The organism is Rhizorhabdus sp. GW822-FHT03C02, from assembly GCF_058801765.1.
Genome location: NZ_JBXANN010000006.1, coordinates 172,107 through 228,033 on the forward strand (window position 1 = coordinate 172,107; position 55,927 = coordinate 228,033).

Consider the following 55,927-nt stretch of genomic DNA (forward strand, 5'->3'; position numbering starts at 1 on the left):
CGCGATCGCGACCTGACCGGTCTTGCTGTCGACGATGTCCTCGGCCGTGGTGCGGCCCAGGATACGCTCGCCGAGCGATGCGATGGTAGCACCGCCCTGAACGATCGCCTTCATGTCGAGCGCGCGCTCGGTACCGCAATCGAGCTCGACGACCACGCAATCCTGCGACACGTCGACCAGACGGCGGGTCAGGTAACCCGAGTTCGCCGTCTTGAGCGCCGTATCCGCGAGACCCTTACGGGCGCCGTGGGTCGAGTTGAAATATTCGAGGACGGTCAGACCTTCCTTGAAGTTCGAGATGATCGGGGTCTCGATGATCTCGCCCGACGGCTTGGCCATCAGGCCGCGCATGCCCGCGAGCTGCTTGATCTGAGCGGCCGAACCACGGGCACCCGAATGCGCCATCATGTAGATCGCGTTGATCGGGGCTTCGCGGCCGTTGGGCAGCTTCTTGACCGCCTGGATCTCCTTCATCATCTCGGCGGCCACACGGTCACCGCAACGCGACCAGGCGTCGATCACCTTGTTGTACTTCTCCTGCTGCGTGATCAGGCCGTCCTGATATTGCTGCTCGAAGTCCTTCACGAGGCCCTTGGTCTCGTCGACCAGCGGGATCTTCGCGTCGGGGATGATCATGTCGTCCTTGCCGAACGAGATGCCGGCCTGGAACGCGTGGCGGAAGCCCAGCGCCATGATCGCGTCGGCGAACAGCACGGTCTCCTTCTGGCCGGTGTGGCGATAGACGATGTCGATGACGTCGCCGATCTCCTTCTTGGTCAGCAGGCGGTTGATCGTCTCGAAGGGCACCTTGTGGCTCTTCGGGAGGGTCTCGCCGAGCAGCATGCGGCCGGGGGTGGTTTCCACCCGCTTCATATACTGCTTGCCGTCCTCGTCGGTCTGCGGGACGCGGGTGGTGACCTTGGTGTGGAGCGTCACGGCCTTCGCCTGCAGCGCCTGATGCACCTCCTGCATGTCCGACATCAGCATGCCTTCGCCGGGCTCGGCTTCCTTCATCATCGACAGATAATAAAGACCCAGCACCATGTCCTGCGAGGGCACGATGATCGGCTTGCCGTTGGCGGGCGACAGGATGTTGTTGGTCGACATCATCAGGACGCGCGCTTCGAGCTGGGCCTCGAGGCTCAGCGGGACGTGCACGGCCATCTGATCGCCGTCGAAGTCGGCGTTGAACGCCGAGCAGACCAGCGGGTGAAGCTGGATCGCCTTGCCTTCGATCAGCACCGGCTCGAACGCCTGGATGCCGAGGCGGTGGAGCGTCGGCGCGCGGTTGAGCATCACCGGATGTTCGCGGATCACCTCGTCGAGGATGTCCCAGACTTCCTTGCGCTCCTTCTCGACCCACTTCTTCGCCTGCTTGAGGGTCATCGACAGACCCTTGGCGTCGAGACGGGCGTAGATGAACGGCTTGAACAGCTCGAGCGCCATCTTCTTCGGCAGGCCGCACTGGTGCAGTTTCAGCTCCGGCCCGGTCACGATCACCGAACGGCCCGAATAGTCGACGCGCTTGCCGAGCAGATTCTGGCGGAAGCGGCCCTGCTTGCCCTTGAGCATGTCGGACAGCGACTTGAGCGGACGCTTGTTGGCACCGGTGATGGTGCGGCCGCGGCGGCCGTTATCGAACAGCGCGTCGACCGATTCCTGCAGCATGCGCTTTTCGTTGCGCACGATGATGTCGGGCGCGCGCAGCTCCATCAGGCGCTTCAGGCGGTTGTTGCGGTTGATCACGCGGCGATAGAGATCGTTGAGATCCGACGTCGCGAAGCGGCCGCCGTCGAGCGGCACCAGCGGGCGCAGTTCGGGCGGGATCACGGGGACGACCTCGAGGATCATCCATTCGGGGCGGTTGCCCGAATCGATGAAGCTCTCGACGACCTTGAGGCGCTTGATGATCTTCTTGGGCTTGAGCTCGGACTTGGTGACCGCGAGCTCTTCGAGCAGTTCCTTGCGCTCGCCTTCGAGATCGAGATCCTCGAGCATGCGACGAACCGCCTCGGCGCCGATTCCGGCCGAGAAGGCGTCCTCGCCATACTGGTCCTGCGCCTCGAGCAGCTCGTCCTCGTTGAGGAGCTGATACTTCTCGAGCGGGGTCAGCCCGGGTTCGATGACGATATAGGCTTCGAAGTAGAGCACGCGCTCGAGCTGCTTGAGCTGCATGTCGAGCAGCAGGCCGATGCGCGACGGCAGCGACTTCAGGAACCAGATATGCGCGACCGGGGCGGCGAGCTCGATATGGCCCATCCGCTCGCGGCGGACCTTCGAGACGGTGACCTCGACGCCGCACTTCTCGCAGACGATGCCCTTGTACTTCATCCGCTTGTACTTGCCGCACAGGCACTCATAGTCCTTGATCGGACCGAAGATGCGCGCGCAGAACAGGCCGTCACGCTCGGGCTTGAACGTGCGGTAGTTGATGGTCTCGGGCTTCTTGATCTCGCCGAAGGACCAGCTGCGGATACGTTCGGGCGACGCGATGCCGATCTGGATCTGGTCGAAGGTTTCGGGCTTCGCCATCGGGTTCGCGAAATTGGTCAGTTCGTTCATGTCTTCTTCCCTCTAGAGGGTGAAATTTCCGGTCGGCGGGGCGGGCGGCCCCTGCGAGACGATCGCAGGGGCCCGATCCTCACTCCGCGGCCTCGGCAACCTCGCCGTCGGTGTCCTCGATCGAGGACAGTTCGACGTTGAGGCCCAGCGAGCGCATTTCCTTGACGAGCACGTTGAAGCTCTCGGGGATGCCGGCCTCGAAGGTGTCGTCGCCCTTGACGATCGCCTCATAGACCTTGGTGCGGCCGACGACGTCGTCCGACTTCACCGTCAGCATCTCCTGGAGCGTGTAGGCGGCGCCATAAGCCTGGAGCGCCCACACTTCCATTTCGCCGAAGCGCTGGCCGCCGAACTGGGCCTTGCCGCCCAGCGGCTGCTGGGTGACGAGGCTGTACGGCCCGATCGAACGTGCGTGGATCTTGTCGTCGACCAAGTGGTGGAGCTTGAGCATGTAGATATAGCCCACGGTCACCTTGCGGTCGAACTGGTCGCCGGTGCGTCCGTCGAACAGCTCGACCTGGCCCGACGTGTCGAGCCCGGCCTTGGTCAGCATCGCCGACACGTCGGCTTCGCGCGCACCGTCGAACACCGGGGTCGCCATCGGCACGCCGTTCTTGAGCAGCTTCGCCATGTCGACGACCTGATCCGAGGTCAGCGCGTCGATCTCGCCATGATATTGCGCGCCATAGACATCCTTGAGCCGCTCGACGACCGCCGAGGGGGCGGCCGCTGCTTGCGGGTTCGGATTCTCCTCACGCCATGCCTCGAGCGCTTCGGTGATCTGGCGACCCAGGCCACGCGACGCCCAGCCGAGATGGGTCTCAAAGATCTGCCCGACGTTCATGCGCGACGGCACGCCCAGCGGGTTGAGCACGATGTCGACCGGGGTGCCGTCCGCCAGGAACGGCATGTCCTCGTTCGGCAGGATGCGGCTGATCACACCCTTGTTGCCGTGACGGCCGGCCATCTTGTCGCCCGGCTGCAGCTTGCGCTTCACCGCGACGAACACCTTGACCATCTTGAGCACGCCCGGGGGCAGCTCGTCGCCGCGCTGCAGCTTCTCGACGCGGTCCTCGAACTTCTTGACGATCAGGCCGACGGCTTCGTCATACTGCGCCTTGACCGCTTCCAGATCGCTCTGGCGCGCATCGTCGGCAACGGCGAACTTCCACCATTCGCGCTTCTCGACCTCGTTCAGCAGCTCGTCGTTGATCTCCGAGCCCTTCTTGATGCCCTTGGGCGCGGCGGCCGCGACCTGGCCGAGCAGCATCTCGCGAAGCCGCGCATAATTGGCGCGGTTCAGGATGCCGCGCTCGTCCTCGCGGTCCTTGGTCAGGCGGTCGATCTCCTCGCGCTCGATCGCCATCGCGCGCTCGTCCTTGTCGATGCCGTGGCGGTTGAACACGCGCACGTCGACGACGGTGCCCGAGACGCCCGGCGGCAGGCGCAGCGAGGTGTCGCGAACGTCCGACGCCTTCTCGCCGAAGATGGCGCGGAGGAGCTTTTCCTCCGGCGTCATCGGGCTTTCGCCCTTCGGCGTGATCTTGCCGCACAGGATGTCGCCCGGCTCGACCTCGGCACCGATATAGACGATGCCCGCCTCGTCGAGGTTGCGCAGCGCTTCCTCGCCGACGTTCGGGATGTCGCGGGTGATGTCTTCCGGCCCGAGCTTGGTGTCGCGGGCCATCACCTCGAACTCGTCGATGTGGATCGAGGTGAAGACGTCGTCCTTCACGATCCGCTCGGAGATCAGGATCGAGTCCTCATAGTTGTAGCCGTTCCACGGCATGAAAGCGACGAGCACGTTGCGACCGAGCGCCAGCTCGCCGAACTCGGTCGACGGGCCGTCGGCGATGATGTCGCCGGCCGAAACCACGTCACCGACCTTCACCAGCGGACGCTGGTTGATGCAGGTCGACTGGTTCGAGCGCTGGAACTTCATCAGCGTGTAGATGTCGACGCCCGACTTGCCGGCATCGACATCGCCCGAGGCGCGGATGACGATACGCGTCGCATCGACCTGGTCGACCACGCCGGCGCGGCGGGCGCCGATCGCGGCGCCCGAATCGCGCGCCACGGTCTCTTCCATGCCGGTGCCGACGAACGGCGCCTCGGCGCGAACCAGCGGCACCGCCTGGCGCTGCATGTTCGATCCCATCAGCGCGCGGTTGGCGTCATCGTTTTCCAGGAACGGGATCAGCGATGCCGCGACCGAGACGAGCTGCTTGGGGCTGACGTCCATCAGGGTGATCTGGTCGCGCGGGGCGATCAGGAACTCGCCGGCTTCGCGCGACGAAATCAGGTCCTCGACGAAGGCGCCCGACGCGTCGAGCTCGGCATTGGCCTGCGCGATCGTGTGCTTGGCCTCTTCCATCGCCGACAGATAGACGACGTCGTCGGTGACCTTGTGGTCGACGACCTTGCGGTACGGGGTCTCGATGAAGCCGTATTTGTTCACCCGGCTGAACGACGCCAGCGAGTTGATCAGGCCGATGTTCGGGCCTTCCGGCGTCTCGATCGGGCAGATACGGCCATAATGGGTCGGATGGACGTCGCGGACCTCGAAGCCCGCGCGCTCGCGGGTGAGACCGCCCGGCCCGAGCGCCGAAACGCGACGCTTGTGCGTCACTTCGGAGAGCGGGTTGGTCTGATCCATGAACTGCGACAGCTGCGACGAGCCGAAGAATTCGCGGACCGCGGCGACCGCGGGCTTGGCGTTGATCAGGTCGTTGGGCATCGCGGTCGACACGTCGACCGACGACATCCGCTCCTTGACCGCACGCTCCATGCGCAGCAGGCCGACCCGGTACTGGTTCTCGAGCAGTTCGCCCACCGAACGCACGCGGCGGTTGCCGAGATTGTCGATGTCGTCGATCTCGCCCTTGCCGTCCTTCAGGTCGACCAGGGTCTTGACCACCGCGAGGATATCCTCCGAACGCAGCGTCGTGATCGTGTCCTCGGCGTCGAGTTCGAGGCGCATGTTGAGCTTGACGCGGCCGACGGCCGACAGGTCGTAGCGCTCGGGGTCGAAGAACAGACCCGAGAACAGTGACTCGGCGGTCTCCTTCGTCGGCGGCTCGCCGGGGCGCATGACGCGGTAGATCTCGGACAGCGCATGGTCGCGCTCTTCGACCTTGTCGGCCTTCAGAGTGTTGCGGATCCACGGACCGGTCGAGATATGGTCGATGTCGAGCAGGTCGACATGGTCGAAGCCGGCCTTGTCGAGCGCTTCGAGATTCTCGGGCGAAACCTCGTCGCCAGCCTCGATGTAGATGCGGCCGGTGCTCTCGTCGATCAGGTCATAGGCCGAATAGCGGCCATAGATCTGGTCGGTCGGGATGAGCAGCATCGCCAGGCCGTCCTTGCCGGCCTTGTTGGCGCCGCGCGGGCTGATCTTCTGGCCGGCGGGGAACACGACCTCGCCGGTGTCGCCGTTGACGACGTCGAACGCCGGCTTCTGGCCACGCCAGTTCTCGGGCAGATAGGGGACCTTCCAGCCGCCGTCGCCGCGGACGTAGCGCTGGGTCTTGTAGAAATAGTTGAGGATGTCCTCGCCCGTCATGCCCAGCGCGTAGAGCAGGCTGGTGACCGGCAGCTTGCGCTTGCGGTCGATGCGGACGTTGACGATGTCCTTGGCGTCGAATTCGAAATCGAGCCACGAACCGCGATACGGGATCACCCGCGCCGCGAACAGATATTTGCCCGAGGCATGGGTCTTGCCGCGATCATGGTCGAACAGCACGCCCGGCGACCGGTGCATCTGGCTGACGATCACGCGCTCGGTGCCGTTGACGATGAACGTGCCGTTCCCCGTCATCAGCGGCATGTCGCCCATGTAGACGTCCTGCTCCTTGATATCGAGCACCGAACGGGTGTCGGTATCGGGATCGACCTCGAACACGATGAGGCGCAGCGTGACGCGCATCGGCGCCGCATAGGTCATGCCGCGCTGGCGGCATTCGTCGGTGTCGTATTTGGGCTCTTCGAGTTCGTACTGGACGAAGTCGAGCTCGGCGGTGCCGGCGAAATCGCGGATCGGGAAGACCGAGCGCAGGGTCTTTTCCAGACCCGAGACATAATTGTCGGCGGGACGCGAGCGCAGGAACTGCTCGTAGGATTCGCGCTGAACCTCGATCAGGTTCGGCATCTGCACGACTTCGTGAATGTTGCCGAAGACCTTGCGGATGCGTTTTTTCGCGGTCGACGGAACTGCCTGGGTGGCCATGAATCTTATCCCTCGTGTCCAAGCCTGGTCGCCTTGCGGCGGGCAAATTTTTCCGCCTCGCAGCGGGATCGGCAGCCGATTCGCGAGGACGACCTCACGACAAAAAGTGCGGGTCCGGACTGCTCGGAACCGCACTGCCAGCGTTTGGAAACCCTTGAAAACCTGCCCCAATTCGTCGCGGGCCGTTCGCAAGACGGTCCGTGTCCCGGGGCGGCAAGGGCGGCGCTCCCCTTGCGAGGCGAGCATCTGCCGATGTCTGTAGAACGCGATATATAGGCCGTCGGAGCGGTTTTGCAAAGGCCATCGCGGACGCACGTTATACCGGTACGATACGTAATTGTTTTCGTTACACATTAATGTCATGTGCGCTTGTGGACACAGTAAAGCGCGCAGGGTGATGGATAGCGGGGCCGAGGCGGCGGCGCATGCTGCCGAAAAGCCATGGCAGGAGCCGTTGTTCGTCCATTCGGGTTTCCGGACATCGAGCACCTGGCTCTGGGGCCATCTTCGCGCGAGCAGCCGCACGCATTGCTATTGCGAGATTTTCCACGAGGCGCTGGCATCGATCCAATTGCCGCTGCTCATGGGGCTGGCGCCCGATTCATGGGCTTCCGGTCATCCCGCCGGGGCGCCGTACATGCTCGAATTCCTGCCGCTGCTGCGTGATGCAGGGGGGATCGCCGACTATCCCGAGATTGCCGGCGTCGGCGCGAACTTTCTGCCGAAAGACACCGGCCTCCTCGATGAGGACGTCAGGATCTATATCGAGGGACTGATCGGCGCGGCGCACGTGAACGGCAAAATTCCCGTCCTGACCTGCACGCGCTCGCTTGGCCGTATTGCCGGCATGAAGCGCGTTTTCGGGGGGCATCATGTGCTGCTCGTGCGGGATATCTTCCAGCAATGGAATTCCTATTCGGGGCAGCATCGCAACGGCAATCCCTATTTCCTCGAACAGCTTCGGCTGGTGCTTCTCCATTGTCGCCACGATCCGTTTGTCGATTTCCTGACCCGGATCCTGCCGCCGGAGATCATCCAGGGCAGCGAGCCGTTCGGACTGCCCCGCGACTATGACGATATCTTCCTGTGTTTTGCGGCGCTGCATCTCTATCTGCTGGCAGGCGCGCGGCGGCATGCCGACCTGATCGTCGATATGGGCCTGATTGCCGAGGACCGCGCCGAGCGCGAACGGGTCGAACGCGGGCTTTCCGGCTATATCGACGACCCGATCGATCTTTCGGATGTGCGCCAGGGGATCGATGAGCCCCTCCACATGCTGGGCAATCAGGCCACGATCGAGGCGAAGCTGGCCGCGCTGGCGGCGCGGGCATGTGATGCGCTGGATGCCACCGCCGACGAACGCCGCTGGGTAGACGATCTCCAGCGCAGGCTCTGGGAGGAGCATCGCCGCTTCACGCTATATTCCCGCGCGACGCGCGCATGCCTGTCGACCGCACAGGCCGAGCATGGCACGGCATCCCGCGCCCTGATCGATATGGAGGGGCGGCTTGGTGCGGTGGAGGAGCAGCTTCGCGATGTCGCGGCGGAGCGCGACGTCGCCCATGCCGAACTGGAAACAGTCCGATGCGAGGGCGTCGCCGCCGAACGGCGCTGCGCCGAAACCGAGCGGCAGATGCGTGAGGTCGAACGCGATCGTGACGGCTTGCGCGAGGATCTCGAAGCGATGCGCCTGGCGATGGCGCAGGGCGAGCAGATATGGGCGGAAGCGGAGCAAGCCCGCCTTGGCGCCGAGCAGGCCCGGGATCGAATCGCGGCGGATCGTCTGGTGATGGAGCTGGAACGCGACCGCCTGGCCGTCGCCTGCGAGGCGATGTCCGAACGGATCGCGCATGGGCGCGCGGCGGAAGCGAATCTCTCGGCGGAACTCGTCATGGTTTCGGCACGCCGCGACTGGCTCGACAACGAAAGACGGATATTGCTGGCCGAAGCGAGCGAGAAACGGACGCTGTACAGGGACTTGCGGTCCGATCAGGCGCCCAGGTCGCTCCAGACGGTGTTGCCGATCGCGCGGCTGCTGAGGCCTTGGTTCAGGCGGATCGCACGCACTCGGCGTCGGCTGCAGCGCATCGCGGATCGATGACCTCTTGACTGGCGCGGACATCGGCGGTTCGAGGTAACGACGTTGCGTCGAGGGGGACATATGCGCATTTCAGCCGCGATCGCTCTGATCATCGGACTGCTCGCGGCGCCATCGCACGCCGCGCCGTCGCTGACCGACGGCAGCGTCGGCGCGATCGTCGAGAAGATGAAGCCCGGCGAGTTCCTCTGGGCGCCCGAGGTCGCGCCGCAGGGCCCGGTGGTGATCGTCGTCAGCATCACCCAGCAGCGCGCCTACGCCTATCGCAACGGTGTGCCGATCGGCATCTCGACGGTCTCGACCGGCAAGAAGGGGCACGAGACCCCGACCGGGGTCTTCACCCTGCTGCAGAAGAATGTCGACCATAAGTCGAGCCTCTATAACGACGCGCCGATGCCCTATATGCAGCGGCTGACCTGGGACGGGATCGCGATGCATGCCGGCAACCTGCCCGGCTATCCCGCGTCGCACGGCTGCGTGCGGTTGCCGCTGGCCTTCGCCAAGCTGCTCTACGGCGTGACCAAGCTCGGGCTGACAGTGATCGTCACCAACGATGCCCAGGTCCCCCGGGTCGCGCCGATCCCCGCCTTCGCCAAGCCGGGGACGACCTCGTCGGCCGCCGACGAATGGCTGGGCGGGGGCGTGCTGTGGCAGCCCGAGCGGCAGACCACCGGTCCGGTCTCGATCGTGATCAGCGCGGCCGACAAAAGGATGCTGGTGCTGCGCAACGGCGTGCCGATCGGATCGGCGCCGGTCCATATCCATGGCGATGTGCCGGGACCGATGGCCTATACGTTGGGGGCGATCGAGGGCGACAATTATCGCTGGATGCGGCTGCCGCTGCCGGGGCAGGGACTGAGCGGTCCGGTCGCGGTCGAGAAGGAGGAGCGCGACCGGCTGATCGTGCCCGAGGAGATCAGGCTGGCGATGGCGTCGGTCGTCGCGCCGGGGACGACCGTGGTGGTCACCCCCGACACGCTCCAGAGCGGCGGCGCCGGCAAGAAGATGACGGTGATGACCGCCGGCAACTGATCCGCGATCAGATGATCCGCGATCAGATTCGGTCGGGGCGCCCATAGCCTGGGTCGCTATAGCCCGGATAATCGTCGAATATGGCGCCGTCCCCGACGATCCGGGGATCGGCGGCGATGTCGGAGCGCACCGTCGGGGCGTCGGGCAGATAGGGTGGAACGGTGATCGATGCCGGCGGCGTCGACCGCGCGGGCCGCCTGCAGCACGGTGATCGCCGCAGTTCCGCCAGCAGCCCGCGGCGGGCGAGATCGGTCATAGGATCTCCCTGCCTCCAGTGAGCATGGTGGGGCCGGTCGGCGGAACGCAAAGAAAAAGGGCGACCTCTCGTGCGAGAGGCCGCCCCTTTTTTCGTGAAGTCCGATCCGCCGGTGCGGCGGATAGAAGCTTACTTGAGTTCGACGGTCGCGCCGGCTTCCTCGAGCTGCTTCTTGGTCTTCTCGGCTTCGTCCTTGCTGACGCCTTCCTTGATCGCCTTCGGAGCCGACTCGACGAGAGTCTTGGCTTCGGTCAGGCCCAGGCCGGTGATCGCGCGGACTTCCTTGATCACGTTGATCTTCTTGCCACCGTCGCCGGTGAGGATCACGTCGAACTCGGTCTTCTCTTCGACGACCGGAGCCGCAGCGCCGCCGCCGGCAGGAGCCGCCGCAACCGCCGCAGCGGCCGAAACGCCCCACTTCTCTTCGAGGAGCTTCGAGAGCTCCGCGGCTTCGAGAACGGTCAGGGCCGAAAGATCGTCAACAAGCTTCTGAAGGTCTGCCATTTTAAGTCTCCATCCGGGCCGTCAGGCCCATATCTGTGTCAGTCGATTGATATCGAAGAAGCTCAGGCTTCTTCTTTCGCCGCATAAGCGGCGAGAACGCGCGCAATCTGGCCACCGGGTGCCTGAACGATCTGAACGATCTTGGTCGCGGGTGCCTGGATGAGGCCCACGATCTTCGCGCGCAGTTCGTCGAGCGACGGCAGCTCGGCCAGTGCCTTGACACCAGCCACGTCGAGGATCGTATCGCCCATCGCACCGCCCACGATTTCCAACTTCTCGTTGGTCTTCGCGAACTCGACGATCACCTTGGCCGGGGCCACGGGATCGACGGAGGTGCTCAGCGCGGTCGGACCCACCAGCAGGTCATGCAGGCTGGTGTAGGTCGTGCCCTCGACGGCAATGCGGGCGAGCTTGTTCTTCGATACCTTGTAGCTGGCGCCAGCGTCGCGCATCTTCGAACGGAGCACAGAGGACTGTGCGACCGTGAGGCCGAGATTGCGGGTCACGATGACCACGCTCGTCTCGGTGAAGGTGCTCTTCAGCTCGGCGACCAGCTCGGCTTTTTGAGCTCGATCCATGCCTTACTCCTTAGAACCACCCCAGCAGCACATCCGCTGGGGCTGTGAGCCATGAGACCGATACGCCGTCCCATGACCCGTCCGAGGGGTCGGTCGCCTGGCCGAACGCCTAGATAAGGACATCGGCAGACCCGGGCCGAAGCCCGGTAAACTTTTCCCCGTCTAGGCAGGACATTAAGCGGGGCACATTCCCCGCACCTGCTGTCTCGGACGGTACTGATCCCCGAATCGCCGAAGCGAGTCGGGAAACATGAGGCGCGGCCCCTACAGGATCATGATCCCGTTGTCGAGCCGCGCCCCTATGTCGGTTATCGCTGCAGTCGCTTAGGCGGCGGCGACGTCGGCGACGTCGACCTTGATGCCCGGGCCCATCGTCGAGCTGACGGCGACCTTCTGCAGATATTTGCCCTTGGCGCCCGCGGGCTTCGCCTTGACGATCGCGTCCACGAACGCGTCGAAGTTGGCGCGCAGGTCGGCGGCCGGGAAGCTCGCCTTGCCGATGCCCGAATGGATGATGCCGGCCTTTTCGACACGGAACTCGACCTGGCCGCCCTTGGCGGCCTTGACGGCCTCGCCGACGTTCATGGTCACGGTGCCCAACTTCGGGTTCGGCATCAGGCCCTTCGGACCCAGGATCTTGCCGAGACGACCGACCAGGCCCATCATGTCCGGGGTCGCGATGCAGCGGTCGAAATCGACCGTGCCGCCCTGGATCGCCTCGAGCAGGTCCTCGGCACCGACGACTTCCGCACCGGCGGCGCGGGCTTCGTCGGCCTTGGCGCCGCGGGCGAACACGCCGACGCGGACGTCCTTGCCGGTGCCCTTGGGCAGGGTCACCACGCCGCGGACCATCTGGTCGGCGTGACGCGGATCGACGCCCAGGTTGAGCGCGACTTCGATCGTCTCGTCGAACTTCGAGGTCGCGTGGGTCTTCGCCAGTGCGATCGCCTCGTCGACGCCGTGCAGCTTCAGCGCATCGACGGCCGAAACCAGGGCCTTCTGCTTCTTGCTCAGCTTAGCCATGATATCAGCCCTCCACCACTTCGAGGCCCATCGCGCGGGCAGAGCCTTCGATGATCTTGGTCGCTGCCTCGATGTCGTTGGCGTTCAGATCCTTCATCTTCGCGGTCGCGATGTCGGCGAGCTGCGAGCGCTTGATCTTGCCTGCGGAAATCTTGCCCGGCTCCTTCGAACCCGACTTGAGGCCCAGCGCCTTCTTGATCAGGAAGGTGGCTGGCGGCGTCTTCGTCTCGAACGAGAAGCTGCGGTCGGCATAGACGGTGATCTTGGTCGGCAGCGGGGTGCCGACTTCCTCATTGGCCGTCTGCGCGTTGAACGCCTTGCAGAATTCCATGATGTTGACGCCGCGCTGGCCCAGGGCCGGGCCGATCGGCGGCGACGGGTTGGCCTTGCCGGCCGGAACCTGCAGGTTGATATAACCTGTGATCTTCTTTGCCATGTCTACTCACTCTGTTGCTGGACGGTCCGCCCGAAGGCGCATCGTCCGGTTCAAGTTTAGCGGTGCATGCGGAGGCCGAAGCCTCCTCCCGCAAACATCCCGGCCCGTGGCCGGAATATCGTGTCGCCGTTCGTGCGAACGGCGGAAAGCTTATTTGACGCGCTCGACCTGCTCGAATTCGAGCTCGACCGGGGTGGCGCGACCGAAGATCGAGACCGACACCTTGACGCGGCTGCGGTCGAAATCGAGCTCCTCGACGGTGCCGTTGAAGCTCGCGAACGGGCCGTCGAGCACCTTGACCTGATCGCCGATCTCGTAATCGACCTTGAGTTTCGCCTTGGGCGCGGCGGCGGCGGCTTCTTCCTTGGTGTTCAGGATGCGCGCGGCCTCGGCCTCGGTGATCGGCTGGGGCTTGCCCGACGACCCGAGGAAGCCGGTGACCTTGGGCGTGTTCTTGACGAGGTGGTAGACGTCGTCGTTCAGGCTCAGCTTCGCCAGCACATAGCCGGGGAAGAACTTACGATCCGAGGTGATCTTCTTGCCGCGGCGAACCTCGGTGATCTTCTCGGTCGGAACCTCGACGGCCTCGACGAGCTGCTCGAGTCCCAGACGCGTGGCATCGGCGAGGATGGCTTCCTTCACCTTGTTCTCGAAGCCCGAATAGGCGTGAATGATGTACCAACGCGCCATGAACGCCAACGTCTCCGTAATTTAGCCGACCAGCGACAGCAGGAACTGGACGATCCGGCTGAACAGCTGATCGATACCGAAGAAGAACAAGCCCAGCAGAGTCGTCATGATCCCCACCATGATCGTGGTGGTGATCGTTTCCTTCCGGCTCGGCCAGACCACTTTCGCGGCCTCGACCTTGACCTGATTGATGAACTCGCCGGGTGAAGTCTTCGCCACGTAAAAACCTTCAAAAACAGCGACACGAGGCCGTGGTCCGCATCATCAGCCTTGCGGCCTGCGGACCTGACCTCGTCTCTCTTCTCGACCCCGTTGGCCTTGACCTGCCACGGATGGCAGGAGTGGAGGGACTCGAACCCACGGCCCTCGGTTTTGGAGACCGATGCTCTACCAACTGAGCTACACTCCTCCGGGACCGAGAGGCGGGCACATAGCGGTGACGAATGCGGAGCGCAAGTGCCCGCCGCGAAGGATCTTCCGCTAAAGCCGTTCAAAGAACCAACGGAGGCACAGCCTCCGCAAGGCCGAACGGCCGCCCGAGCTTATGCGAGGAAGCCCAGGGAGGCGGATGCCGACCGCCCGGCGTCTGAGGGCGCCCCCGCAAAGCGTGGGCCCTGACAAGCTACGGCACGAACAGCATATTGTTGTCCTGGATCGTCCAATAGGCGCCGCCCTTGCCGTCGGCCTTGAACGACACCGGAATCGCGACCTGGTGGCCGCAGGCCGCATAGCTCCACACTTCGGTCCAGCTGCCCTTGAAGCGCACCCCATATTGTTCGGGGAGCAGATCGGCGCTGCGTTCGCTGACCTGGGCGCCGGTGGCGGTCATGTCGGCGGGCTTGGGGGTGCATTGCGGGTCGGAGGCCTGGACCTTGCGGGTGAAGCTCAGGCTGAGCCCCTGCAGCATGTCGCGGGCGAGCGAGGGCCAGGTGAGGCTTTCGCCCTGTCCCGAGAAGAAGGCGTTGACCGACTTGCCGTCGGCGGCGCGCACGACCAGCAGCCGAATCGGCTGGGCCGACGGGCAATTGGTGGGGGTGGCCGACACCAGCCAGCCATTTTCGATCTCGCCCTTCTGGATCAGCGCGCTGACGATATTGTCGAGCGTGACCGGCCGCAACGGGCCGAGCTGGATGTTGGTCGGGCGGCAGCGGTTGCGCAGGATCGCATCGGCCTGCACCGCGCGCATCACCGCGATCGCCAGCGGCTGGCCGTCGGGGAGCGGCTTCCTGTTCAGGGCGATGATCTGCTGCTGCAGTTCGGTGGGCGTGCCCATCGGGTTGAGGGTCTGCGCCCGGGCGGTGCCCAGGGTGGCCAGCAGGAGGAATGGGAGCAGGAGGAAAGGGCGCAGCTTCATGATGCGCCCTTGTGCCCGAAGGCCGGCCCTCCCGTCCATGACAAGCTGAGTGACGGGGGCACCGCAAGCCGCGAAACGGCTGATATGCGATCTCGAAGATGCTGACGCATCCTCGATCGATATGCTCAAGCGCCGCACGGGCCGACACCCCATTCCGGTGAGTCACACTCACCGGAATGGGGTGTTACGGTCTCGCCCGGTCAGTCGCGCCAGTCGTCGCGGTCGCGACGATCATCGTGCCAGCGACGCCCGTGCCGGTCTTCCCACCGGCGATGCTCTTCCCAGCGACGCCGATCCTCCCAGCGCTGGCGGGCGGCCCAACGCGATCGGTCGTAACGGTCGTAGCGGTCATAGCCGTAACCCGAATAGCCGTAGCCATAGGCCGGCTGATAGCCGCCATATCCATAGCCATAATCGGGCGCATAGCGGCCCGTCGAAATGCCCAGGCTCACGCTCTGTGCCGATGCGGCGGCGGGTGCCAGCATGGCCGTCAGTGCGCCGAGGCCGATCAGGGTTTTCTTGATACTCATCTCTACTCTCCTCGCGAAAACAACCGCGTTGGAAGAGAGATAGCCGAGTCGCGCTGAGGAGGGCCTGAACGCCGATGTAAGCTGGGGTTCAGGCGGTCGCCATCGCCCGAACCCGATAGGGCGGATTCGGGCGTGACGTCGGAGTCAGGCCGCTATGTCGTAGCCCTGAATTTCGCCGGCCAGATACAGGTTGCGGGCCTTGGCGCGGCTGAGCTTGCCCGAGCTGGTCTTGGGCAGGGTGCGCGGCGGCACCAGTTCGACCACGCAGTGCATGCCGGTGATCGCGCGGACCTTCTCGCGAATCTGGTCGCGCAGGCGGGCGCGCTCCTGCGGATCGGAGGTGCGGCACTGGACCAGCACCGCAGGGGTTTCTTCGCCGCCCGGGGTGGTGATCGCGAAGGCGGCGATGTCGCCGGCCTTGAACCCGGGCAACTGTTCGACCGCCCATTCGATATCCTGCGGCCAGTGATTCTTGCCGTTGATGATGATCATGTCCTTCGCCCGGCCGACGATGTAGATATAGCCGTTCGAAATATAGGCCATGTCGCCGGTATCCAGCCAGCCAACGGCCATGCAGGCATCGGTCGCCTCGGCGTCGCGGAAATAACCCTGCATGATCGACGGGCCCTTGGCCCACAGCTTGCCGATCATCTTCTCGGGCAGGGTCGCGCCGTCATCGTCGCGGATCTCGACCGCCATGTCGCGCACGGGCTTGCCGCAATTGACGATCGCGCGGAACCGGCGCGGCCGGTCCTGGTTCGAACTGCCGCCCGACAACTGGGTTTCCTCGACCAGTTCGACGACGATGCCTTCGCCTGGCGGCATGATCGACACGGCGAGCGTCGCCTCGGCCAGGCCGTAGCTCGGCAGGAAGGCGGTCGCCTTGAAGCCGGCCTCGGCAAAGGCGTCGACGAACGACTGCATGACATCGGGGCGAATCATGTCCGCGCCGTTGCCGGCCAGCCGCCAACGGGTCAGGTCGAACCGATCGGATGCCTTGGTCTGGCTCGACATGCGGCGTGCGCAGATGTCGTAGCCGAAGGTCGGCGAATAGCTGATCGAGGTGCCCTGGTTGCGGCTGATCAGGTCGAGCCAGGCCAGCGGCCGCCGCGCAAAATCTTCGGTCTTGAGATAGTCTGTCGACACCTGGTTCGCGACCACCGACAGGAAGCAGCCGACCAGGCCCATATCGTGATACCAGGGCAGCCACGAGATGCAGCGATCAGCCGGTGCCAGATGCATGCCGTGCGAATGTGCGGCCAGATTGTTGAGCAGCGCGTGGTGGGTCACCGCGACACCGTGGGGAAAGCGGGTCGATCCGCTCGAATATTGCAGATAGGCGATATCGTCGGTGGCTGCCTGCGGGAGCGGGCCCTCGGCATAGTCGCGCGCGACGAAGCCTTCATAGTCGAGGCCTTCGACTGCGCGCAGCGCAGCGGCAGCGCCGGCCATTTCGCCGAGTTCGCGCGGAAACAGGAAAAGCTTCGGGTCCGAGCTGCCGAGCTGGACCGCGAGCTGATCGATATAGCTGTCCTTGCCGCCGAACGAGGTCGGCAGCGGCAGCGGCACCGGCCAGGCGCCGGCATAGACCGCGCCGAAGAACAGCGCCGCGAAATCGGGACCGGTCTCGGCGACCAGCGCGATCCGGTCGCCCGGGGCGATGCCGTGCGCGACCAGCCGATGCGCGTTGGCGATCGCATCGCGGCGCAGTTCGGTGAAGCTGTACGCGAGGGCGATCTGGCCACGGGCGTCGTGGAAATTCAGTCCGCGCACACCCGTGGCGGCATAATCCAGCGCTTCGCCCAATGTGTCGAAATCCGCAAAGCGGCGCGGCAGCGCATCTTCTGTCGGCGTCGGCACCAATGCCATAGAGTCCGGTTCCTTCTCGGCGCCCGGCATCCGTGATGCGGAAACGGCGCGCATAATCTCTTGTCACAATGTCTGGGCATACACGCCCGTCATTATCGTCCTTAGCGTAACAGCCGCGTTCAAATTCCGGCCCGACTGTGGCACAATCAAGGCGCATGTCACGTCGCAACCTCCCGCCGGCCGACGGCCGGCCCGCCGAGAGGCGCCAGCCCCGGCCCTATGACGAACAATCGCTGGCCCAGGCCGCGCTCGATTACGCGGCGCGCTATGCCACGACCCGGGCGAAGCTGGCCAGCTATCTGCGCCGCAAGCTCCGCGAGAAGGGGTGGGCGGACGAGGGCCCGCCGCCTGTCGACGTGCTGGTCGGACGCTTCGCCGATCGCGGATTCGTCAACGACGAGCTCTTCGCCCGCGCCCGCGCCGATTCGCTGACGCGCCGTGGTTATGGGATGCGTCGTATCGAAACAGTTTTGCGCTCGGCCGGCGTCGAGGGCGATCTGATCGACATGTGTCGCGACCAGACGGAGCCGTCGGCGGAGGATTCCGCCCTTGCCTTTGCCCGGCGGCGGCGGCTGGGACCTTTTTCCCAGCATCCGCAAGATGTTGCGCAAAATCGCAAGGCGCTGGCGGCGATGCTGCGGGCGGGGCACGACTTCGATATCGCCCGAAAGATTCTTGCTGCAACCCTTTGCGACGATGATGATACTTGACGTAAACGGTCGTCAGGAACGATGAGGCTCCGTTGGGGCGAAACCTGCTTCGTTTCGCGAATATGTTGTGATATTATATGTTACGTAGCGGGTGTCCTGAATAATGAACGAGCAATTTGTCGCGTCACTATCGTTGCGTGACTCCGCCCTTGACGGTGCGGAGGACCGACAGGTTGCGACCGAAGCTTTCGAAACGGTGATGGGCGCGGTCAAGTGGTTCGACGCGACCCGCGGTTTCGGCTTCATCGCGACCGACGGCGATCATGGCGATGTGCTCGTCCACTTCTCGGTACTGCGCGACCATGGCCGGCGGACGCTGCCCGAAGGTGCGCGGGTCGCCTGCGAAGTCGTCAACCGCGACCGTGGCCTCCAGGCACGCCGGATTTTGGCGATCGATCTTTCGACCGCGACCGGCCCCGATCCCGACCTCATCGCCAAGCGCAATGCCGATCGCGTCGATCCGACCGCGCTGATCGATACGGCCGGCGAGCCCGAGGCGGTGACCGTCAAATGGTTCAATCGGTTGAAGGGCTATGGTTTCGTGGTTCGCGACGGCCAGACCCAGGATATCTTCGTGCATATGGAAACCGTCCGCCGCGCGGGCTTGGCCGATCTCCTGCCCGATACCCGCATGCGGGCCCGGATCGCCGAAGGCCGCAAGGGGCCGCTCGCCGTGGAATTGATCGTCATCTGACAATGGCTGCCACAAGCCGGTTCACGCTCGCGCTTGCGCTCGCGACGCTTACCGCCTGTGCACCGGCGGCTGCCGGGGAGAATGGCGCGGCGGCGGTCGAGGGCGCTTCGACCGTCCGGCGCGTCCCGCTTGAAATCCAGACCGCGAAGAAGACGCTCCATTACGAGGTGGAGGTCGCCGCGACCCCCGACGAACAGGCGCGCGGGTTGATGTTCCGGACGTCGCTGCCGTCGATGGGGGGCATGATCTTCCCGATGCGCACGCCCGACATGGCGACATTCTGGATGAAGAACACAGTGATCCCGCTCGACATGATCTTCATCCGCAAGGACGGTACGATCGCGCGGATCGCCGCGAACACGGTCCCTGAAAGTCTCGACGCCGTGTCGTCCGGCGAGCCGGTGAGCGCGGTACTGGAAATCATCGGCGGCGGTGCGGCCGCGGCCGGGATAGCGGAGGGCGATCGGGTGAGCTGGCGCCAGCCTTGAACGCCGGCGCGTCTGACCGATCTTCCTCGAAAAGGTTGCGTGCGCCCGTGCCGACGGGCTAAGCGGAGGAACTATGGCTTTGCTCAAGAAAATCTTCACCTGGTGGGACGGTGCCACACTCGGCACCGTGCTGTTCAGCAAGCGCAACGGTACCCGCATGGGCGAGGACGCCCTGGGCAATGTCTATTTCGAGGGTGGCGTCACCCCCGAGGGGCTCAAGAAGCGCTGGATTCTCTATAACGGATCGAACGATGCCAGCCGGGTCCCTGCCGAATGGCATGGCTGGCTGCACCACAGCACCGATCTGACCCCCGATCAGCTGCCGCCCGCGCGCCGCTGGCAGAAGCCGCCCGAGCCCAATCTGACCGGCACCGCCGCGGCCTATCTGCCGTCGGGCGCGCTCGATCGCGGCGGCGTGCGCGCGGCCGCGACCGGCGATTACGAGGCGTGGAGCCCGAACTGAATCATGAAGGCCCAGTACTGAATCATGAAGGCTTTGTTTCGCGAAAATCTGGGTGAGGCCATCGTCGGCCTGTTCGTCGTGCTGTTCGCGGCCTGGTTCGTCTTTTTCGCCTGGGCGCGGACCGGCGGCGGCACCAAGGCCGGCGCGATCCATGTCACCGCGCTTTTCCCCAACTCGACCGGCGTCAGCGTCGGCAGCGAGGTGCGGGTTGCGGGGATGAAGATCGGCACCGTCACCGATCAGGCGCTCGACCCGCAGAGCTTCCAGGTCAAGATGACGCTCGCACTCGATCCTGCGATCAAGCTGCCGGCCGATAGCAGCGCGGCGATCACGTCCGAGGGTTTTCTCGGCGCGACCTTCATATCGCTGATCCCGGGCGGCGACCCGCAGCCGCTCAAGGATGGCGGCACCATCGCCGATACCCAGGGCGCGATGGATTTGATGAGCATGGTCGGCCAGTTCATCAACAAATCGGGCAGCGACGCGAAACCGGCGGACGCGGCGACCGGCAAATGAGACGGCTGGCGCTGGGCGCGGTCGCGCTCGGCGGCCTGGGGCTTGCGGGCCTCGGTGGCTGGCAGGCGCTGGCGCTGCGGCAGGTTCCGGTCGAGTCGGTCACGCCCGACGAGTCGGTCACGGCGCCGCCACCGGCTGCGCCCGTCGAGGAGGAGTCGAGCGTCGGCAACGCCAGCGCTGCGGCTGCCGAAACGCCGAAGTCGACTGCGCCGACCGTTCCCGACAAGCCGCTGGCCACCGCGCTCACCCCGCTGACCGAACGGGTCGCGACGCTGGGCCTGCTCAACAAGCGCAACGGGGTGTCGCGTGACCTGACCTTGCGGCCCGGTCAGGCGATCAAGGTCGGCGACGTGATCGTTCGGCTCAAAAGCTGCGAAACCACCGCGCCCTGGGAAGACCAGAAGCTCACCGGTGCGTTCGTCCAACTCGATGTCAAGAACCGTGATGCGACCTATCGGCGTGCCTTCTCGGGCTGGCTGTTCAAGGAATCGCCGTCGCTGAACGCGGTCGAGGATCCGGTCTACGACGTCTGGCCCAAGAGCTGCACGATGGTGCATCCCGATATCGGCCCCGACACGCTGCGGGTATCGGGATCGGCGGCGTCGAGCGCGAAAAAGTCGGCCGAGACGCCGAAAGCGCCGAACGAGCCCGCGCCTTCGCCGCCCGTGCCGACCCCCAGCGCCGAGTCGAGCAACCCGACATAATGGTCGCGGCTCACCTCGATCGCGCCCAGCGATGCGAGGTGATCGGTGATGAACTGGCAGTCGAGCAGCTGAAAATGCCCGGCCTTGAGTCGCGCCACCAGATGGGCGAGCGCGACCTTCGATGCATCGCTTTCGCGGCTGAACATGCTCTCGCCGAAAAAGGCCCGGCCCAGCGTGACGCCATAGAGGCCGCCGACGAGTTCGCCGCCACGCCAGGTCTCGATCGAATGGGCATGGCCGCGACGGAACAGGTCGGCATAGGCGATCTCGATCGCCGGATTGATCCAGGTGTCCGGCCGGTCGCTGGTCTGTTCGGCGCATAGCCCGACGACCTGTCCGAACGCCTTGTCGGCGGTGATCGTGAAGCGTTCGGAGCGCAGCGTTTTCGCGAGCGAACGCGACAGGCGGAAGCCGTCGAGCGGCAATATGCCGCGCTTCTTGGGCTCGACCCAATAGACGTCGTCGGCGGCGCGGCTATCGGCCATCGGGAAGACGCCGATCGAATAAGCGCGCAACAGGAGTTCGGGATCGATGACCTTCATGCACTGCCCTCGCGAGGGCAGACTAGCCGAATTGTTGCGCTGCGCAAAGCTCAGGGAACTTGCGTGGCGGCCTTGTCGGCCTCGCGCTGTGCGCGGGCCTGCTCGAGAAACTGATGGAAGCAGCCGGTTTGCCCGTTCGATCCGTTCACCGAGCAGCTGTTGGGGATACCCTGCTTGCTGACCATGTCGAGCGTGCGGGTGCGCGCCGCCCAGCTCTCGACGGGCTCGTCCTTCTTCTTGTTCCGCAGCGCCTTGGGGATCCGGTAGCGCTCGCTCTCGGGCTGGCGGGCGCAGACGATGATCTCATCATCCGAACTGCGCGGACAATTATCCTCGCCATAGACGACCAGCGCCGTGATCCGTTCGGGCGGCGGCTCGGGGGTCGAGGCCGGCATCGGCGGAATCGCCAGCGCCGGCGCCGCCACGAGCAAGAGGGGAAGCAGCAGGAATTTCATAATGGGATATTACGCCCCACGGCTTTCACCGGGCTGAACGCTCAGAACTTGATCCCGCACGATTTGCCGTCGGCCTTGTCTTCATCGCAGGCCTTGCGCGCCAGCTCCTTGAAGCAGCCCGATGCGCCGCCCGCGCCGGAGGTCGAGCAGCTCTGCACGCCCGATCGGCCGACATATTCGAGGCTCGTCGCCCGCTCGCCCCAGGTTTCGCTGGCGCGCGATTCGCTGCGGCGAAGCTCCTCGGGAATGCGATAGCGCTCGCTCTCGGGCTTGCGCGAGCAGACGACGATTTCCTCGCCATTGCTGGTCGGGCATTTGTCGGTGCCGTAGAGGATCACCACGCGCTCGCTGCGCTGGGCGACCGCTGGCGCCGTCATCGACAGGCCGGACAGCGAGGCGGCCAGGATAAGGGCCGGTGCGAACATGCGGGGCGTCTTCATCGGCGTGGTCCTGTGCTGCTGATCTGATGTCTATATGTGGCGCGACAGGCGAATGGCAATGCGGCAGCCGAGCCTGATCGCACCCGACAGGAGCGGATAGCCCGGCGCCTGTTCCGCGCCGGCCGCGATCGCGGTGTCGCGATGCTCGACCTCTTCGGCGCGAAATTCGGCGATCGTCGCCGAAAGCTCGGGGTCGCCATCGCCGATCTCGTCGAGCTGCTCGCCATAATGGCGATCGATTTCGGTCTCGATCGCCGCGGTGCAGGCCATCGCCGCCTTGGGACCGATCAGCGCGGTGGCGGCGCCGAGCGCGAAGCCGGCGACGTTCCAGAGCGGCTGCAGCGCGGTCGGCCGGCCGCCGCGTGCGAGGATCATCGCATCGAAGCGCCGGGCATGAAGCTCCTCCTGCGCGGCCATGCGGGCGATCGCCCGCGCCTCGGCGGGGCGTCCGCCCATCACCGCGAGCTGACCGGCATAGATGCGGGTCGCGCCATATTCCCCGGCCTGGTCGACCCGCAGCATGGCCTGGCGCCGATCGGCGGCGGTTGTGTCGGTCATGGTTTGCGGGCCCAGAATGCGGCGAGGCCGAGGCCGCCGAGGATCGAGATGATCGCGTTGAAACCCGCCAGCGAGATGCCATGGAAGGTCCATTGCGGCTGGTCGCACTGGATCATCGGGGTGGCCATGATCTCCGCGAGGATATCGGCATGGGTTCCGGCGGTCGCGCCGCTCGCGCAACGGGTGAGGCCGCGCCACCAATGATATTCGACCCCGGCGTGGAATATGCCGATCGCGCCGCTGGTCAGGATCGCGACGATCGCCAGCGCGACGAGCAGCCGGCCCAGTTTCTCGGGAACGACGAAGGCGATCGCGGCCAGCGCGATCGCGGTGTAATGCGGCCAGCGCTGCCAATGGCACATCTCGCACGGGAACAGCCCGCCGATATATTGCGAACCGAGCGCGCCGGCCATCAGCGCCAGCGGCAGGAGGAGGGCGCCGAGGCGGACTTGGGCAAAGCGGGTCATGGAGCGGCTATAATCCCAACGCGTCAGCGACATAAGCCCCGACGTCTTCAGAGCATGGGCATTCGCCGCAATATGGGGAGATCATCGGTGGAAGGCCGTTCGCAACTCGAGTCAGGCCGCGCCATTTGCAGCACGGCATGACCGAATTGCGGCCGTCCTTCAGCGGGCGCCGCGTTTGACGCCGGCGAGCGCCGTCCGAAGCGCCGGCTGGCTCATCCGGGCGATTGTCTTGACCGCATAATCGAGCTGGAAGTCCTCGACGCCCTGCTTCTTGAGCTGCTCGGCGGTCAGGATGAAGCGCGGATCGGGCTTGCCGTCATCCTCGAGCACCTTGTCGTCGACCTTGGCCTCGTTGATCAGATGGCGCCGCAGGTCGGCCTCGCGCAGGCGCGGCCGCTCCTTGTAATCGGCGTCGCTGAGCTGCGGCACGATGATGTCGGGCTTGATCCCGCCCTCCTGGACCGAACGGCCCGACGGGGTGAAATAGCGCGCGGTGGTGAGCTTGAGCGCAGTGTCGTCGGACAGTTCGATCACCGTCTGGACCGATCCCTTGCCGAAGCTGCGTTCGCCGAGGACGAGCGCACGCTTCTGATCCTGCAGCGCGCCCGCGACGATCTCGGCCGCAGATGCCGATCCGGCATCGACCAGCACGATGATCGGCAGGCCGTGCGCCAGATCGCCCGGGGTCGCATAGCGACGCTCGATGTCGTTTTTCTCGCGGCCGCGCTGTGAGACGATCTCGCCGCGCTCGAGGAAGATGTCCGACACGTCGATCGCCTGGTCGAGCAGCCCGCCCGGGTTCGAACGCAGGTCGATGACATAGCCGAGCGGATCATGGCCGAGCGATTTCTGCACGCCGGCGATCGCTGAGCGCACTGCGTCACCGGTGTTCGAGTTGACGAAGGTGTTGATGTTGATGATGCCGACGTCCTGCTTGACCTCCCACTTGACCGGCTTGAGCTGGATCAGCTCGCGGGTCAGGCTGACGTCGAACGGCTTGTCGCGGCCGGGGCGCACGATCGTCAGCGAGATCTTGCTGCCGGGCTTGCCGCGCATCTGGTCGACCGCTTCGTCGAGGGTGCCGCCATAGAGGAGATTGCCGTCGAGATGGGTGATGTAATCGCCCGACTTGAGGCCCGCCTTCCATGCCGGCGTGTCTTCCTGCGGGGTCATGATCTTGACCGCGCCGTCCTCCATCGTCACCGACAGGCCGAGCCCGCCATAGGCGCCCTGTGTCTGGGTGCGCATATTCTGGCGGTCGCGCTGGTCGAGATAGGCGCTGTGCGGATCGAGGCTGGCGAGCATGCCGTCGATCGCGCCCTTGATCAGGGTGCGGTCGTCGACCTTGTCGACATAGTCGGCACGAACGCGTTCGAACACGCTCATGAACTGGTCGAGTTCCTTGTAGGTGTTCACATCGACCGCGCCGATCGCGGGAGTGAGGGTGGCGGCCAGGACGCCGGCGCCGAACAGTCCGACATTACGCAACAGGGTCTTGTTCATCAGGCTCGCTCTTCCTCGAGGATCGGTCATGCTACCGCGATTCTCGTCACAAGGAAATATCCCTGCAATCCTTGCTGCTTCCTTGCAGAAACCAAACAATCGACGCGCGGTCGGGTCGGGGCTTCACCGGGCGGCGATCGACAATATGTCGACCGGCTCGCCGCTGTGCCGCAGCTCGACGGTGACGCGCGGGTCGGCGCCGTCGGCGATCCCGACCGGGCTGCCCTGCACGACCTCGCGCCCCGGCCGCACCGTCAGGCCGCGCAATCCGGTGATCAGCGTTGCCCATCCGTCGCCATGGTCGATGATGACGATTCCGGCATAGCCGCGAAACGGACCGGCAAAGGCGACCCGGCCGATCGCCGGCGAAACCACCTGGGCGGCGCGGGCGGTGGCGAGGGTGATCCCCTTGGCACGGACCCCGGACTCGGACACCTCGCCCATGCCCGCCACCAGTCGGCCGAGCACGGGGATGCGATAGGGCGGAAGCGCATCGGCGACCATCGGACCCGCCGCCAGCGGCGGCGCGACCGCGAGATTGGGGGCGCTCGGACGCAATAGCGGGCCGGGCAGTGCGATCAGCCGGGCAGTGATATCGGACTGGTCGCCGAGTTCGGCGATCAGCTGGGTGATGTCCTTCGCCTTTTCCGCCATCGCGATCACGCGATCCTGTTCGACCATGGCATCGTCGACCAGATCCTGCGACCGGCGGCGCTGGTCGGCCTCGAGCCGCGCGAGCGCCGCGCGCTGGACGTCGAGCTGTTCGCGGCCATGGCGAAGTTCGGCGACCGCCTGGTCGGCCTGGCGCCGCAAGGCGTCGCCGCGGGCGACCTCGGCGCGCAATCCGGCGGTGCGTTGGCGGATCACCGGCAGGGTCGCGCCGAGCAGGGCGCGGACATGGATCATCTCGGTGACCGATCCCGGCTGGACGAGCGCGAGCGCCGTCGGTCGGCGCGCCATCGTCTGCAGGGCGGCGGTCAGGCGGATGATCGGGCCCTGGCGTTCGGCGAGCCGCGCCCGCTGCGCCGCGCGCAGCCGGTCGATCAGGCGTACCTGCGCCTCGGCGGCCGCGATTCGCGCCTCGGCGGCCTGGATCGCGGCGGCGGCGGCAGCCTGTTCGGCCTGCGAGCGCGCGGCGGCCTCGGTCATCGCCCTGGCTTGCGCCTCGAGCTGGGCCGCACGGCGTTCGGCGCGGCGCTGGACCTGCCGTGCCGATTGCAGGGCGCGTTGCTGGCCGGCGACGGAAGGAAGCGGCGATGCGACGGCGGGCGGACCTGGCGCGGCTGCCCTCGCCGGCAGGATCATGGCTGTGCCGATGGCGATCGCGAGCGGGAGCGCGCCTCGCCAGCGGCGCGCGGCGGGCGAACCGTCAGCCTTCACGATGATAGGGATGGCCGGCGAGGATGCTCGTCGCACGCCACAGTTGCTCGGCCAGCATCGCACGCGCCATCATATGCGGCCAGGTCGCCTTGCCGAAGGCGAACAGCATGTCGGCCTCGGCCCGCTGGCTCGCGTCGAAGCCGTCGGCGGCGCCGATCAGGAAACGGGCCTCGCGCCGGGCATCGTCACGCCAGCGTCCGAGCCGCTCGGCGAATGCCATCGAGCCGAGCTGTTCGCCTTTTTCGTCGAGCATGATCAGCACCATGGCCGGATCGCGCGGCGGCAATTTGCCGCCCTGATCGGGCAACTCGGTGACGCGGGTCGGCCAACTGATCCGTTTCAGATAGCGGTCGACGAGCTCGGCCTCGGGGCTGCGGCCGATCTTGCCCCGGGCGACGATGTGCAACAGCATTTCGCGACGCCGCGAAAGGGAGGCGTCAGACTTCCGCGACGGGCGCGGGCGCGTCGCCGAAATTCCACATCCGCTCGAGATTGTAGAAGCTGCGCACTTCGGGCCGGAACAGATGGACGATGACGTCGCCGGCATCGATCAGCACCCAGTCGGCGGTCGGCAGACCTTCGATCCGCGCGGCGCGGCCGGTTTCGGACTTGATCCGGTCGGCGAGCTTGGTCGCCATCGACGCGACCTGGCGGGTCGAGCGGCCCGACGCGATCACCATATGATCGGCGATCGACGACTTTCCGGCGAGCGGGATGGTGACGGTTTCGACGGCCTGATCGTCGTCGAGGGATTTCAGCACGAGCTCGTGGAGAGCGGCTGAAGGGTCGGCATCTGAAGCGCTCGGCTTGATGCTGCTTTGGGCGGTCAATTTACCTCCTAACGAACCAGCCGGCGCGTCACGGGGTCGCGCAGGGCCTTTTGGTTATATGTCTGATACCAGCGGGGGGCCTTGGCCCGGAGCCGCGTTGCGGAACCACTATCGGGATCGAAGCGCAACAGCACGAGCGCCGGGGGACTCCATCTCGTCCAGTCTTTCGCCTTGGCAACGGGTCGGACGAAGCGCCGTAACCAAGCCATCGCCTGCGACGTGCGGGCGGCGCTATCATAACCCGGACGGGCGACGACGGCAATGGTGACCAGTCGGCCGATTTCCCGCCAGTCCTGCCAGCGGTGAAACTGCACCAGATTGTCGGCGCCCATGATCCACACGAACCGCCGCTCGGGATGGCGGCGGACCAGCGCGCGCAGCGTGTCGGCGGTGTAGCGGGTGCCGAGCCGGCTCTCGATCGTGGTGGCGCGGATCGGCGCGCGGCGCGCCATTCGGCGCGCCGACGCGAGGCGCGCGTCCATCGGCGCCATACCCTCGGCGGGCTTCAACGGATTGCCCGGCGACACCAGCCACCAGACCTCGTCGAGGCCGAGCGCCTTCAGCGCGAACAGGCTGATGCGCCGATGACTGATATGCGCGGGATTGAAGCTGCCGCCGAGCAGGCCGGTCGAAATCATCGCCGCTCCGTACCGGGGCTCGGACGTCGTTTCAATGCGGGAGGGCACTTTCTCGGCGCGGCGATTGCTTCCTGGTTTGCGCCCGACCGCAATTCGAATCAGGTCGCGGCGAAAATGCTGCTGTCCGAGACCCGGCGCGCAGCGTCCTTCATGGACGCGAGCACCGGAAGCGAAGGGCGGCGCCATTTGCAGCCCGACATGATCGAATTACAGTTTCAGCCGGTCGATCGCCTGCGCCAGGGCGACATAGAGCTTGCCCATGTCCGACGACAGCATCGTCACGCCCAGCGGTCCGCCGTCGCGGCTGGCGAGAATGCGGCGGAGCATGGTCTCGAAATCGCGGATATATTTGTTCACGTCGTTCCGGAAGGCGGGCTCGCGATCATAATAGGCCGCGATATGCTGGGCTTCGCCGGCTTCGAGCAGGCGTACCGCCTGCCGGGTGAAGATGCCCTTGTCGCCACGCAGATAGGCGCCCCAGGCGCTGTCGGTGACGTCGGCCGACAGGATCTTGGTGACGTCGATCGCCGAGGAATTGAGCGCCTCGACCAGCAGCGACGCGGTACGGGCGAATTCGCCGTCGTCCTGGACCGGCTGCTCGGCCCGCTGTTCGATGCGGTCGGCCTCGACCTCGGCGACCCGTTTCTCCATCGTCGCGCTGGCTTCGGCGATGCTCAGCATCTGCTTGAGCAATTTTTCGCTGGCATGGTTGGCGGCGGCGACCGCGGCCTCGGCGGTGTCGGAAATCAGGTGGATACGCTCGGTGATCTGGTCGCCGAACGCGCGCTCGATCGCCTCGGCGCCGCTCCGGGCGAGCCTGTCGCTGGCATCGGGGATGATCGATTCGAGCGCCTCGCGTGCGCCGCGCGCCGCTTCGGCGGCGGTTTCGCGGACTCTGAGCAGCGCATCGACCAGCCGCTCGCCCGACAGTTCGGCCAGCGAGCGCATATTGGCTTCGCTCTGCGCGATCAGGCGGCCCAGTTCGGTGCTGTGGTCGCGCAGTGCCTCGAGCCGGGCGGCGGCTTCCTCGGCAAAACTGTCGGACAGTTCGCGCTGCCGGTCGAGCAGTGCGTCGCCTTCGGCGGCGATATTGGCCATACGCCGCGTCGCCTGGTCGCCGAGACCGGCGATCGCCTGGCGCTGCCGGTCGATCAGCAGGTCGGCCGAATCGAGCCGGTCGGTGGCGCGTTCGACGGTGGCCGCCAGCTGTTCGGCCTGGGCGGTGATGGCCCGCAGCGAGATGTCGCCGCGCTGCGCCTCGTTCTCCATCCGCTGCATCGTTGCCGGCAGGTCGCGTTCGACATTCTGCAACACGGTGTCGAAGGCGATGCGCAGGGCATGGGCGCGGTCGGTGAGCGTGCGCGCGCCGCCAAGGCTGTTGGCCAGGGCCTTGCCGACATTTTCGACATGTTCGCTGAGCGATACGATCATTTCGGCGAGATCGGCGGTCTGCTCGGCGCTGGTCGCGCCGAGGCTCTCGAAACGCTGCTCGATCAGGCCGAGCGCATGGTCGAGTCCCTCGATCAGCCGGTGGCTGGCCTGGTCCTGAGCGGCGATCTTCGCCGCGAAATCGTCGGCCTGGAGGCCCAGCGCCGTCATCCGGCCGGCGATCGCCTGCGCGGCGGCGGATCCGGCTTCGTCGATCGTGCTGCGAGCATGATCGATCATCGCGCCCATCGCCTCGCGCTGCGCGTCGACGCCGATGCGGGTCTGCTCGATCGCGCCGCCGATCTGCTCGAGCGCGCCGTCGACCGACCGCGCCAGCGCGCCGCCGGCTTCCTCGACCGCGCGGGCGGCGCGCTCGCTGCGGGTTTCGATCCGGCCGATCTGGGTCGCGAGCCGGCCGGCGGCGGCGTTGATCAGCTCGTCGGCCTCGTGGCTGCGCGCGATGATCGTCGACAGCGCGTCGGCCAGCGCGTCGGCATGGGTGCGGCTCGACCCGCCGATCTCGACCATGAAGCGGGCGGTCTCGCCGCTGATCTCCTGCGCGCGGGGCAGGTCGACCAGCAGCGCGCTGACATCGTTGCGCGCGGCGGCGGCGGCTTGGCTCAACTGGTCCGAATGGCGCGCGAGCAGATCGGTTTCGTCGCGCATGTCCATGCTGATCTGCTGGAGGCGCTCGGCGGCACGGGTGCCTTCGGCGAGCAGCGAATCGGTGTGCGCCGACAAGGCCTCGCGCCGTCCGTCGAGCGTCGCGGTGATCCGTGCCACAGCGGCCTCCAGCCTTTCGCTCTCGGCGCGCATCGACATGGCGGTCGTGGCGAACCGTTTCGCATCGCGGGTGCCGGTTCGCCGGGCGAGGATATAGACGATGCCGAGCAGCGCAAGCGGCCCGCTGGCGAGTGCGATCAGGTCGACGGCGGAGGTGGTCGCGGGCGTGCGCAGGACGATCAGCGCCACCCAGCCGGCGGCCAGCAGCCCGACCGCCGCGCCCGCCGCGAAGTCGCCCCATGGGCGGGGGGGAATACCGGCGACCACATCGTCGTCGAACGACGGCCGCGCCGCCTCCGCGATCGGCTGGTCGAGAACGAGTTCTTCGTCCTTATCGGTGATTTGATCATCATGTTGTGCCGCAGCAGCGGCGCGAACGGCTTCGGCTTCGGCGGCATCGGCCGCGCGCCATGCATCCAACGGGGACGGAGCCTTGCCCATTGACGGCGAATCTAACCCTTTTCGGCCGCGACGGATAGAGTCGCGATGGCGATTCGTGTGGTGAAATGAGGCGGGGATGCGCCGACGGGCTTTGCAGAATCCCGGGGCCTCGCTTATGCCCGGTCGCTTGCTGATCAGAGGAAAATATACTTGCCGCTCGCAGCGCTGATCGCCGCGCAGGAACAGGCCGAATCACGGGGAGGACTGCGGGCGACCATGCCGCTCGCGGGGCGGACGCTCGTCGAACTCCAGGCCCGGCTCGCGGCGGCCGCCGGCGCCTCGCATATCGTGCTGCTCGTCGAGCGGGTGCCGGCCGAACTGGCGCAGGCTGCCGAGCGGCTACGCCGCGAGGGGTTCGGCGTCGAGATCGTGCGGTCGATCGCCGAGGCGGTCGAGCGATTCCGGTCCGACGACACCGTGTTGATGATCGCCGATGGCTGCGTCGCCGGCGACGAGGCGGTGGTCAGGCTCGCAAAGGCCCGGGCCCCCGCGCTGCTCGTGCTGCCCGACAGCAAGGAACAGGCGATGTTCGAGCGGATCGATGCCGAGGCCCGCTGGGCGGGCTTCGCGCTGATCGACAATGCCGAACTGGCCGCCACCGCCGCGATGCTGGGCGACTGGGACTTCATTTCGACGCTGCTGCGGCGTGCGGTGCAGGCCGATGCGATCCGGATCGACGCGCTGGCGCCGGGATCGGACGGCAGCCCCGGGCGTCAGCCGGTGCTGGCGCTCGATCGCAGCGCGCTGGCGCCGATGGAGCAGGCGTTGCTGCGCCGCCCGCTGCCCGGAAAGACCTGGGTCTCGCACTATCTGCACCGCCTGATCACGGCCCCGCTGATCGGCCCGCTGGTGGCCCGCAAGGTCCAGCCTTTGCCGATCGCCGCGGCGTCGGTGGTGGTCGCCTGGCTTGCGGTGCTGCCGGCGTCGATCGGCTATTTCTGGGTGGTCGCGCTGATGCTGCCGCTGGCCACCGCCGCGTTCGCGCTGGCCCAGCGCGTCGTCGGCATCTGGGAACCCGATCTTCCTTATGCCCGATGGTTCATTGCCGCACGCCATGTCGCGGCGCTGTTCTGCCTGGGGCTGCTGGCGGCCTTCCTGGCGAAGCAGGGCGGCTGGGGCTGGTATCTGGTCGCGGCGATGCTGCCGGCGGGGCTTACCCTGCTCGAGCAGCTGCGGCCGATCGAGGCGCTGGCGAACCTCGACGAACGGCCGCTCTGGCTGGCGAGCGGCGACGCCGCGATCTGGCTGGTTCCGCCGGTCGCGATATTGTGCGGATGGGCATGGATGAGCGCGATACTGGCGCTATATTCGCTGGCCAGCTTCGGCTGGCGGTTCGCCGCGGCGTCGCGGCGGTCGTCCCCTGCCCATGTTGCTGAGCTTTAGAATAGTCCAGTTTAGGACGCTTTAACGACGAAGGTCTAATGAGGGGCGATGGCACGGCAGCGCGCGTCCGGTTTCGAGCAGAGCGAGTCCGAATTTTCGGGCTGGCTCGGCGATTCCGTCCGGGCCTTGTCGGGGGCCGAGCGACGCGTCGACAACGCATTGACCGATTTCTTCATGGCGCCCGAAGGCCGGCTTTCGGACCGGCACCGCGCGCAGATGGCGCAGTTGCTGCGCGCGCTGATCTCCGCGATCGAGGATGATGTCCGCGTCCGCCTCGTCCACCGGCTCGTCCGCGAACGGGTACGGCCCGAATTGTCGGCCAGCCTGGGAGCGGCGCATGTCGGCATCGCGCTCCCGCTGCTCGAACGCAGCGCGGCGCTGCGCGACCCCGATCTGATCGCGGCCCTGTTGCGCCGGGTCGACGAGCACCGGCTCGCGCTCGCGCTCGGCCGCGACGCCCCGCATCATCCGGCCGGCGTTGCCCAGCATCTGCTCGATCTCGACGACGTGCCGGTCGCCCGCGCCGCGATGGCGCTGCTGATCGCAGAAAGCCGCCGCTACGATCAGTTCGGCGATCCCCATCTTGCCCGGTGCGATCTGCCCGAACCGCTGCGCACCCGCTTCACCTGGCGGGTGGCCGCGGCTTTGCGCCATCATATGGTCGGTCGCCACGACATGCCGCCGGTCGAGGCCGATCTCCATCTGTCGGCGGTGGTCGGCGAGATCCTCGCCGAAGTCGAGCCGGTTCCATCGCTGGAGACCAGCGCCGGCCGGCTGGCGATGGTGATGCTCGAACGCGCGCTGCTCACCGACGCGATGCTGCTTGCGGCGATCGAGGAGGGTTGGCTGGCGCTGTTCGCCGCGATGCTCGCCGCCCGCGCCGGGCTTGAGGCCGCGACCGTCTGGACGATGATCACCGATCCATCGGCGCTGATGCTGGCGGCGTCGCTGCGTGCGATCGGCTGCGGGCGTGATCCCGCAATCACGATATTGTGGCGGCTCGGATCGGCAGAAGGCCTGTCCGAGGATGCGCTCGGCGATCGCGCCGACATTTTCGACCGGATCGGCGAAGACGAGGCGCAGGACGCGCTTCACATCTGGCGGCTCGATCCCGAATATCGGCAGATGATCACGAGGCTCAACGGCGCGGAATTCGCACGGTCATGACGGTCCATGGCGCGATAGGCGCGGTCCATGGCCGCATCGACCATGACGGCCGGCTGGTCGAGGCCGACGCGCAGCTCGTGCGGATGCAGGAGCGGGCCGGGGGCAAGGTCGGCGGCCCGCTCGCGATCCCGCGCCTCGCCTCGCTGGGGCGGCTCGCGCTGCGCCTACAGATCGTCGTCTCGCGCAACATCGTCGCCGCCAGCGGCGACCGCGATCTCGCGCTGTGGGTGCGGGTCACGCCGATACCGTCGGGTGCCGATATCGCGATCACCGGCTGGGTCGAACAGGATGCGGCCGGCGGTCCCGGCCCCGACCGCAATCGGGATTTCGCGCGAACCGCGGCTGACTGGATCTGCGAGACCGATGCGAGCCTGCAGATATTGCATGCGTCGGGGCTGGGGGCCGATGTCGTCGGGCAGAAGCTCCACGATCTCGTCGCGCTGTCGGGCTCCGATCGCACCAGCAGCATCGCCGCGCAGGCCGCGCGCACCGGATCGCGGTTCGAAGATACGGGAGCTATGCTGCGCGGGGTGCCGGTTCGGCTCGAGGGGGTGCCGCTGCGCGACGGGCTGGGCCATTTCGTCGGCTATCATGTGCTGATCGCGCGGCGGACCACGCCACCGTTGGCGAGCGGGCTCGTCGCCGGTGCGCCGGGCGATTCCGACAATGCCTTCGGCGAACGGCTGAGCCAGGCGCTGCGCAATCCGCTCGATCGGATCATCGCACAGGCCGACAGTCTCTGCCTGCGCGACGACGGGCCGCTGCGTCGCGACTATGCCGATTATGCCGAGGGCATCGCCGGGGCCGGGCGACATCTGCTCGCCCTGGTCGACGATCTGGTCGATCTCCAGGCGATCGAGAGCGCCGATTTTCATCCGCTGGTCGAGGCGATCGATCTGGCGGAGGCCGCGCGGCGCGCGGCGGGCCTGCTCACGGTGCGGGCTACCAACCGCGACCTCAGGATTCTCGCGCCCGAAGACCGCCAGTCGGTAATGGCGGCCGCGGATTATCGCCGCACCCTGCAGATCCTGATCAACCTGGTCGGCAATGCGGTCCGCCACGCGCCCGAAGGCGGCACCATCTGGGTCCGCTGCGAACAGGAGGGGGACCTCGCGGTCGTCATCGTCGCCGACACCGGCGAGGGGATCGCGGCGGTCGATCATGAGCGCATTTTCGACCGGTTCGAACGGCTCGGGCTGCGCGACGACAGCGGCACCGGGCTGGGGCTCTACATCGCCAGGCGGCTTGCCCGGGCGATGGGTGGCGATGTCGGGGTCGACAGTGCGCCGGGGCAGGGCGCGCGCTTCGTGCTCACGCTGCCCGCACAGGGATAAAAAAAGGGGGCGGAGCCTCGCGGCCCCGCCCCTCTTCGATGACGATGACGAGCGCCTTAGAGCATGTCCTGATCAGATTGATCAGGACATGCTCTAAATTGTCTTTGTTTTCCGCATTTTCCGAGCCGTCAGGTGATTCCACCTGACTTGAAAATGCTCTAGCGCTTGTCGACCGGCACATAATCGCGCTGGGTCGCGCCGGTGTAGAGCTGGCGCGGACGGCCGATCTTCTGCTGCGGATCGGAGATCATCTCGTTCCACTGCGCGACCCAGCCCACGGTGCGGGCGAGCGCGAACAGCGCGGTGAACATCGAGGTCGGGAAACCGATCGCCGACAGGATCACGCCCGAATAGAAATCGACGTTCGGGTAAAGCTTCTTGTCGATGAAATAGGGATCCTTGAGCGCGATCTGCTCGAGCTCACGGGCGGTGTCGAGCACCGGATCGCTGATGCCGAGCTTGTCGAGCACTTCGGTCGCCGCCTTCGACAGCACCTTCGCGCGCGGGTCGAAATTCTTGTAGACGCGGTGGCCGAAGCCCATCAGCCGGAACGGATCGTCCTTGTTCTTCGCGCGGGCGATATATTCGGGAATGCGCGACGGGGTGCCGATCTCGCGCAGCATGTTGAGCGCGGCCTCGTTGGCGCCGCCATGCGCCGGGCCCCACAGGCAGGCGATGCCGGCGGCGATGCAGGCGAACGGGTTCGCGCCCGACGATCCGGCGAGGCGGACGGTCGAGGTCGAGGCGTTCTGCTCATGATCGGCGTGGAGGATGAAGATCTTGTCCATCGCCGACTCGATCACCGGATCGACCTCATATTCCTCGGCGGGGACGCCGAAGGTCATCCGCAGGAAGTTGCCGGTGTAGCTCAGGTCGTTACGCGGATAGAGGAAGGGCTGGCCGACCGAATATTTATAGGCCATCGCCGCGATCGTCGGGATCTTGGCGATCAGGCGGTGGCTGGCGATCAGCCGCTGGTTCGGATCGTTGATGTCGGTCGAGTCGTGATAGAAGGCCGACAGCGCGCCGACGACGCCGCACATGATCGCCATCGGGTGCGCGTCGCGGCGGAAGCCGCGATAGAAGGTCGCGAGCTGTTCGTGCAGCATCGTGTGGCGGGTGATCGTGCCGGTGAACTTGCTCAGTTCGGTCGGGCTCGGCAGTTCGCCGTTGAGCAGCAGGTACGACACTTCCATGAAGTTCGACTGCTCGGCGAGCTGGTCGATCGGATAACCACGGTGGAGGAGGATGCCCTCATCGCCGTCGATATAGGTGATCGCGGATTCGCAGCTGGCCGTCGACGTGAAACCGGGGTCGAACGTGAACGCGCCGGTGTCGGCGTAGAGCTTGCGGATGTCGATGACGTCCGGGCCGATCGAGCCCGACTTGACGGGATAGTCGAACGCGTTTCCGCCGATCTCGACTTTGGCGTTATCCCCCATGCTTCATTCTCCTGGCAAGCCGGGCGGGGCAGGACACCCCGTCAGGACGATATCTGGTCACTCATCCGCCCCAGACTCTCCTCGCGGCCGAGGAGGGCCAGGACGTCGAATATTCCGGGAGAGGTCGTGCGGCCGGTCAGCGCAGCGCGTAACGGCTGCGCGACCTTGCCAAGGCCTATTCCCGCGTCTTCCGCCACCTGGCGAACCGCTGCCTCGAGCGCCGGGGCAGACCATTCGGAGGTGGCGGCAATGGCATCCCTAGCCTGGGCCAGAAGCGCCTTGCCGGGTCCGTCTAGCAGCCCTTCTGCCTTCTCGTCCATGGGGAGCGGGCGGGTGCGAAACAGAAAGCCCGCACTGTCCGTCAACTCCTTCAGATCCTTGGATCTTACCTTGATGAAGGGGATGCTGCGGAGCAGTCGGTCATGCTCGTCGGCGGTCAGCTCGCGGCCGGCTTCGGCCGCGACTCCGGGGGCGATCAGCGCGGCCAGCGCCGCGTCGTCGGACTCGCGGATATAATGGCCGTTGAGATTTTCGAGCTTCTTGAAATCGAAGCGCGACGCCGACCGGCCGACGCCGGCCAGATCGAACCATTCGACCGCCTGTTTGCGGCTGATGATCTCGGCATCGCCGTGCCCCCAGCCCAGCCGCAGCAGATAGTTGACCACCGCGTCGGGGAGCATGCCGAGCTCGTCGCGATAGGCATCGACGCCGAGCGCACCGTGACGCTTCGACAGCTTGGCGCCGTCGGCGCCGTGGATCAGCGGGATATGCGCATAGATCGGCTCGGGCCAGTTCATCGCCCGGACGATGCCGAGCTGACGGAAGGCGTTGTTGAGATGATCGTCGCCGCGGATGACATGGGTGACCCCCATGTCGTGATCGTCGACGACGACCGCGAGCATATAGGTGGGGGTCCCGTCCGACCGCAGCAGGATCATGTCGTCGAGTTCGGCATTCTGGACGGTGACCGGCCCCTGGACCTGGTCGTCGATCGTGGTGGCGCCGGTCTGTTCGGCGCGCAGGCGCACGACGAACGGCTTGCCTTCCTGCTCGGGGCCCGGCTGGCGATCGCGCCAGCGCCCGTCATAGCGCATCGGCAGCTTGGCGGCCTTCTGCTGCTCGCGCATCTCGGCGAGTTCCTCGGGGGTCGCGTAGCAGCGATAGGCATGGCCGCTGGCGAGCATCGCGTTGGCGACCTCGGCATGGCGTTCGGCGCGGGCGAACTGGTAGACTTCCTCGCCGTCCCAATCGAGCCCGAGCCAGCGCATACCGTCGAGGATCGCGTCGATCGCGGCGTCGGTCGAGCGCGCGCGGTCGGTGTCCTCGATCCGCAGCAGGAAGCGTCCGCCATGATGCCGGGCGAACAGCCAGTTGAACAGCGCGGTGCGCGCGCCGCCGATGTGCAGGAAGCCCGTCGGCGACGGTGCGAAACGGGTAACGACAGGACGGTCTTGCAGGCTTGCGTCCACGCGCGGATTCTCCAGTATCGGCGCGATGGCCAGCGAAATCGACGCCGCCCCTAGCATAGCCGTTCGGCGGCTTCAAACCGGTGCGCTCGCGCGTGCCGGCGCGACGCCGGCCCGGTTCGGGCGCGCGATCGAGACGTGGCTCGAGATCGAGCGCGATCAGATCGCCTTATGGCTGCCGGTCGGGCTGGGCGCGGGGATCGCGGCCTGGTTCGTGCTACCCGACCGGTTCGCCTGGAGCGGCGCGGCGGCGGTCTTCGCCGGTATCGCGCTGGGGGCGCTGTTGATCGGGCGCGGTACCCGCGCCCCGCGCGGAATCCTGGTGCTCGCGCTGGCGATGCTGGTCGGGCTCGCGATCATCTGGACCAAGGCGAACTGGGTGGCGGCGCCGCGGATCGACCGGCCGACGGTCGTCAGCTTCGCGGCGCGGATCGAGGCGGTCGATCCGCTGCCGGCGCGCGATCTCGTCCGCCTGCGGCTCGCGCCCGACCCCGGTTCGGGCCTGCCGCCGCGGGTGCGGGTCAATGTCGATGCCAAGGAACTGCCCGCCGAGGTGCCGGTCGGATCGCGGATCGACCTGCGCGCACGGTTGTTGCCGCCGGCGCCGCCGATGGTGCCCGGCGGCTATGACTTCGCGCGAGCAGCCTGGTTCCAGGGGCTCGGCGCGACCGGCAAGGCGATCGGGAAACCGGTGCTGCATCCGGCAGCGGAAGCGGGCTTCTGGTCGTGGCTGTGGAACCTGCGGGTGCGGATTTCGGCCCATATTCGCGATTCGATCGCCGGCGAGGGCGAAGCCGGCATCGCCACCTCGTTCGTGACCGGCGATCAGGGCGGAATTCCCGAAGCCGACAACGAGGCATTGCGCCGGGCCGGGCTGGCACATCTCCTGTCGGTGTCGGGACTGCACGTCTCGGCGGTGGTCGGCGGGATGATGTTCGTCGCCCTGCGGCTGCTCGCGCTGTCGCCGCGGCTGGCGCTCCACGCACCGCTGGTGCTGATCTCGGCGGCGATCGGCGCGCTCGCCGGCGTCGCTTATACTTTGCTGGCGGGCGCAGAGGTGCCGACGATCCGCTCGTGCGTGGCCGCGCTGCTGGTGCTCGGCGGGATCGCGCTCGGGCGCGAGGCGATGACGCTGCGCCTCGTTGCCGCCGGTGCGCTGATCGTGCTGCTGTGCTGGCCCGAGGCTCTGGCCGGGCCGAGCTTCCAGCTGAGCTTCGCGGCGATCGCTTCGCTGGTCGCCTTCCACGAACATCCCCGCGTCGTCGCCTTCGGCGCACGGCGCGAGGAGGCCTGGCTGTGGCGGATGGGGCGGGCGGTGCTGCTGCTGCTCGCGACCGGGCTCGTCACCGAACTCGCCCTGAGCCCGATCGCGCTGTTCCACTTCCACAAACAGGGGCTCTATGGGGCAGCGGCGAACATCGTCGCGATCCCGCTGACCACCTTCGTGGTGATGCCGCTCGAGGCGTTCGCGTTGCTGCTCGATGCGGTCGGGCTCGGGGCGCCGGTCTGGTGGCTGACCGGCAAGACACTGTCGTTCCTGCTGTGGATCGCCCATGCGGTCGCCAGCGCGCCGGGCTCGGTCGCATCGCTGCCGTCGATGCCGTGGGGTGCGTTCGCGCTGATGGTGGCGGGCGGGCTGTGGATCGTGCTGTGGCGGACCAGGGTGCGGCGCCTGGGCATGATCCCGCTCGCGGCCGGGGCGGTGTGGAGCTGGCTGACGCCGGCGCCCGACCTGCTCGTCACCGGCGACGGCCGTCATGTCGCGATCCGGACTGGCGACGGCGGGATCGTGTTGCTGCGCGAGCGCGCCGGCGACTATGTGCGCGACGCGCTCGGCGAGGCGTCGGGGGTCGAAGGCGAAGCCCCGCCGATCGACGCGCTGTCGGGCGCGCAGTGCAACCGCGACCTGTGCATGAGCGAGATCGGGATCGATGGCCGCCGCTGGCGCATCCTCGCGACCCGTAGCCCCTATATGATCGACATCGGAAAAATGAACCTCGCCTGCCGGCAGGCGGATATCGCGATCAGCGACCGCCGTTTGCCGCGCAGCTGCAACCCGCGCTGGCTGAAGGCCGATCTGCCGTTGTTGCGGACCACCGGCGGGCTGGCGATCCGGCTGCCGTCAGCCGCGATCGAAACCGTCGCCGAGCATGTCGGGGATCATCCCTGGACGACCTTCAGGCGCCCCGAGCGGGAGCGGCCACGACCGAAGGCGCGGCATCTGCCGCTCGCCAATGTTCCCCTGCGGCCGCAGCCGCACGGTAAGCCTCAGTAGCGGCGCAGCAGTCCGGCGAGCTTGCCCTGGACCTGGACCATTTCGGGGGCGTAGCGCTGCGGGTCATAGGCGCGGTTGGCCGGGTCGAGGCGGATCATCGATCCCTCGCGGCGGAAATATTTGAGGGTCGCTTCGCTGTCGGCGATCAGCGCGACGACGATGTCGCCGTCACGCGCGGTCTCGGTGCGGCGGATCAGCGCATAATCGCCGTCGAGGATGCCGGCTTCGACCATCGAATCGCCCGACACCTCGAGCGCATAATGTTCGCCCGAGCCGAGCAACGCGGCGGGGACCGACAATGTGCTGTGCCCCTCCATCGCTTCGATCGGCATGCCGGCGGCGATCCGGCCGTGCAGCGGGATTTCGAGAACATTCTCGTTCGCGGCCTGCAACACCGGCGGCGCCGATTTGCGGGTCGGCGCGGGCGGCGTAGCCTTGGTGGCGGGGGCGGCGATCTCGGGCATCCGCACCACTTCGAGCGCACGGGCGCGGTTGGGCAGCCGGCGGATGAAATTGCGTTCCTCGAGCGCGCTGATCAGGCGGTGGACGCCCGACTTCGATTTGAGGTCGAGAGCCTCCTTCATCTCCTCGAACGAGGGCGAAACCCCGGTCTCGACGAGCCGGTTATTGATGAAGCAGAGCAATTCATGCTGCTTGCGTGTGAGCATCGCAGGCACCCCGTGGAGGAACGAATATGGAACATCTAGGCAACTTCCACGAAGCTGTCAACCAAGCGTAACGATCTCGACTATGTCGCCGCTGCGCGCCGCGGCGGCGCGGGCGGGGCGGACGATCAGCGCGTCGGCCAAGGCGAGCGCGAACAGCGCCCCGCTGTCCTGGCTGTGGACCGGAGTGACGATGCCGCCATGATGGCGCGCGCGCAGATAATCGGCGCGTTCGCCGACCGGCGGCAGGTCGACCGCGAGCCGCGCAGGGGTGGTTACAGGCAATGGCGATGCCGCGCCGAGCATGTGCGCGACCAGCGGCCGGAGGAACAGGGTCGCGGTGACGAAACTCGATACCGGATTGCCGGGAAGCCCGAGCACGACCGCCTTGCCGAGGGTGCCGACCATCAGCGGCTTGCCCGGCCGCATCGCGATCCGCCAGAAGTCGATCGCGGCGCCGGCCCGTTCGAGCGCGGGCCGCACGAGGTCATGATCGCCGACCGAGGCGCCGCCGCTGGTGACGATGATGTCGGCGTCGGCCGCGAGCGCGGTGAAGGCGGCGGCGATCGCGTCGAGATCGTCGCGGACGATGCCATGGTCGCGGACCTCGACCGGAAGGCCCGACAGCATCGCCTGGAGCATCGGCCCGTTCGAGGCGGGCAGCATCGCACCGCTGGTCGGCGCGCCGGGCGGCACCAGTTCGCTGCCGGTCGAGAGGATCGCGACGCGCGGGCGTCGGCAGACGTCGAGCGTGCCATGGCCGCCGGCGACGGCGAGGCCGATCGTCGCCGGGCGTATCGCGGTCCCGGCGGAAACAAGCACATCGCCTGCGGCGAAATCGCTGCCCGCGGTCCGCACGAACGTCCCGGCGGCGGGCGGCGCATCGCCCGAGACGGCCAGCCGCTCGCCCTCGCGTGCGGCATCCTCCTGGATCAGGATCGTGTCGGCGCCGACGGGGAGCGGGGCGCCGGTGAAGATGCGGAAGGCCTCGCCGGTACCGATCGCCGCGCCGGGTGCGGACCCTGCGGCGCTTTCGCCGGCCATGGTCCAGGGGCCGGGCAGGTCGGCGAAGCGGATCGCATAGCCGTCCATCGCCGACAGGTCGGTGGCGGGCTGGGTGCGGCGGGCGCGGATATCGGCGGTGGCGTAGCGGCCGATCGCGTCGACGACGGCCACGGTCTCGACCGGCAGGGCCGATGCCAGCGCGAGCATCCGGGCCTGCGCGTCGGCGACCGGCAGCAGGCTCATCCGGCCTTCCAGTCGCCCGAGCGGCCGCCGGTCTTGGCAAGCAGACGGACGCCCTCGATCCGCATGCCGCGATCGAGCGCCTTGGCCATGTCGTAGATGGTGAGCAGCGCGACCGAGACCGCGGTCAGCGCCTCCATCTCGATCCCGGTCGTATAGGTGGTGGCGACGGTCGCGGTGGCGCGGATGCCGTCGGCCTCGATCGCCAGGTCCACGGTGACCCCGGCGATCGGCAGCGGGTGGCACAAGGGGATCAGGTCGGCGGTCTTCTTCGCCGCCATGATCCCGGCGATCCGCGCGACCGCGAGAACATCGCCCTTCTTGACCGATCCGGCGCGGATCGCGGCGAGCGCGGTCTCGGCGATCAGGATCCGGCCTTCGGCGACCGCCTCGCGCTTGGTCTCGGCCTTGGCCGAGACGTCGACCATGCGGGCGGCGCCCTCGTCGTCGATATGGGTGAGCTTACCGTCAGCCATGATGACTCAGACGCCGACGAGCAGCTTGCGGGTGGCGGCGGCGACATCGTCGGCGCGCATCAGCGTCTCGCCGACCAGGAAGCAGCGCACGCCATGCGCCGCCATCGCGTCGAGATCGGCCTTCGATCCGAGGCCGCTCTCGGCGACGAAGGTGCAGCCGGCGGGCGCCTTGCCGACGAGATCGTAGGTGCGCGCGAAGTCGACCGAGAAGTCGCGCAGATCGCGGTTGTTGACCCCGATCAGCCGCGACTTGAGCGCGAGCGCGCGGTCGAACTCGGCCTCGTCATGGACCTCGACCAGCGCGTCCATGCCATGTTCGATCGCCGCGGCCTCGATCTCGGCCATTTCGCCATCGTCGAGCGCCGCGACGATGATCAGGATCGCATCGGCACCGAGCGCGCGCGCCTCGGTCACCTGCCAGGGGTCGATCATGAAATCCTTGCGCAGGCACGGCAGCGTACAGGCGGCACGCGCGGCGACCAGATAATCGTCATGACCCTGGAAATAGGGCATGTCGGTCAACACCGACAGGCAGGCGGCGCCGGCCTCCTCATAGGCGCGGGCATGCGCGGGCGGATCGAAGTCGGCGCGGATCAGCCCTTTCGAAGGAGACGCCTTCTTGATCTCGGCGATCAGGCCGTAGCCCGAGGCCGCCTTGCGATCGAGCGCGGCGCGAAAGCCGCGCGGGGCCGACTGGGCGGCGGCCTGCGCGGTCAGATCGGCGAACGACACCGCGGTCTTGCGCTGCGCGACATGGATGCGCTTGGCATCGCAGATTTCTGTGAGCTTGTTGGCCATCGCGGCGGTCCATAGCCTGTCATATGGCGTCGTGGAAGATGATGCCCATCATGTGCCGCCGGCCCGACCGCAGCGTGCTGACGCCATGGCGCATCGCGACCCGATAGTCGCCGCGCCCGCCGCGACGTGGACGGATATTGACCGCGAAGATCACCGCGTCGCCGCGATCGAGCGGCACGACCTCGACCCGCGACTGCATCCGTGGCCGCTGTTCGGTGAGCACGAACTCGCCGCCGGTGAAATCCTCCCCCGGCCGCGACAGCAGGATCGCCGCCTGGAGCGGGAAGACATGCTCGCCATAGAGATCCTGATGGAGGCAATTATGGTCGCCGGGGCGGTAGCGCAGCAGCAGCGGGGTCGGGCGCCGCTGCCCCGCGGCGTGGCAGCGGTCGAGAAAGGCGGCGTGGTCGTCGGGAAAGCGAACCGGCAGCCCCATCCGGTCGTGCCAGCGATTGGCGATGGCCGCGAGCGGGGGATAAAGACGGTCGCGCAGTTCGGCGACCAGCGGCGGCAGCGGATAGGCGAAATAGCGATATTCGCCCTGGCCGAAGCCGTGCCGGGCCATGACCACCCGGCTGCGAAAGCCATATTCGTCGTCATACAGGCCGGCGATCGCGTCGGTTTCGGCCGGAGCCAGCAGGCCCGGCACGACCGTCCAGCCGCGATCGTCGAGCGCGTGGGCGGCATGCTGCCAGTCGATCGCGGCGAGGCGGGATGCGAGGATGTCGGTCATGGGGGGCGACTAGGCGGCGGGCCTGTCCTGCGCTTCCCGTCTCTTGCGCTGGAATCGACGAAGCGTGGCGCCGGTTCAGCCTCGCGACAGCAACCGCGCGTCAGTCAGGCCGGCATGCGCTTGCTCCTTGCCGCCCTGCTCCTGATCCTTCCCGCGACGGCGCAGGCCGAGGAGGATGCCGAGCACCGCGCCGATCGCCTGCGCACGATCGAACTCAACCGCCGCGCGGCGGCGGCCGTGGCGCGGCGCGATCGCGGCAATGCCGATGTCCGTTCGTCGAATGGCGAGGCGATGCGGCGCTACCAGCGCCAGCTCGAACAATGGCGCCGCCAGGTCGCGGCCTGCCGCGCCGGCGACTATTCGGCCTGCGATTGACCGCGCCGCTTGCCGATTCAGCTTGAGGTATAAGGGGTTTTCCTGAATCGTTTCGCCGGCACGATCCGTCCTGTTTGAACGATCCGCCGATCGGCACAAGATCGATCGGCGTGCGGGACAGGGGAGGAACAATGCGGATCGATCCCAGCTATCGGCTGCCGCAGGAGGTGACCGGGGTGCTGCGCAGCGCGCATGCGCAGAAGCGTGGTGCGTTGAGCGATCTGCTGCTCCATTTTCGGGGATTGAACGACACCCAGCGCAAGCGCAGCGTGATCATGCTCGACCGCAAGATTCCGGTGCCGGTCGAATTCGACCAGAGCCTGCCGCGCGAACGGATGAACCTGTTCGACGGCGAGGCCAATCTGCTGCTGCCCTATCTCGACGAGAAGCCCTGAATCGGGAAGGCTTCGATCAGAAGGCGATCCAGCGGGCGAGCAGCGCCTTGGCGGCGGCGCTGTCGATCGCCTCGCGGGCGATCGCCGCGGCTTCGCTCCAGTCGGTCGCCTTGCCCGCGACGATCAGCGCGGCGGCGGCGTTGAGCAGCACCGCGTCGCGATAGCCGCTGGCCTCGCCGTCGAGCAGCCTGGACAGCGCGGCCGCGTTATAGGCCGCATCGCCGCCGCGGATCGCGTCGAGCGGATGGCGCGAGAGGCCGGCCATGCCGGGTTCGAACCGTTCGGGGCCGAAGCCGCATTCGCCGAGCCGGAAGATGCTGCTCGCACCCGCGATCGACAGTTCGTCGAGCGGTTCGTCGCCGGCGACCATCATCGCCGAGGTAACACCGATCTTTTCGAGCGCGCCCGAATAGACGGGGATGAAATCGGGCCGGGCGACCCCGATGAGCTGGCGGGTGACGCCGGCCGGGTTGGCGATCGGGCCGAGCAGGTTGAAGATCGTCCGGCGGCCGATGCGCTTGCGGATGGCGCCGAGCGGCTTGAGCGCGGGATGATGCTTCTGCGCGAACAGGAAGCACAGCCCGATCGCGGCGAGCGACGCCTCGGCGCGATCGGAAGCGCGGTCGAGATCGAGCCCGAGCGCCTCGAGCGTATCGGCAGCGCCGGCCGACGACGAGGCTGCGCGGTTGCCATGCTTGGCGACCGGCACACCGGTGGCCGCGACCACGATCGCGACCGCGGTCGACACGTTGAGGCTGTGGGCGCCGTCGCCGCCGGTCCCGCACACGTCGATCGCGCCCTCGGGCGCGGCGATCGGGATCATCCGCGCGCGCATCGCCCGCGCCGCGCCGGCGATCTCGCTCGACGTTTCGTCGCGCTCGGCCATCGTGGTCAGGAAGCCGGCTACCGCCTCGTCGCCATGGCGGCCGTCGAGGATCTCGGCGAAGGTCTCTTCGGCCTGCTGCTGGCTCAGCGGGATGATCGGATCGGGAAGCGAAGCCAAGGTCAGGCGCGCTCCGTCACCCTGATCCCCGCGGCGCGCATGAAATTGGCGAGCATCGCATGGCCATGTTCGGTGGCGATGCTTTCGGGGTGGAACTGGACGCCGTGGATCGGCAGCGTACGGTGGCGGAAGCCCATCACCTGGCCGTCGGGGGTGCGCGCGTTGATCAGCAGATCGTCGGGCAACCCCTCCTCGGGCACGATCAGCGAATGATAGCGGGTCGCGGTGAACGGCGAGGGCAGTCCCTCGAACAGGCCGGTGCCGTCATGGTGGATCGGGCTGGTCTTGCCGTGCATCAGCTCGGGCGCACGGATAACCTGGCCGCCGAAATGCTGGCCGATCGACTGATGGCCGAGGCACACGCCGAGCAGCGGCCGCTTGTGCTCGGCGGCGGCGGCGACGAGTTCGAGCGAGATGCCGGCCTCGTTCGGGGTGCAGGGCCCGGGCGAGATCAGGAAGGCTTCGGCGCCGGACGACAGCGCCTGGCCGACCCCGATCGCATCGTTGCGCACGACTTCGACCTCGGCGCCCAGCTCCATCAGATAATGGACCAGGTTCCAGGTGAAGCTGTCATAATTGTCGATGACCAGGATCATGCGCGCCGCTGTAACCGCAGCCGGGGCGCAGGGAAAGGCGGCTTTTTAGGCCGGAAGCTCAGGCCGGCAAAGCGGCCGCCCGATCGGACCGCGCCGAATGGACGAGCAGGCACAGGCCGGCGACGAGCATCGGCACGCTCAACGTCTGGCCCATCGACAGGCCCCAGGGCAGGTGCTCGAGCCCGGCATCGGGCTGGCGGAACAGCTCGGACAGGCAGCGGGCCAGCGCATAGGTGACGAGGCCGGCGCCGAGCAGGCGGCCCGGCTTCCACCGCGCGTCGCTGCGCCAGAACAGCAGGCCGAGGACGATCATCATCACCACGCCCTCGAGCACCGCCTCGTAGAGCTGGCTCGGATGGCGGGGGATGCCGTCGCCGGCTTGTGGAAAGACCATCCCCCAGGGGACGGTGGTCGGCTTGCCCCACAATTCGCCATTGGCGAAATTGGCGAGCCGGACCAGCGCCAGCCCGAACGGGGTCGCGCAGCCGACATAGTCGCAGATCCGCACCATGCTGAGCCCGTTGCGTCGCGCGAAGACCAGCAAGGCGGTCAGCAGGCCGATCAGTCCGCCATGGAAGGACATGCCGCCCTGCCAGACCTTGAGGACGTCGACCGGATGGAGCCACATCGACGGCTGATAGAAGATCGAATAGCCGAGCCGCCCGCCGAGGATGATGCCGAACGCCGCATAGGAGACGAGATCGTCGACCTGATCGGCGGTCATCGGCGCACCCGGCTGGGCGACGAGCCGGCGAAGATAGGCCCAGCCGAGGCCGATCATCGCGATATAGCTGAGCGCGTACCAGCGGATCACCGCGAAGCCGAGATCGATCGCGATCGGGGACAGATGCAGATCCTGCCAGTTCAGCGGAGCGGAAGACATCGGCGGGACCTCGAAGGCAGATGTGGAGCAAGCCGGTTCATAAGCGATCCGGCGGTTTCAGTCCAAGCCCAGCGGGCGCATCGGCCCGCCGATCAGCCCGCTCACCATCGCCGCCTGGATCCAGGTCGCCGGCCATAGCTTCGAGAGCGGCCCGACGATCCGGTCGCGGACGAACGGCAATATCCGGCTGTCGGACTGGTAGACCGGGGTGAACAGCGCGGTCAGTCCTTGATAGACGCGAACATGGTGGCGCCGCAGCCGCACCGCATGGCCGATCGCGTCGGCGACCTCGCGGTGCGCGCGCAGCCCGAGGAGCAGCGCATAGGCGTCGAGCAAGGCCATGTTCGCGCCCTGGCCGAGCTGCGGGCTCGCCGAGTGCCAGGCATCGCCGAGATGGATCATGCCGGGTTCGGCGGGAGCGGCGAGGGTGCGATGCGCATAGCGCGCGAAGCTCATCTGCGCCGGGTCGACGATCTGGTCGAGCAGCGGCGCGGTCGCGGGCCATAAAGCAATGACCTCATCCTTCCACGCATCAAGCCCGTCCGTCTGCCAGGCACCGAGCCGATCGGCTCGCAGCGACCAGAAGAACGCCGCCTGTGGGCCGGCAGCGCCGGGCGGGGTGCCGATCGGGAGTACCCCGGCCATCCTGCTCGCTGCACGATAGCGCTGTTCGAGCGCGTGAGGATCGAAACCTGCCGGCCAGTCGAGGCTGCCCCAGAGCGCGCCATAAGCGAGGTCGCGACCGGTCGGGGGTGCCAGCACCGTCCGGGTGCCGAGCGTGTCGACGATCAGGTCGAACGGGCCGGCGTGCGAACCGTCGGCGAAGACGAGATGCCGGCGGTCGCCGGCGACCAGGTCGCTGCCGCCGACGGTGCGGCCGGTTTCGATGGCGATTCCGGCGGCGAGGACGGCGCCGTGGAGCAGCGCGAACAGGGTCGCGCGATGGACCGCAATCCCGAACGTGGCACGACGTCCGAGCGACGCGTAGCCGACGTCGAGCACGGTGTGGCCGCTGTCGCCGGTCTTGCCGATCAGCCGGTCGATCCGCGCGCCCTGCGTGATCAGTGCATCCTCGAGCCCGAGAATGCGCAATATCGCGCGTCCGGTCGGCTGGATCATCAGCCCCGATCCGATCGGCCGGGGGGTATCGAACCGCTCGAAGATGGTGACCCGGTGCCCGTCGCGTGCCAGCAGCAGCGCCGTGGCGAGCCCGCCCGGTCCGCAGCCCGCGACTGCGATGTCGAGCGGCGGCATCATCGGCCGGCTGCTACTCGGCGGCCTCGGGCATCGCCGAGGCGGTGGTCCAGCCGAGGCGTGGGATGTTGATCGAGCGCTTGCCCGACAGGTCGGTGCGCAGGACGAAGATGCCCTGCTCCTCCATATAGGACATCAGCCGCCGGACCCGGCCGAGCGAATGGGTGCCATAGACCCGTGCGAGCGCGGTGTCGGTCGGGGCTTCGCCGCCCTCGCGCGCGGCCTTGGCGACGAGCAGGAACGGCCCGAGCATGTCGTCGGGAAATTCGGCGCCGATCGCCAGCGCGTCGAGCCAACCCTCGTCGAGCTCGCCGAACAGGCCGGCGCGGGCCATCGCCAGGCGGCGGCGGAAGGCGGCAAGGTCGAGGCCGCTGTCGGTCAGCCGGTGCATACGGCAGCGGACCGCGAAATCCTGATAGACGACCGCGACCGCGCGATAGGTCGCGTCGGGATCGTCGACGATCTCGCGCAGCACGGTGTCGATCACCCCCTCGCGTTCGTCGTCGGGCATCGCCGGCGCCGACGGCGCCGAGGTGGGGGTCAGCGTCGGACCCGCGCGGCTGATCGTGCGCAGCAGATCGTCGGTGCTGGGCGGCGGCGACCTGGGCGGGGGTGGCGGGGGCGGGGTGTCGTCACCCGGGGCGAACAGCAGGCCCTGAAGCCCCTCGACCGGCGCCGTCGGCAGCGGCATCAGCTTGGGGCTGCCGCTGCGCGCCTGGGTCTCGACCGTACCGACCTTGACCGCGATCGGTCGGCGCGAGACCGCGGGGCCGAGCGCCAGGAACTGGCCGCGCGGCAGGTCGCGGATCGTTTCGGCCTGGCGGCGGTCCATGCCGAGCAGGTCGGCAGCGCGTGCCATGTCGATGTCGAGGAAGGTGCGCCCCATCATGAAGTTGGAGGCCTCGGCGGCAACGTTCTTGGCGAGCTTGGCGAGCCGCTGGGTCGCGATCACCCCCGCTAGACCGCGCTTGCGACCGCGGCACATCAGGTTGGTCATCGCCCCGAGCGAAGCACGGCGCGCCTCGTCGGAGACCTCGCCCGCCACCGCCGGCGCGAACAGTTGCGCCTCGTCGACGACGACCAGCACCGGATACCAATGATCGCGCGGCGCATCGAACAAGGCCGACAGGAAGGTCGCGGCACAGCGCATCTGCGCCTCGACCTCGAGTTCGTCGAGCGCGAGCACCACCGAGGCGCGATGCTCGCGGATGCGGGTGGCGATCCGGCCGATCTCGACCTCGCTATGCTCGCCGGCATTGACCACGACATGGCCGAAGCGATCGGCCAGGGTGACGAAATCGCCCTCGGGGTCGATCACCACCTGCTGGACCAAACCGGCCGATCCTTCGAGCAGCCGGCGCAGCAGATGCGACTTGCCCGACCCCGAATTGCCCTGGACGAGCAGGCGCGTCGCCAGCAGCTCCTCGATGTCGAAGGAGACCGTCTGGTGCGTATCGCTGGTGCCCATGTCGATTCGTGCCGTCACGCTGCACCTCTTGGCGGATCGACGCACGTCGGTACAAGCGCGCGCGCGCAGAAAACTGTGGATGGAACGGGTGCCGATCGGGATGACGCGGACATCATGCGGGGTTATATGACCCGCCATGACCGATCCTGCAGAGCTCACCGCCGTCCCCAGCCTGTCGCTGGCCGCTTCCGAAACCGATCCCGAGGGCTTCGCCCAGGCGATCGGCCAGTCTTTCGAGCGCTTCGGCTTCGCCGTGGTCGCCGATCATGGCATCCCCGCCGACCTGATCGCAGAGGCCGAGGCCAAGTCGAAGGCCTTCTTCGCGCTCCCCGAAGAGGTGAAGCGCAGCTATCGGATCGACGGTGGCGGCGGCGCGCGCGGCTATACCGCGTTCCGGGTCGAGACCGCGAAGGACCATAAGGAAGCCGATCTCAAGGAGTTCTGGCATGTCGGGCGCGAGCTGCCGGCGGGCCATCCCTATGAGAAGGACATGGCGCCGAACGTCTGGCCGAAGGAGGTCGAGGATTTCCGCGAGGTCTATCTGCGGCTGTTCGACGCCTTCGACGCGGCCGGCCTGCGTATCCTGTCGGCGATCGCGCGCTATCTGAAGCTCGACCCGCATTTCTTCGACGACACCGTCAAGGACGGCAACAGCGTGCTGCGGCTGCTCCATTATCCGCCGATCGGCCCCGATGCCCCCGGCATCCGCGCCGGCGCGCATGAGGATATCAACACCATCACCCTGCTGCTCGGCGCCGAGGAGGGCGGCCTCGAACTGCTCGACAAGAGCGGCGAATGGCTGGCGGTCGGCATCGCGCCGGGCGAGCTGGTGGTGAACATCGGCGACATGCTGCAGCGGCTGACCAACAAGCTGCTGCCGTCGACCAGCCACCGGGTGATGAACCCGCCGCCCGAGCGCCGCGGCTTCGCGCGCTTCTCGATGCCGTTCTTCCTGCATTTCCGCCCCGACTATCTGATCGAGACGCTGCCGGAGACGATCACCGCCGACCGGCCGAACCAGTTCCCCGAGCCGATCACCGCGCATGAATTTCTCCAGCAGCGGTTGCGCGAGATCAAATTGATCTGACTTTCCGGTTGGGGGTGGCGTCGACGTTCCGCCCCAAATCGCGCTAGCCTTTCCCCAATCAAAGGGGATCTCATGCGTTTCACCAACTGTCTGGCCGCCGCCGCGCTGGCCGTTTCCGCCATGTCCGCGCACGCCGCCGAGGACAAGAAGCCCGACGCGCCCGAGGCGCCGGTGCCGCCGCCGATCGTCTCGGTCACCCACCACAAGGGCGTGTTCGGCGGCCAGGCGGTCAGCTACACCGCGACTACCGGCGAGACCTATCTCAAGGACAAGGACGGCAAGCCGCTCGCGGCGATCTTCTCGACCGCCTATATCAAGGACGGTCTGGCGGATCCGACGAAGCGGCCGATCACCTTCCTGTTCAACGGCGGCCCGGGATCGGGATCGGTCTGGCTGCACATGGGCGCGTTCGGGCCGAAGCGGGTGGTGATCCCGTCGGATGCCAAGGATGACGGCGCGCCGCCCTATCCGCTGATCGACAATCCCGACAGCCTGCTCGACGCGACCGACATCGTCTTCATCGATCCGGTCGGCACCGGTTTCGCGCATGCGATCGGCAAGAAGGACCCGCAGGATTATTGGGGGGTGAGCGCCGACGCCAAGTCGGTCGCCGAGTTCATCCGGATGTGGCTCAACGACAATGGCCGCTGGAACAGCCCCAAATTCCTCGGCGGCGAAAGCTATGGCACCAGCCGCTCGGCGGCGGTCGCGAACGAGCTCGAGGGCGAATATAACGACGTGTCGCTGAACGGGATCATCCTGATCTCGACGATCCTCGATTTCTCGGCGGTGTCGGGGACCCAGGGCAACGAGATGCCCTATATCCTCAACCTGCCGTCGATGGCGACGACCGCCTGGTACCACCACAAGATCGCCAATCCGCCGGCCAGCGCGCCGGCGATCGCCGAGGAGGCGCGCGCCTTCGCGATCGGGCCCTATGCGGCGGCGCTGCTCAAGGGCAACAGGCTCGGCGCCGAGGAGCGGGCGAGCGTCCGCCAGCAGCTCGCGCGGCTGACCGGCCTGTCCGAGCAGTTCGTCGACAATGCCGACCTGCGGGTGTCGCCCAGCCGCTTCTACAAGGAATTGCTGCGGGACCGCGGGGTGACCGTCGGCCGGCTCGACACCCGCTATACCGGGGTCGACTATGACCGGGCGGGCGAGGATCCCGACAATGATCCGAGCTTCTATGCGATCGATGGCGCCTATACCGCGGCGATCAATTCCTATCTGCGCGACGACCTCAAGCTGAAGATGGATCGCTCCTATGTGACGATCGGCAGCGTCGGCCGCTGGAAATGGCAGCTCGAGGGCGGGCGCGGCCGCGACAGCGACGTCTATGTCAATGTCGCGCCCTATATCGGCAAGGCGCTGCGCGAGAATAGCGGGCTCAAGGTCTTCGTCGGCCAGGGCTGGTATGATTTCGCGACGCCGTTCTTCGGCGCCGAATATGCGCTGTCGCGGACCGGCTTCGACGCGAGCCGGATCGAGTTCCATTATTATGACGCGGGCCACATGATGTATGTGCGCGGGCCCGACCTGCAGAAATTGTCGGGGGATATAAGGACGTTCATCAACAGCCGGACGACGGGGCGGGCGAACTGATATTGTAAGGCCCCTCCCTGCAAGGGAGGGGCTTAGAAAAAATCACCCCCGCCCGCGATACCCGGCGACGCCCTGGTCGGGGACCCAAAGCCCCTCGGGCGGGGCGCCCGATTGCCAGAAGACGTCGATCGGGATGCCGCCGCGCGGGTACCAGTAGCCGCCGATGCGCAGCCAGCGCGGCTGCATCTCGTCGAACAGGCGCTGGCCGATGCCGACGGTGCAGTCCTCGTGGAAGGCCTGGTGGTTGCGGAACGCGCCGAGGAACAGTTTGAGCGACTTGGATTCGACGATCGTCTCGCCGGGGGCATAGTCGATCACCAGATGCGCGAAGTCGGGCTGGCTGGTCACCGGGCAGAGCGAGGTGAATTCGGGCGCGGCGAAGCGCACCAGATAGAGCGTGCCGGCACGCGGGTTGGGGACATAGTCGAGGACGGCGTCTTCGGGCGAGGCGGGGAGCGCGCTGCTCTGGCCGAGATGGAGCGGAGTCATGCGCGGCTCCTTAACCGAGCGCGGCCTGATCCGCTACCTCGGGGCTTGCGCGCGCGGCCGGCGGGCGCGAAAGCAGGCGCCATGGACATGCTGATCACCACCGAGTGGCTCGAGGCCGAGCTGGGCGCCCCCGATCTGGTGGTGCTCGACGCCACCTATCATGCGCTCGATCCGTCGCGCGATGCGCGCGTCGAATATGAGGCGGGCCATATCCCGACCGCACAGCATCTCGATCTGGCGAGCCTGAAGGATGCGACCTCGGACCTGCCCGGGATGATCCCGCCCGCCGATGTCTTCGAGGCGCGGATGCGCGCGCTCGGGATCGGCGACGACAGCCGGATCGTCCTCTACGACAACGCCGCGCACCGCACCTCGGCGCGAGCGTGGTGGATGTTGCGGATGTTCGGGGCACGGCAGGTCAGCATCCTCGACGGCGGGCTGTTCGCCTGGGTGAACGAGAAGCGGCCGATCGTCGGCGGCCCTGCCGATCCGGTCGAGCCCGGCGATTTCCACGCGGTGCGCGAGGCCGGGGCGGTGCGCGACCTCGACCAGATGAAGGCCAATGTCGCGAGCGCCGCCGAGCAGGTGCTCGACGCGCGCGGTACCAAGCGCTTCACCGGCGAAGAGGGCGACCCGCGCGGGCTGGCCGCCGGGCATATCCCGGGATCGCGCAGCCTGCCTTACGACCGGATGCTCGATGCCGACGGGCGCTTCAAGGACACCGCGGCGCTGAAGGCCGCATTCGACGCCGCGGAGATCGACTGGTCGCAGCCGCTGGTCACCACCTGCGGGTCGGGGGTGACCGCGTCGGTGCTGCTGTTCGGCGCGGCCCTGCTCGGCAAGACCGACCTCGCGCTCTACGACGGATCGTGGAGCGAATGGGGCGCGCGTCCCGAAACCGACAAGGCGACGGGCGCGGCATGAGCGAAGCCGATGAGGGCAAGGGTACCGGTACCCGGCTGGTCGCGGCCGGACGCCGCAAGGAATGGACCCGCGGGATCGTCAACGTGCCGGTGTGGCGCGCCTCGACGATCTTGTTCGACAGCGTCGCCGACCTGCGGGCGGCGGGCAAGCGCCCCAATGACGGGCTCTATTATGGCCGCCGCGGCACCCCGACCCAATGGGCGCTGGCCGAGGCGCTGACCGAACTCGAACCCGGCGCGGCGGGGACGATGCTCTATCCGTCGGGGGTCGCCGCGATCGCGACCGCCTTGCTGTCGGTGCTGTCGCCCGGCGACGAACTGCTGATGGTCGACAGCGCCTATGAGCCGAGCCGCGCCTTCTGCGAGAATATCCTGCGGCCGATGGGGATCACCACCCGCTATTATGATCCGCTGGTCGGGGCCGGCATTGCCGAGCTGATCGGCGATTCGACCCGCGCGGTGTTCCTGGAAAGCCCGGGGAGCCTCACCTTCGAGGTGCAGGACATCCCCGCGATCGTCGCGGCGTGCCGGGCGCGCGGCATCGTCACCCTGCTCGACAACACCTGGGCGACGCCCTTGCTGCTGCCGGCGATGGCGCTGGGCATCGACATCTCGATCCTCGCCTGCACCAAATATATCGTCGGCCATTCGGACGTGATGATGGGGTCGGCGACCGCCAACGCGGCGCGGTTCGAGCGGTTGCGGCGCACCACCCATTCGCTCGGCCACTGTGTCGGCGCCGACGATGCCTATCTGGCGCTGCGCGGTCTACGCACGCTCGACGTGCGGATGAAGCAGCACGAGGTGGGCGCAATCGAGATCGCGCGCTGGCTCGAAGGCCGTCCGGAAGTCGCGCAGATACTGCATCCGGCCTTTGAAAGCTGCCCGGGCCATGCGCTGTGGAAGCGCGATTTCGCCGGAGCGTCGGGTCTGTTCTCGATCGTGATGCAGGGCGGCGGCGATGCCGCGCGCAGCGCGTTCATCGACGGACTCGCGCATTTCGGGATCGGCTATAGTTGGGGGGGCTATGAAAGCCTCGCGCTGCCGATCGACCCGGCGCCGCTGCGCACCGCGACCGGCTGGACCGCGGCGGGGCCGGCGATCCGCTTCCATATCGGGCTCGAGGACCCGGCCGACCTGATCGCCGACCTCGAGGCCGGGCTCGCGCGCTACGCGGCGGCCTGATCCCGCCACAATCGACTCACTCGGGCAACAATAGCTCCATCCGCCGGACGGCGTCGGCGACCATGTCCGACAGCAGCTTCGCGGCGGCGATCGTGGCGGGGCCGGGATTCGCCTGCGCGGCGATCAGCGCGTGCATGCCCGCGGCGGCGGCACGCTCGGTCTCGACCGCGATCGCCTCGATCCGCCGCTGGGCGATCGAGCAGGTGCGGATGTAGCGGCGGGCGAAGCCATCCTCTTGTCGCGGCGCGGAATTTTCGACCGGCGCGGCAACCGCATGATCGACCGCGCGCAGCGCCGATATCGCAGTTGCAAAGGCCTGGAGCGGGTCGGCGGCGACCGGTTCGGGCGACGAAACGACCCTCAATTCCCGCGCTGCCATGCCCATAGTCGCTGCCGTCCCCCAGATGGAACGGCCATTTTGTTCAGTCGGTCTTAATATTGCGTCAATCGCGTTGACCGCTTTGTAAGCAAACAATTGCAGGTGCCCGGGAAAGGTTACAAAACTGTTGCTGCGTGGCAACACTGTTAACGAAGTTGCTACCATGTTTCCAATTTGCGTTGTGCGGCGCGGGAGGCTGCTGCACATAAGCGGGGCTTCGCTTGGCAGCCTAACCCGTCCCCAAAGGGGTTCACAGAGGTCCGGCCCAGGCGTGCAGGGGAACGGATTGCAGACCAATATAAGGGGTTATTCCTATGCGCGCTTCCTTCCTCGGCCTTTCGGCCCTCGCACTTGTGGCCGCCGCGTCGCCGGCACTGGCGCAGGATGCACCGGCCTCCGACTTCACCCTCACCGGCTCGGCCGCGCTGACCAGCGACTATCGCTTCCGCGGCATCTCGCAGAGCGGCAAGCGCCTCGCGCCGCAGGCGAGCGCCACGCTGACCCACAGCTCGGGCTTCTATGCCAGCTTCTGGTCGTCGGCGATCGACGATTATGTCGCAGCGGGCGCCGATGCCGAGCTCGACCTGATCGGTGGCTATTCGACCACTTATGAGGGCGTCACCCTCGACGGCGGCTTCCTCTATTATGTCTATCCGAGCGCGTCGAAGGGCACGAACACCGATTTCATCGAAATCTACGGTTCGGCCAAGACCGCGGTCGGCCCGGCGACGATCAAGGGCGGCTTCGCCTATGATCCCAAGCAGAAGGGCATCGCTTCGGGCACCAAGTCGAAGCAGGACAATCTCTACCTCTATGGCGAGGCGGCTTACACGATCCCCGAGACGCCGTTCGGCCTGTCGGCGCATGTCGGCTACAGCGCCGGCCGCAGCTTCCTGACCGCGAACCTGAAGAACTATGTCGATTGGAACATCGGCGCGACCTACACCTGGAAGGCAGCGACCTTCGGCATTTCCTATGTCGACACCGACGCCAAGAAGGGCGAGTTCCTGGGCAATGCGCCGGGCAACAAGAATGTCGCTTCGGCCGGTGCCGTCGCTTCGGTCACCTACGCTTTCTGATCCTTCGATCGGTTCGCCTGACAGAAGG

Annotated in this window: 55 protein-coding genes, 1 tRNA gene and 1 pseudogene (1 of these 57 running past the window's edge); 19 read left to right on the forward strand and 38 right to left on the reverse strand. The window is 67.0% G+C overall.

Going from position 1 to position 55,927, the window contains the following annotated elements:
* Both rpoC and rpoB read right to left on the reverse strand, forming a co-directional pair.
* On the reverse strand, positions 1-2,562 hold the 5' portion of the coding sequence (rpoC, locus tag AC1RM6_RS16795; protein WP_493103212.1) for a DNA-directed RNA polymerase subunit beta'. 1,716 nt of this gene lie to the left of the window's left edge; only the first 2,562 of its 4,278 coding nucleotides appear in the window; it begins with the start codon at positions 2,560-2,562; its stop codon lies beyond the left edge, outside the window.
* 79 nt (positions 2,563-2,641) lie between these two features.
* Positions 2,642-6,787 (reverse strand): DNA-directed RNA polymerase subunit beta, encoded by a 4,146-nt coding sequence (gene rpoB / locus AC1RM6_RS16800; protein WP_493103213.1) that lies wholly within the window; start codon positions 6,785-6,787, stop codon positions 2,642-2,644.
* Positions 6,788-7,184: 397 nt separating this feature from the next.
* Between rpoB and AC1RM6_RS16805 the strand changes: the two genes are divergently transcribed.
* Both AC1RM6_RS16805 and AC1RM6_RS16810 read left to right on the forward strand, forming a co-directional pair.
* The gene (locus AC1RM6_RS16805) at positions 7,185-8,888 is read left to right on the forward strand and encodes a hypothetical protein (protein ID WP_493103215.1); all 1,704 of its coding nucleotides are present in this window, start codon (positions 7,185-7,187) and stop codon (positions 8,886-8,888) included.
* Between the two features lie 60 nt (positions 8,889-8,948).
* Positions 8,949-9,917 (forward strand): L,D-transpeptidase, encoded by a 969-nt coding sequence (locus tag AC1RM6_RS16810; protein ID WP_493103217.1) that lies wholly within the window; start codon positions 8,949-8,951, stop codon positions 9,915-9,917.
* A 22-nt stretch (positions 9,918-9,939) separates the two neighbouring features.
* Here the strand turns inward: AC1RM6_RS16810 and AC1RM6_RS16815 are convergent, their stop codons facing one another.
* From AC1RM6_RS16815 to AC1RM6_RS16865, 11 genes are all read right to left on the reverse strand, one after another.
* Complete coding sequence (locus tag AC1RM6_RS16815; protein ID WP_493103219.1) at positions 9,940-10,173, reverse strand: hypothetical protein; 234 nt, start codon at positions 10,171-10,173, stop codon at positions 9,940-9,942.
* 129 nt (positions 10,174-10,302) lie between these two features.
* A complete protein-coding gene (rplL, locus tag AC1RM6_RS16820) occupies positions 10,303-10,677 on the reverse strand; it encodes a 50S ribosomal protein L7/L12 (RefSeq protein WP_493103221.1) in 375 nt (124 codons plus the stop codon).
* 62 nt (positions 10,678-10,739) lie between these two features.
* The gene (gene rplJ, locus AC1RM6_RS16825; protein WP_493103222.1) at positions 10,740-11,255 is read right to left on the reverse strand and encodes a 50S ribosomal protein L10; all 516 of its coding nucleotides are present in this window, start codon (positions 11,253-11,255) and stop codon (positions 10,740-10,742) included.
* Positions 11,256-11,579: 324 nt separating this feature from the next.
* Entirely contained in the window at positions 11,580-12,278 is a 699-nt protein-coding gene (gene rplA / locus AC1RM6_RS16830) for a 50S ribosomal protein L1 (RefSeq protein WP_493103224.1), read from the reverse strand.
* Positions 12,279-12,282: 4 nt separating this feature from the next.
* Entirely contained in the window at positions 12,283-12,714 is a 432-nt protein-coding gene (rplK, locus tag AC1RM6_RS16835; RefSeq protein ID WP_493103226.1) for a 50S ribosomal protein L11, read from the reverse strand.
* A 150-nt stretch (positions 12,715-12,864) separates the two neighbouring features.
* Complete coding sequence (gene nusG / locus AC1RM6_RS16840) at positions 12,865-13,404, reverse strand: transcription termination/antitermination protein NusG (protein ID WP_493103228.1); 540 nt, start codon at positions 13,402-13,404, stop codon at positions 12,865-12,867.
* Between the two features lie 21 nt (positions 13,405-13,425).
* Positions 13,426-13,623, reverse strand: coding sequence for a preprotein translocase subunit SecE (secE, locus tag AC1RM6_RS16845; RefSeq protein ID WP_493103230.1), 198 nt, complete (start codon positions 13,621-13,623; stop codon positions 13,426-13,428).
* 114 nt (positions 13,624-13,737) lie between these two features.
* Positions 13,738-13,813, reverse strand: a tRNA-Trp gene (locus AC1RM6_RS16850).
* Positions 13,814-14,026: 213 nt separating this feature from the next.
* Entirely contained in the window at positions 14,027-14,758 is a 732-nt protein-coding gene (locus tag AC1RM6_RS16855; RefSeq protein WP_493103232.1) for a hypothetical protein, read from the reverse strand.
* Positions 14,759-14,958: 200 nt separating this feature from the next.
* Entirely contained in the window at positions 14,959-15,288 is a 330-nt protein-coding gene (locus AC1RM6_RS16860) for a hypothetical protein (RefSeq protein WP_493103234.1), read from the reverse strand.
* 144 nt (positions 15,289-15,432) lie between these two features.
* On the reverse strand, positions 15,433-17,157 hold the full coding sequence (locus AC1RM6_RS16865; protein ID WP_493103236.1) for a fatty acyl-AMP ligase: 1,725 nt from the start codon (positions 17,155-17,157) through the stop codon (positions 15,433-15,435).
* A 155-nt stretch (positions 17,158-17,312) separates the two neighbouring features.
* Between AC1RM6_RS16865 and AC1RM6_RS16870 the strand changes: the two genes are divergently transcribed.
* The 6 genes and pseudogenes from AC1RM6_RS16870 to AC1RM6_RS16895 form a co-directional block, all read left to right on the forward strand.
* Positions 17,313-17,867: a regulatory protein RecX gene (locus AC1RM6_RS16870; RefSeq protein ID WP_493103237.1), complete on the forward strand. Its 555-nt coding sequence runs from the start codon at positions 17,313-17,315 to the stop codon at positions 17,865-17,867.
* 199 nt (positions 17,868-18,066) lie between these two features.
* Entirely contained in the window at positions 18,067-18,561 is a 495-nt protein-coding gene (locus tag AC1RM6_RS16875; RefSeq protein ID WP_493103238.1) for a cold-shock protein, read from the forward strand.
* 2 nt (positions 18,562-18,563) lie between these two features.
* Complete coding sequence (locus AC1RM6_RS16880; RefSeq protein WP_493103239.1) at positions 18,564-19,049, forward strand: DUF192 domain-containing protein; 486 nt, start codon at positions 18,564-18,566, stop codon at positions 19,047-19,049.
* 73 nt (positions 19,050-19,122) lie between these two features.
* Positions 19,123-19,512, forward strand: a complete 390-nt coding sequence (locus tag AC1RM6_RS16885; protein WP_493103241.1) for an NADH:ubiquinone oxidoreductase subunit NDUFA12 — start codon at positions 19,123-19,125, stop codon at positions 19,510-19,512.
* Between the two features lie 24 nt (positions 19,513-19,536).
* On the forward strand, positions 19,537-20,028 hold the full coding sequence (gene mlaD, locus AC1RM6_RS16890) for an outer membrane lipid asymmetry maintenance protein MlaD (protein ID WP_493103243.1): 492 nt from the start codon (positions 19,537-19,539) through the stop codon (positions 20,026-20,028).
* Positions 20,025-20,513 (forward strand): annotated as a pseudogene (locus AC1RM6_RS16895) (DUF2155 domain-containing protein); the annotation flags it as partial. The gene mlaD and the pseudogene AC1RM6_RS16895, both read left to right, overlap by 4 nt.
* Before the next feature lie 35 nt (positions 20,514-20,548).
* On the opposite strand, the gene aat reads toward AC1RM6_RS16895, so the two are convergent.
* The 11 genes from aat to AC1RM6_RS16950 all read right to left on the reverse strand — a co-directional run bounded on the left by aat (position 20,549) and on the right by AC1RM6_RS16950 (position 30,176).
* Complete coding sequence (gene aat, locus AC1RM6_RS16900) at positions 20,549-21,274, reverse strand: leucyl/phenylalanyl-tRNA--protein transferase (protein ID WP_493103248.1); 726 nt, start codon at positions 21,272-21,274, stop codon at positions 20,549-20,551.
* Positions 21,275-21,324: 50 nt separating this feature from the next.
* Positions 21,325-21,729 carry a hypothetical protein gene (locus AC1RM6_RS16905; protein WP_493103250.1) on the reverse strand — a complete coding sequence of 135 codons (405 nt, stop codon included), beginning with the start codon at positions 21,727-21,729 and terminating at the stop codon, positions 21,325-21,327.
* Between the two features lie 41 nt (positions 21,730-21,770).
* The gene (locus AC1RM6_RS16910; RefSeq protein WP_493103252.1) at positions 21,771-22,169 is read right to left on the reverse strand and encodes a hypothetical protein; all 399 of its coding nucleotides are present in this window, start codon (positions 22,167-22,169) and stop codon (positions 21,771-21,773) included.
* Positions 22,170-22,199: 30 nt separating this feature from the next.
* A complete protein-coding gene (locus AC1RM6_RS16915; RefSeq protein WP_493103254.1) occupies positions 22,200-22,727 on the reverse strand; it encodes a demethoxyubiquinone hydroxylase family protein in 528 nt (175 codons plus the stop codon).
* Complete coding sequence (locus AC1RM6_RS16920) at positions 22,724-23,194, reverse strand: disulfide bond formation protein B (protein ID WP_493103256.1); 471 nt, start codon at positions 23,192-23,194, stop codon at positions 22,724-22,726. The genes AC1RM6_RS16915 and AC1RM6_RS16920 overlap by 4 nt, the downstream gene beginning before the upstream one ends.
* A 159-nt stretch (positions 23,195-23,353) precedes the next feature.
* Positions 23,354-24,697, reverse strand: coding sequence for a S41 family peptidase (locus AC1RM6_RS16925; RefSeq protein WP_493103258.1), 1,344 nt, complete (start codon positions 24,695-24,697; stop codon positions 23,354-23,356).
* Between the two features lie 123 nt (positions 24,698-24,820).
* Positions 24,821-25,846 (reverse strand): murein hydrolase activator EnvC family protein, encoded by a 1,026-nt coding sequence (locus tag AC1RM6_RS16930; protein ID WP_493103260.1) that lies wholly within the window; start codon positions 25,844-25,846, stop codon positions 24,821-24,823.
* A 220-nt stretch (positions 25,847-26,066) separates the two neighbouring features.
* The gene (locus AC1RM6_RS16935) at positions 26,067-26,489 is read right to left on the reverse strand and encodes a 23S rRNA (pseudouridine(1915)-N(3))-methyltransferase RlmH (RefSeq protein ID WP_493103262.1); all 423 of its coding nucleotides are present in this window, start codon (positions 26,487-26,489) and stop codon (positions 26,067-26,069) included.
* 25 nt (positions 26,490-26,514) lie between these two features.
* Entirely contained in the window at positions 26,515-26,907 is a 393-nt protein-coding gene (rsfS, locus tag AC1RM6_RS16940; protein WP_493103264.1) for a ribosome silencing factor, read from the reverse strand.
* 8 nt (positions 26,908-26,915) lie between these two features.
* A complete protein-coding gene (locus tag AC1RM6_RS16945; RefSeq protein ID WP_493103567.1) occupies positions 26,916-27,545 on the reverse strand; it encodes a nicotinate-nucleotide adenylyltransferase in 630 nt (209 codons plus the stop codon).
* A 207-nt stretch (positions 27,546-27,752) separates the two neighbouring features.
* Positions 27,753-30,176, reverse strand: a complete 2,424-nt coding sequence (locus AC1RM6_RS16950; protein ID WP_493103266.1) for a coiled-coil domain-containing protein — start codon at positions 30,174-30,176, stop codon at positions 27,753-27,755.
* 171 nt (positions 30,177-30,347) lie between these two features.
* On the opposite strand from AC1RM6_RS16950, the gene AC1RM6_RS16955 reads away from it, so the two are divergent.
* The 3 genes from AC1RM6_RS16955 to AC1RM6_RS16965 are packed head-to-tail and all read left to right on the forward strand — an operon-like array spanning position 30,348 to position 34,081.
* Positions 30,348-31,580 (forward strand): hypothetical protein, encoded by a 1,233-nt coding sequence (locus tag AC1RM6_RS16955; protein ID WP_493103268.1) that lies wholly within the window; start codon positions 30,348-30,350, stop codon positions 31,578-31,580.
* A gap of 48 nt (positions 31,581-31,628) precedes the next feature.
* The gene (locus AC1RM6_RS16960) at positions 31,629-32,747 is read left to right on the forward strand and encodes a DUF2336 domain-containing protein (protein ID WP_493103270.1); all 1,119 of its coding nucleotides are present in this window, start codon (positions 31,629-31,631) and stop codon (positions 32,745-32,747) included.
* Positions 32,744-34,081 carry a sensor histidine kinase gene (locus AC1RM6_RS16965; RefSeq protein WP_493103272.1) on the forward strand — a complete coding sequence of 446 codons (1,338 nt, stop codon included), beginning with the start codon at positions 32,744-32,746 and terminating at the stop codon, positions 34,079-34,081. The genes AC1RM6_RS16960 and AC1RM6_RS16965 overlap by 4 nt, the downstream gene beginning before the upstream one ends.
* A 158-nt stretch (positions 34,082-34,239) precedes the next feature.
* Here the strand turns inward: AC1RM6_RS16965 and AC1RM6_RS16970 are convergent, their stop codons facing one another.
* Together AC1RM6_RS16970 and gltX are read right to left on the reverse strand one after the other, a co-directional pair.
* The gene (locus tag AC1RM6_RS16970) at positions 34,240-35,523 is read right to left on the reverse strand and encodes a citrate synthase (RefSeq protein ID WP_493103274.1); all 1,284 of its coding nucleotides are present in this window, start codon (positions 35,521-35,523) and stop codon (positions 34,240-34,242) included.
* A gap of 41 nt (positions 35,524-35,564) precedes the next feature.
* Positions 35,565-37,049 (reverse strand): glutamate--tRNA ligase, encoded by a 1,485-nt coding sequence (gltX, locus tag AC1RM6_RS16975; RefSeq protein WP_493103276.1) that lies wholly within the window; start codon positions 37,047-37,049, stop codon positions 35,565-35,567.
* Here gltX and AC1RM6_RS16980 point away from each other — a divergent pair.
* Complete coding sequence (locus AC1RM6_RS16980; RefSeq protein WP_493103278.1) at positions 37,018-39,264, forward strand: ComEC/Rec2 family competence protein; 2,247 nt, start codon at positions 37,018-37,020, stop codon at positions 39,262-39,264. The genes gltX and AC1RM6_RS16980 overlap by 32 nt on opposite strands.
* Here the strand turns inward: AC1RM6_RS16980 and lexA are convergent.
* Genes lexA through AC1RM6_RS17005 form a run of 5 tightly spaced genes read right to left on the reverse strand, consistent with a single transcriptional unit; the run spans position 39,258 to position 43,181 of the window.
* Positions 39,258-39,932, reverse strand: coding sequence for a transcriptional repressor LexA (lexA, locus tag AC1RM6_RS16985; RefSeq protein WP_493103280.1), 675 nt, complete (start codon positions 39,930-39,932; stop codon positions 39,258-39,260). The genes AC1RM6_RS16980 and lexA overlap by 7 nt on opposite strands.
* Positions 39,933-39,989: 57 nt before the next feature.
* Positions 39,990-41,177 (reverse strand): molybdopterin molybdotransferase MoeA, encoded by a 1,188-nt coding sequence (locus AC1RM6_RS16990; protein ID WP_493103281.1) that lies wholly within the window; start codon positions 41,175-41,177, stop codon positions 39,990-39,992.
* Positions 41,174-41,650, reverse strand: coding sequence for a cyclic pyranopterin monophosphate synthase MoaC (gene moaC / locus AC1RM6_RS16995; protein ID WP_493103283.1), 477 nt, complete (start codon positions 41,648-41,650; stop codon positions 41,174-41,176). Before moaC ends, AC1RM6_RS16990 begins: the two co-directional genes overlap by 4 nt.
* A 6-nt stretch (positions 41,651-41,656) precedes the next feature.
* On the reverse strand, positions 41,657-42,448 hold the full coding sequence (trpC, locus tag AC1RM6_RS17000) for an indole-3-glycerol phosphate synthase TrpC (RefSeq protein WP_493103285.1): 792 nt from the start codon (positions 42,446-42,448) through the stop codon (positions 41,657-41,659).
* 19 nt (positions 42,449-42,467) lie between these two features.
* Positions 42,468-43,181 carry a 2OG-Fe(II) oxygenase gene (locus tag AC1RM6_RS17005; protein WP_493103287.1) on the reverse strand — a complete coding sequence of 238 codons (714 nt, stop codon included), beginning with the start codon at positions 43,179-43,181 and terminating at the stop codon, positions 42,468-42,470.
* A 114-nt stretch (positions 43,182-43,295) separates the two neighbouring features.
* Here AC1RM6_RS17005 and AC1RM6_RS17010 point away from each other — a divergent pair, with 114 nt between their 5' ends.
* Both AC1RM6_RS17010 and AC1RM6_RS17015 read left to right on the forward strand, forming a co-directional pair.
* On the forward strand, positions 43,296-43,556 hold the full coding sequence (locus tag AC1RM6_RS17010; protein ID WP_493103288.1) for a hypothetical protein: 261 nt from the start codon (positions 43,296-43,298) through the stop codon (positions 43,554-43,556).
* A gap of 131 nt (positions 43,557-43,687) precedes the next feature.
* Positions 43,688-43,951: a hypothetical protein gene (locus AC1RM6_RS17015; protein ID WP_493103290.1), complete on the forward strand. Its 264-nt coding sequence runs from the start codon at positions 43,688-43,690 to the stop codon at positions 43,949-43,951.
* 16 nt (positions 43,952-43,967) lie between these two features.
* Here the strand turns inward: AC1RM6_RS17015 and trpD are convergent, their stop codons facing one another.
* From trpD to AC1RM6_RS17040, 5 genes are read right to left on the reverse strand one after another with little or no spacing between them, the layout of a single operon-like run.
* Positions 43,968-44,960, reverse strand: coding sequence for an anthranilate phosphoribosyltransferase (gene trpD, locus AC1RM6_RS17020; protein WP_493103569.1), 993 nt, complete (start codon positions 44,958-44,960; stop codon positions 43,968-43,970).
* Positions 44,957-45,550 carry an anthranilate synthase component II gene (locus tag AC1RM6_RS17025; protein WP_493103292.1) on the reverse strand — a complete coding sequence of 198 codons (594 nt, stop codon included), beginning with the start codon at positions 45,548-45,550 and terminating at the stop codon, positions 44,957-44,959. The genes trpD and AC1RM6_RS17025 overlap by 4 nt, the downstream gene beginning before the upstream one ends.
* Before the next feature lie 58 nt (positions 45,551-45,608).
* Positions 45,609-46,433 carry a prolipoprotein diacylglyceryl transferase gene (lgt, locus tag AC1RM6_RS17030; protein ID WP_493103294.1) on the reverse strand — a complete coding sequence of 275 codons (825 nt, stop codon included), beginning with the start codon at positions 46,431-46,433 and terminating at the stop codon, positions 45,609-45,611.
* Positions 46,434-46,490: 57 nt separating this feature from the next.
* The gene (locus AC1RM6_RS17035) at positions 46,491-47,690 is read right to left on the reverse strand and encodes an FAD-dependent oxidoreductase (RefSeq protein ID WP_493103296.1); all 1,200 of its coding nucleotides are present in this window, start codon (positions 47,688-47,690) and stop codon (positions 46,491-46,493) included.
* A 10-nt stretch (positions 47,691-47,700) separates the two neighbouring features.
* The gene (locus AC1RM6_RS17040; RefSeq protein WP_493103298.1) at positions 47,701-49,173 is read right to left on the reverse strand and encodes an ATP-binding protein; all 1,473 of its coding nucleotides are present in this window, start codon (positions 49,171-49,173) and stop codon (positions 47,701-47,703) included.
* A gap of 118 nt (positions 49,174-49,291) precedes the next feature.
* On the opposite strand from AC1RM6_RS17040, the gene AC1RM6_RS17045 reads away from it, so the two are divergent.
* Positions 49,292-50,242 (forward strand): isopenicillin N synthase family dioxygenase, encoded by a 951-nt coding sequence (locus tag AC1RM6_RS17045; RefSeq protein ID WP_493103300.1) that lies wholly within the window; start codon positions 49,292-49,294, stop codon positions 50,240-50,242.
* A 72-nt stretch (positions 50,243-50,314) separates the two neighbouring features.
* Positions 50,315-51,844, forward strand: a complete 1,530-nt coding sequence (locus AC1RM6_RS17050) for a S10 family peptidase (protein WP_493103302.1) — start codon at positions 50,315-50,317, stop codon at positions 51,842-51,844.
* 42 nt (positions 51,845-51,886) lie between these two features.
* On the opposite strand, the gene queF is transcribed toward AC1RM6_RS17050, so the two are convergent.
* On the reverse strand, positions 51,887-52,333 hold the full coding sequence (gene queF / locus AC1RM6_RS17055; protein ID WP_493103303.1) for a preQ(1) synthase: 447 nt from the start codon (positions 52,331-52,333) through the stop codon (positions 51,887-51,889).
* Positions 52,334-52,414: 81 nt separating this feature from the next.
* Between queF and AC1RM6_RS17060 the strand changes: the two genes are divergently transcribed.
* Complete coding sequence (locus AC1RM6_RS17060; protein WP_493103305.1) at positions 52,415-53,257, forward strand: sulfurtransferase; 843 nt, start codon at positions 52,415-52,417, stop codon at positions 53,255-53,257.
* Complete coding sequence (metC, locus tag AC1RM6_RS17065; RefSeq protein ID WP_493103306.1) at positions 53,254-54,441, forward strand: cystathionine beta-lyase; 1,188 nt, start codon at positions 53,254-53,256, stop codon at positions 54,439-54,441. Before AC1RM6_RS17060 ends, metC begins: the two co-directional genes overlap by 4 nt.
* Before the next feature lie 16 nt (positions 54,442-54,457).
* Here the strand turns inward: metC and AC1RM6_RS17070 are convergent, their stop codons facing one another.
* On the reverse strand, positions 54,458-54,820 hold the full coding sequence (locus tag AC1RM6_RS17070; RefSeq protein ID WP_493103308.1) for a hypothetical protein: 363 nt from the start codon (positions 54,818-54,820) through the stop codon (positions 54,458-54,460).
* Positions 54,821-55,134: 314 nt separating this feature from the next.
* Between AC1RM6_RS17070 and AC1RM6_RS17075 the strand changes: the two genes are divergently transcribed.
* The gene (locus AC1RM6_RS17075) at positions 55,135-55,899 is read left to right on the forward strand and encodes a TorF family putative porin (protein ID WP_493103310.1); all 765 of its coding nucleotides are present in this window, start codon (positions 55,135-55,137) and stop codon (positions 55,897-55,899) included.
* Positions 55,900-55,927 lie beyond the last annotated feature (28 nt).

Coding starts and splice junctions, on each gene's coding strand:
- rpoB (WP_493103213.1), bottom strand. CDS start 6,787: ATGGCCACCCAGGCAGTTCCGTCGACCGCGAAAAAACGCATCCGCAAG.
- AC1RM6_RS16805 (WP_493103215.1), top strand. CDS start 7,185: ATGGATAGCGGGGCCGAGGCGGCGGCGCATGCTGCCGAAAAGCCATGG.
- AC1RM6_RS16810 (WP_493103217.1), top strand. CDS start 8,949: ATGCGCATTTCAGCCGCGATCGCTCTGATCATCGGACTGCTCGCGGCG.
- AC1RM6_RS16815 (WP_493103219.1), bottom strand. CDS start 10,173: ATGACCGATCTCGCCCGCCGCGGGCTGCTGGCGGAACTGCGGCGATCA.
- rplL (WP_493103221.1), bottom strand. CDS start 10,677: ATGGCAGACCTTCAGAAGCTTGTTGACGATCTTTCGGCCCTGACCGTT.
- rplJ (WP_493103222.1), bottom strand. CDS start 11,255: ATGGATCGAGCTCAAAAAGCCGAGCTGGTCGCCGAGCTGAAGAGCACC.
- rplA (WP_493103224.1), bottom strand. CDS start 12,278: ATGGCTAAGCTGAGCAAGAAGCAGAAGGCCCTGGTTTCGGCCGTCGAT.
- rplK (WP_493103226.1), bottom strand. CDS start 12,714: ATGGCAAAGAAGATCACAGGTTATATCAACCTGCAGGTTCCGGCCGGC.
- nusG (WP_493103228.1), bottom strand. CDS start 13,404: ATGGCGCGTTGGTACATCATTCACGCCTATTCGGGCTTCGAGAACAAG.
- AC1RM6_RS16855 (WP_493103232.1), bottom strand. CDS start 14,758: ATGAAGCTGCGCCCTTTCCTCCTGCTCCCATTCCTCCTGCTGGCCACC.
- AC1RM6_RS16860 (WP_493103234.1), bottom strand. CDS start 15,288: ATGAGTATCAAGAAAACCCTGATCGGCCTCGGCGCACTGACGGCCATG.
- AC1RM6_RS16865 (WP_493103236.1), bottom strand. CDS start 17,157: ATGGCATTGGTGCCGACGCCGACAGAAGATGCGCTGCCGCGCCGCTTT.
- AC1RM6_RS16870 (WP_493103237.1), top strand. CDS start 17,313: ATGTCACGTCGCAACCTCCCGCCGGCCGACGGCCGGCCCGCCGAGAGG.
- AC1RM6_RS16875 (WP_493103238.1), top strand. CDS start 18,067: ATGGGCGCGGTCAAGTGGTTCGACGCGACCCGCGGTTTCGGCTTCATC.
- AC1RM6_RS16880 (WP_493103239.1), top strand. CDS start 18,564: ATGGCTGCCACAAGCCGGTTCACGCTCGCGCTTGCGCTCGCGACGCTT.
- AC1RM6_RS16885 (WP_493103241.1), top strand. CDS start 19,123: ATGGCTTTGCTCAAGAAAATCTTCACCTGGTGGGACGGTGCCACACTC.
- mlaD (WP_493103243.1), top strand. CDS start 19,537: ATGAAGGCTTTGTTTCGCGAAAATCTGGGTGAGGCCATCGTCGGCCTG.
- aat (WP_493103248.1), bottom strand. CDS start 21,274: ATGAAGGTCATCGATCCCGAACTCCTGTTGCGCGCTTATTCGATCGGC.
- AC1RM6_RS16905 (WP_493103250.1), bottom strand. CDS start 21,729: ATGAAATTCCTGCTGCTTCCCCTCTTGCTCGTGGCGGCGCCGGCGCTG.
- AC1RM6_RS16910 (WP_493103252.1), bottom strand. CDS start 22,169: ATGAAGACGCCCCGCATGTTCGCACCGGCCCTTATCCTGGCCGCCTCG.
- AC1RM6_RS16915 (WP_493103254.1), bottom strand. CDS start 22,727: ATGACCGACACAACCGCCGCCGATCGGCGCCAGGCCATGCTGCGGGTC.
- AC1RM6_RS16920 (WP_493103256.1), bottom strand. CDS start 23,194: ATGACCCGCTTTGCCCAAGTCCGCCTCGGCGCCCTCCTCCTGCCGCTG.
- AC1RM6_RS16925 (WP_493103258.1), bottom strand. CDS start 24,697: ATGAACAAGACCCTGTTGCGTAATGTCGGACTGTTCGGCGCCGGCGTC.
- AC1RM6_RS16930 (WP_493103260.1), bottom strand. CDS start 25,846: ATGACCGAGGCCGCCGCGCGCTCGCAGGCCGAACAGGCTGCCGCCGCC.
- AC1RM6_RS16935 (WP_493103262.1), bottom strand. CDS start 26,489: ATGCTGTTGCACATCGTCGCCCGGGGCAAGATCGGCCGCAGCCCCGAG.
- AC1RM6_RS16945 (WP_493103567.1), bottom strand. CDS start 27,545: ATGATTTCGACCGGCCTGCTCGGCGGCAGCTTCAATCCCGCGCATATC.
- AC1RM6_RS16960 (WP_493103270.1), top strand. CDS start 31,629: ATGGCACGGCAGCGCGCGTCCGGTTTCGAGCAGAGCGAGTCCGAATTT.
- AC1RM6_RS16965 (WP_493103272.1), top strand. CDS start 32,744: ATGACGGTCCATGGCGCGATAGGCGCGGTCCATGGCCGCATCGACCAT.
- AC1RM6_RS16970 (WP_493103274.1), bottom strand. CDS start 35,523: ATGGGGGATAACGCCAAAGTCGAGATCGGCGGAAACGCGTTCGACTAT.
- AC1RM6_RS16980 (WP_493103278.1), top strand. CDS start 37,018: ATGGCCAGCGAAATCGACGCCGCCCCTAGCATAGCCGTTCGGCGGCTT.
- gltX (WP_493103276.1), bottom strand. CDS start 37,049: ATGCTAGGGGCGGCGTCGATTTCGCTGGCCATCGCGCCGATACTGGAG.
- lexA (WP_493103280.1), bottom strand. CDS start 39,932: ATGCTCACACGCAAGCAGCATGAATTGCTCTGCTTCATCAATAACCGG.
- AC1RM6_RS16990 (WP_493103281.1), bottom strand. CDS start 41,177: ATGAGCCTGCTGCCGGTCGCCGACGCGCAGGCCCGGATGCTCGCGCTG.
- moaC (WP_493103283.1), bottom strand. CDS start 41,650: ATGGCTGACGGTAAGCTCACCCATATCGACGACGAGGGCGCCGCCCGC.
- trpC (WP_493103285.1), bottom strand. CDS start 42,448: ATGGCCAACAAGCTCACAGAAATCTGCGATGCCAAGCGCATCCATGTC.
- AC1RM6_RS17005 (WP_493103287.1), bottom strand. CDS start 43,181: ATGACCGACATCCTCGCATCCCGCCTCGCCGCGATCGACTGGCAGCAT.
- AC1RM6_RS17010 (WP_493103288.1), top strand. CDS start 43,296: ATGCGCTTGCTCCTTGCCGCCCTGCTCCTGATCCTTCCCGCGACGGCG.
- AC1RM6_RS17015 (WP_493103290.1), top strand. CDS start 43,688: ATGCGGATCGATCCCAGCTATCGGCTGCCGCAGGAGGTGACCGGGGTG.
- AC1RM6_RS17025 (WP_493103292.1), bottom strand. CDS start 45,550: ATGATCCTGGTCATCGACAATTATGACAGCTTCACCTGGAACCTGGTC.
- lgt (WP_493103294.1), bottom strand. CDS start 46,433: ATGTCTTCCGCTCCGCTGAACTGGCAGGATCTGCATCTGTCCCCGATC.
- AC1RM6_RS17035 (WP_493103296.1), bottom strand. CDS start 47,690: ATGATGCCGCCGCTCGACATCGCAGTCGCGGGCTGCGGACCGGGCGGG.
- AC1RM6_RS17045 (WP_493103300.1), top strand. CDS start 49,292: ATGACCGATCCTGCAGAGCTCACCGCCGTCCCCAGCCTGTCGCTGGCC.
- AC1RM6_RS17050 (WP_493103302.1), top strand. CDS start 50,315: ATGCGTTTCACCAACTGTCTGGCCGCCGCCGCGCTGGCCGTTTCCGCC.
- queF (WP_493103303.1), bottom strand. CDS start 52,333: ATGACTCCGCTCCATCTCGGCCAGAGCAGCGCGCTCCCCGCCTCGCCC.
- AC1RM6_RS17060 (WP_493103305.1), top strand. CDS start 52,415: ATGGACATGCTGATCACCACCGAGTGGCTCGAGGCCGAGCTGGGCGCC.
- metC (WP_493103306.1), top strand. CDS start 53,254: ATGAGCGAAGCCGATGAGGGCAAGGGTACCGGTACCCGGCTGGTCGCG.
- AC1RM6_RS17070 (WP_493103308.1), bottom strand. CDS start 54,820: ATGGCAGCGCGGGAATTGAGGGTCGTTTCGTCGCCCGAACCGGTCGCC.
- AC1RM6_RS17075 (WP_493103310.1), top strand. CDS start 55,135: ATGCGCGCTTCCTTCCTCGGCCTTTCGGCCCTCGCACTTGTGGCCGCC.